Origin of the sequence: Halalkalibacter suaedae, assembly GCF_017939705.1 — a bacterium.
Taxonomy (GTDB): domain Bacteria; phylum Bacillota; class Bacilli; order Bacillales; family Bacillaceae_D; genus Halalkalibacter; species Halalkalibacter suaedae.
Genome location: NZ_JAGKSQ010000003.1, coordinates 57,672 through 115,342, shown reverse-complemented (window position 1 = coordinate 115,342; position 57,671 = coordinate 57,672). Strand labels below are relative to the sequence as shown.

Below are 57,671 nucleotides of genomic sequence, written 5' to 3'. Positions count from 1 at the left end.
GTTCATTCAGATAACCAGCGTAATTATTTTTCTCGCCTCGATGATCAATGTATTCTGTATACTTTTCATCGATATTCAAGAAATCAGGATAGTATGGATATACATGATACGATGCAAACATTCCAACATTTGAAGCGGTAGCTTGTAATGAAAGAACATTCGGATCAATTGAAGCGAGATCCTCACTATCGCTAGGCTCAGCTGGCTGATCTAACAAATCTGTTGTTACCCAGTTTGTGAAGCTAACAGGGCTTAGCCAGTTGTACGTTTCTTTTTCGTAAATCATTAATTCATCCAATTGCCACGCAAGCCAATGTTCCATGGGTTGAGCATTATTTGTAGATATATAGGTTCCAGTGTAATCACCTAAGTCAGGGTAAGCTTTGGTCATATTGTCAACCATGAATGGGTACCACTCAATTCCTGATATCCAACCAAGCATATAGGAAGAAACATCAGAGTGATATTGACCATATGCATGTCCAGGTTGCTGTTCAATTGTTGCATTTCCATGAACGGCATCAACGATTTTCTTCATCTCAGCTTGAAATGTTTCCACTATCTCGGGCGTAAATGCATCAAGTGTTTCCTCTAAAGGCTCCTCATCGATCCAAATACCGTGAAAGAGGTATATAGGGTTTTCATGATTATCATTGTAGTTTTTCAAGGCCCGGTAAAATTCAGGAGGATGAAGAGTGTATACACGAATGGAGTTTGCATTCATCTCACCAATCTGTTCAAACCAGCGTTCGTATTCTCGTTCTGTTATTGCGGCCTCACCTGGGAAATAACCCGGTTTCCCCATGCCGAGGTTAACTCCTTTAATCGTTAACGGTACCCACTTATTGTCCTTAAACACTTCAAATGATGAATTCTGAACACGTGAAGCATAAGAAACATCATCAATTTTCGGGAATGTTCGATTATCCTGTTTGCTTTGTTCAGGTTTCGGTAATGCTAGTATCTTGTCCATCATAGGTACATAAGTTCTCCAAAAGAAACTAGCTGTATCATTAAATACTTCAAAGCTAAACCATTCTTTCCATTTGGCTACACCAGCATAGTTAGTTAGTGCTGGTACGCCTTCAATATCGACAAAATCCCCTGCAAAGTAAAAAAGATTTGATTCCTGCTTTTGATGATGTAGGACAGCAGCAAATTGTACAGGTAAGTCAGCCTCATTTAATAAGGCAGATCCTGTTTCTGTGACATCCCAATCATAATAAGCAAGCACATCCTCTTCGTCATTCGGTGTAATAATATCGAACCAATAGGAATAGGAGGGACTTTTGGTTTGGCCGGTGATTTCTTGACCTTTTTCAGTGAAACGTAAATGAATACCGTCACTGTCAATATGGCCTAATTTTTCAGATAAAACAATAATGTCTTCGGAGAGATCGTCGATCAAGATAAATCCTCCATCCTCAAACGACCAGTTCTGCTCCGCTTTTGCTTCGTATCTTTCAATCATCCATAGTGGGATTTCTTGATTATCTCTTTCAAGTGACTCGAAATAGCGACCAGTCCAGCCTGTCCAATTAATGTTCAGAAAATCTGTTACATCATCCCTAACTGATTGGGAGGTTGGAGAAGCGAACGTATTAAATTCGGCAATAAGAGTTGTAGGCTTACTAATGACATGATTTTTAATTGTTTGCCATTCTTCCTGTTCTAAACCACCATATATTAGCTCAGAGCGTTCTCCTCTTGTGGTTGTCTCAGCCCAAGGTAAGTCATTTTGATATACACCATATGTATCTGCCATATAAATGACATCAGTGTCTTCATCTAATTGATCCGGAAGTGGACGGATTTGATAATCTTCATCCTTTTCATTAGGAACAAATCCGTAATAATCTTCGCTAATATTATAGGTTTGATTATTTTCTTTTAAGTATCGGAAGTGATTTAGTAACCAGACTAAGCCATTGTGTTCTCGTTTTGAGCTTGTTGGCACTGTCTTATCTAATATTACGACATTCGTTGTCTTGATTTCTGTCAGTTGCCAAATACCAAATGGAACTAGAAAGAAAGCTATAAGAACAATAGCAATTAAGATTATTTTTTTCAAGTAACGTCACCTCGGTCTCTATTATAAGTGCGAGGAAGATAAGAGTAAAATAATTCTTTTTATCTTAGCCGTCAATAGTGGGGGTGCTTTCGGATAATTACCAGATCGTGATATGATAAGGACAGGGATTTTACTCTTATATCTGGCGATAAAAAATGAATACATAAGTAACGGAGGGGAACAAACTATGGAAGAGGCATTGAATCGTATAAAAATGCAATTAGCACAATTAGACAAAGAAAATAACTGGGGTGACTTACAAAGAGAAGAGGTCGTCGATGCTCTTATGCTAGAAGAAATTAAAGCAGCATCATATCAGTTTAGTTATGAAAAGGTTGGAAAATTGGTAGAGTTTCTACTAAAAGAGGCAGAAGAGCTTAAGGAATAGAAAGAAAATTGGTATGACGTTAATAGTTGTGGTAGTATTTAACCACAAAAGAAAGAGAGCGTGAGCGTAATTGATAAACATCACCATTCCAGCACCGACGGTTAGCATATCAAAACAGAAGAACCCTGAACAAAGTAATTTGTATGGATTTACTGAGCTACATCTTATTCCACGGGATAAGGGCGGTATTTTCATGTTCTATAACGAAAAGGACGAGCTGTTATTTGTCGGTAAGGCAAGAAAAATTCGACAAAGAGTAAAGAAACATTTTGAGGATACTGTATCTGTTATTAAAAATCATCGCAATGAAGTAGCAAGGATTGACGTTTGTGTAGTAGAGGATCCTGTTCATCGCGAAATTTACGAAACGTATATTATTAATGAGTACAAAGCTAAGTATAATGTAGATAAAGTTCTATACAAGTAAACGAACAAAAAGCACAAAAGGGAGACTTTCACCCGTTTGTGCTTTTTGTCCGTCTATTGAGTATATTTCCACTAAGCAATAGTAGAATATATACAAGGAGTGATTTGTGATCATTACTGTCACCTTGGAAAAACCGTGTTACACTATAAGATAATAGTTAATGGAGGTGCAGGATGGGTAAGAGATTTCTTCTTTTTATTTTAACCAATATTTTAGTTATGACGACGATCGTCATTGCCTGGTCACTTATTACGAGATATACCGGAATAAGTGGATCGTTTCAGACGGGTGGTCCTGGACTAGGAATTGATTATATTTCATTAATGGTATTTAGCTTGCTTGTTGGGTTTGCAGGCTCGTTCATTTCTTTAGGAATGTCACGATGGATAGCTAAGAAAATGATGAAAGTCAAAGTGTTAGATCCTAATGCTCAATTACTAGGACATGAGCGAGTAGTGGTGGAGAAGGTTCACCGCTTATCAAGAGCAGCAGGTTTAGTTCATATGCCAGAGGTTGGAATTTACCAATCTGCTGAGGTCAATGCCTTTGCAACGGGTCCTTCAAAGAAACGTTCACTTGTTGCTGTCTCTTCTGGTTTATTAAACGTAATGGATGATGATGCAATCGAAGGAGTAATTGCTCACGAGGTGGCCCACGTAGCCAATGGTGATATGGTGACAATGACCTTGTTACAAGGTGTAGTCAACACATTTGTTGTCTTCTTCTCAAGGATTGCGGCGATCATTGTTTCAAGATTCGTTCGCTCTGAAATGCAAATGATTGTCCAGTTTGCAGCAGTTATTATCTTTCAAATCTTATTCTCGATTCTAGGTAGCATCGTTGTAAGTGCCTATTCTCGCCATCGAGAATATCATGCTGATCGTGGGGGGGCTGATTTAGCTGGGCGAGATAAAATGGCACATGCCCTCAGATCATTGAAATCACATGTTGACAGGGCAAAAGTAAATGATCGAACGGATGATTCCGCAATACAAACGATGAAGATTAACGGAAAAGGTGGAATGATGAATCTTTTCTCAACACATCCAGATTTAAATGAGCGAATTGCTCGTTTGGAAAAACGTTAGGGAAAACAAGTGTCTAGATCTTTTCCAGGCACTTGTTTTTATTTTTTATAAAAAATTTTAAGATGTTATTTGCTTTAAGTGATGTTATCTGTTATTCTAAGGAAGAATTATTTTTGTTCGGTTTCAAAGAAGAAGTATTTAAACTTTTCGCCTTTGATATCATGTAGAGCAACTATAGTAATAAATCGTGGATAGAATCCACACAGGAGGAAACAAACATGCAAGAAGGTACAGTAAAATGGTTTAACGCAGAAAAAGGATTCGGTTTCATCGAGGTTGAAGGCGGAGATGACGTATTCGTACATTTCTCAGCTATCCAAGGCGAAGGATTTAAATCTCTTGATGAAGGTCAAAAAGTAACGTTTGACACTGAGCAAGGTCAACGTGGACTTCAAGCTACAAACGTAAACAAAGCATAATTTTAAAAAGAGGATCCTATTAATAGGATCCTCTTTTTGTTTTCAAAAAAAATTACTATAAAAAATAAAAAGAGACCGACTAAAACAGGGTTGCCTTTTGCATCCATGTTAGGATCAAATGGGTCAACGCTTGCTTTTATGTCGGTCTCAAATAAAAACATGCAACTAGTGTTAAATGGTTAACTGAAGCATAACACATTATTCATTGAATACCTAAAATTATTTGTCAAAAAAATGAAAGTTACATAATGTATTCGTTTACATTATGAAAAACCTCTATCTGATTTAAAAATTACTAATAAGGCACTTATCTCAGCTATTCAAATATAAAAATCTTTACGTGCTATAATGAACCTATTCAGATTATGCATATGAGATGGTTCTCAATGAGAATCCTATACATACACATCGGATAATAAAAATATAAAATGGGGTTAACAGATGAGCGAAAAAACATTTACGAATTATCACTTAAGTGAAGAAATTACCAGAGCCTTACATGTCTTAAAGTATGATACGCCGACTGAGGTCCAACGAGAAGTGTTACCGAAAGCATTAGAGAAAAAAGACCTTATTGTCAAATCGCAGACAGGCAGTGGAAAAACGGCTTCATTTGCAATTCCTCTTTGCGAGATGCTCCAATGGGAGGAAAAGAAACCTCAAGTCCTAGTTTTGACTCCTACAAGAGAGCTTGCTGTTCAGGTAAGAGAGGATATTACAAATATTGGACGCTTTAAACGAATTAAAGCGATTGCTGTTTATGGTAAAGAACCATTTGCGAAACAAAAAGAAGAACTAAAACAAAAAACACATGTAGTTGTAGGTACACCAGGTCGTGTAATTGACCATATTGAACGTGAGACGTTACATTTAGATGAGGTTAAGTTTCTTATTATTGATGAAGCAGACGAAATGCTCAATATGGGATTTATTGAAAAAGTCGAATCGATCATTAAAAAGCTTCCTTTAAATAGAATGACAATGGTTTTTTCTGCGACATTACCTAAAGATGTAGAAACTCTTTGTCATAAATACATGAAAGATCCACAGAAAATCGAGATTGCTTCTACTGGAATTACATCGGAAACAGTAGAACATTCGTTAATAGATGTGCGAGAAGTGGGAAAGCTAGCATTACTTAAAGACATTACTGTCGTTGAAAACCCTGATAGTTGTATTATCTTTTGTAAAACAAAAGAACATGTTAACACTGTATTTTCAGAATTAGATGAAGCGGGCTATGCATGTGAGAGATTACATGGAGGCTTAGAACAAGAAGACCGCTTCGCTGTCATGGATGGGTTCAAATTAGGGAATTTTCGCTATCTCATCGCAACGGATGTAGCAGCAAGAGGAATAGATATTGATAATGTTTCTCTTGTGATCAACTATGATGTTCCACTCGAAAAAGAAGGGTATGTGCATCGAACAGGAAGAACGGGCCGTGCAGGCAAAGCCGGAAAAGCAATTACATTCGCGACGGTTCAAGAGTCAAAGTATGTAAAAGCAATTGAACGATATATCGGCTTTGAAATACCACAAATCGATATTCCATCCCATCATGAAGTTGCCAAAGGAAAAGCCGCATTTGAAGAAAAGATTAACGGTCGTCGCGTCGTTAAAAATAATAAAACAGCTCGAATTAACCAAGATATTATGAAACTTCACTTTAGTGGTGGGAAGAAGAAGAAAATCCGTGCTGTTGATTTTGTCGGCACAATTTCCAATATCCCAGGAGTCACAGCCGATGATATCGGAATCATTACAATCCAAGACACACTATCATATGTTGATATCCTTAACGGAAAAGGCTCTGTCGTATTACAAGCAATGGAAAACACCACAATTAAAGGCAAGAAACTAAAAGTAAGCCCAGCAATTAAATAAATTGAAAAAGAGACAGAGGGACCAATGTGGTTTAACTAAATAAAAAACCGAACAACAATAGAAAGTGTAGGAGTACCGCTACTGAAATATATTTTGCTTTCAGCGGGAAACAGTAAGCCTCCTCGACTTTCACGAGGCCACTGACAAACGCCCTCTTTTGAATTATTGTTTGGAGTGGAAAATAGGAGTACAGGAAAGATTATCTATACTATGGATAATCTAGACCTGTCTCCTTTTTTTTGTTTTTAAAATAGACCTTTTATGACAAATTTAATAAAGAAAAACCGTGCATATATTTGATTATTTATTTTCATCCAAAAAGTTTTGAATTCTCTTGATTTTCACTGTGAAGAGAAGAGAAATTCCATCATACCTTTCATCAAAGCGGACGGGATGGGAGGGCCGACTCCTGCAGGAAAAAAGGGCAAATGGAAATCCACTGGCGAAGCCAGTTAGTTCCATGCCCTCCTGCGGAAAGCGTGCCCCCCATCCCGGTAGCGTGTTCGAAGCACCTTTTTAAAGTCACTCTCTTTTCACCTATAACCTGAAAAAAGTTCTTTCCAGCTCTATTTTTACTTTGTTTTATTACAAAACAAGCTCTATCATTGAATACCGATTAATAGATTCTACTCTCTCTAAAAAAAAATTACCATTTTAAGGAACCTATTAAGAAGTGAATACGTAGATTACATGATTAAATTTAATGGAGGTGTTCTTTTTGACTAAAGCAGCAATGAAGCTTATTAATCTTAAGAAAACAATCGGAAAAAAGTCGATAATTAAAGGACTTGATTTCGAAATACAAACTGGCGAGGTCTTTGGCTTTCTAGGACCGAACGGAGCTGGGAAAACAACGACCATACGTATGATGGTAGGATTAATGAGCATAACGGAAGGCGATATATTAATTGATGGAAAAAGTATTAAGACTGATTTCAAAGGTGCGATTAAGCATGTCGGGGCAATTGTAGAAAATCCAGAAATGTACCCATTTATGAGCGGGAGGAAGAACCTAAAGCATTACGCTAGGATGATTGACGGTATCAATGAAGAGAGAATAAATGAAGTGATAGCCCTTGTAGGAATGGAAAAGGCGATCAATGAAAAGGTCGGGAGATATTCATTAGGAATGAGACAACGTTTAGGAATTGCCCAAGCTTTACTTCATCGCCCATCCATCTTAATTTTGGATGAACCTACAAATGGTCTCGATCCATCTGGTATAAGAGAAATCCGGAAATATATTCGGAATCTAGCTGAGCAGGAAAATGTAGCAGTGATTGTCTCAAGTCATCTACTTAGTGAGATTGAATTGATGTGCGATCGAATTGCTGTTATCAAAAATGGTGAATTAGTTGCAATTGAAGCAGTAAAAGAGACAAAAGATGAAACGAACCTGATAGAAGTACATATTGAGGCGACGCCATTACAAGCTGCAAAAGAATGCTTAGAAAGTGAAGCAGAAAAACAGGTTATTATAAATAATGATGAAATTGTTCTTTCAATTACTAAAGAAGAGACCCCTAAAATAATTGAACAATTAATTAAAAATGGTATCAGTATTTATAGTGTCAAAGTCTCGCAGTCTACCTTGGAAGACAAATTCTTTGATTTGATAGGAGAGAATACAATTGAATAATTTTATTAATTTAATTTTAAATGAACAAATGAAGCTATATGCAAAGAAATCGACATGGCTCATGATTGCTGTTCTAGCGATTATTGCATTGGCTGGGGCACTTATTACTACATTCATGGATGATGGAACATGGACGACGAGTGAGTATAGTAGTAACTGGCAGGAAGAGATTCGGGTAGAAAATGAACGTTTGGTTGAGGAATCAAAACAAGATGAGTTCATGGCTGATTTTAATGAGCAACAAATAGCGAGGAACAATTATCATTTAGAGAATAATATTAAACCAGAGTCTTATGATGGATGGACATATATGTTAGAGAATGTTGGGTTTTCATCCGTTATTAGTTTATTTACGATTATTGTCGCCGCAGGAATTATTGCAAATGAATTTAAGTGGGGAACAATTAAACTCCTTTTAATACGCCCTATTTCTCGAACTAAAATATTATTTTCAAAGTATGTCTCTGTATTAGTCTATGCTTTTACACTTCTTTTAGCCTTTTTACTGTTTTCGTGGATCGTTGGTTCATTATTTTTCGGTCTCAATGGAATGAACCCTATTATTATCCAGGAGCATGCAGATGGATTTGTTCAAACAAGTATTATTGCTCAAATAGTAAAAGAATTTGGCTTAAGCATGGTAACTCTTGTTATGATGGCAACATTTGCGTTTATGATTTCTACTATTTTTAGAAGTAGTGGAATGGCGATTGGTCTAGCAATTTTTCTGATGATGGCAGGAAATGCGATTGTGGCTTTCACTGCAACATACGATTGGGCCAAATATATTCTATTTGCAAATACTAACTTAAAACAATATATGGACGGCTCAACACCATTGATTGAAGGTATGACTCTTTCCTTCTCCATCATTGTTTTGCTTGTTTATTTAACTGCATTTTTAGTCGCCTCTTGGCTTGTGTTTACAAAGAGAGACGTTGCTGGACATTAGAATAATTCTTTTAAGACCATTTGAACTTTCAAGTGGTCTTTTACATGATTATTAGACAGATTACCTTTTTTTGCAAATTTAAATTTTCAAATATTTTATGTTCTTTTAAAAGATAAACTACTATAATACATATAAATCATTAAATAGGACGAACGTATGGGTAGTTCAGTTCCCTTAATTAAATTACTAGTTGTTTAAGGATGAGATTCAATGAGTACATCATTTTTTATTATAGCAATAGGCTGTCTTCCTATTGTATTAGCTCTAAATGTATTAAAAATGTATAAAGGCTCACCTTTAGCCATTGCTTTGCTTTTATTTATGATATCAATTAGTCTATGGCAATTAGATGTTAGTGTTCTATATCTAGAAGGAATATTACCAGAAGAGGCGATTTTTTGGTTGTTTCGATTGCTAAGGATAGGAGTAATAGCAGGAGTTCCCATTGCTTTTTATACAGCATATTTAATCTTGAAAAAACATACCGTTCCATTTAAAAAACATTCTTTATTAGGGTTTTTATTATCTATCTTTAATAAGAAAGCTTTATGGCTATTAATGGCATGGAGTGTTTTTATCTACGTTATCAATTGGTCTAATTGGGGGATTAAGGAGATAGAGTTAACAGAGGCGTCTAAATTGGGAACTAAGCTTTATTTTCCCATTTACGGTGAACTGCATTTTTTATTCCTTATCCATACGGGCAGTATCTTCTTTCTATTATTAGTCGTGTTATTTGTGACTAAGACAATACCAAATCAATACTTGAGATCATTCTTAACTACATTCTCCTTATGTGCCATTTTTTTATTTCTGACGGGCTATCTTAATTTTATCCCAGCAACTGGTGCTATTTTAGGCAGTATGGGAGTAGTTGTGTTTTCTTCTATCATTGTTTTTGCATTTGTGAAGATGAACACGCTGATGACAATTAACTACAATCGTTTAGTGGAGAGGCAAAAGAAATTAGACTATACAGGAGATATTGCAACAAGTCTCATTCATGAGGTGAAGAATAACTTACAAATTATTAAAGCATATTCGAAGTTGCTTCCGCGTTCATCACCATTACCTGAGGAAAGCAGACGTATGGTAAATATGATTGAAAAAGCATCTAATCAGCTTGAGGAATTGACGCAAAGCTATTCAGAGTATCTTCACACAAAGGCTATTGATTTTAAAATAACTGATGTAAGTAAGATTATTCAGGAAGCGATTGACATTACATCTAACCTAGTAGAAAACAATAGGGTTGAGCTCATCTTTGAAAATAAATGCACACCACTTAAGGCTTATGTCAGTGAGACCTATTTAAAACAAGTGTTTGTAAACCTAATTAAAAATAGTTGTGAGGCAATTGATGATGAGAATAAACAAAGAAGGATTACAATCCGTTCCCTTATAGTAGATGATCAAATAATCATAGATGTTATTGATACTGGTGATGGGATTCCTCTTGATCAGTGGGAATATATTTTTGATCCGTTCATCTCTACCAAAAAATCAGGTATGGGAGCCGGATTACCCTTTGTTAGGAAAATCATCTTTGAGCATCGCGGAGAAATTAAAGTAAGTCAAAGTAGCGAAAAGGGAACCACCTTCAGAATGATATTACCTCAATATGAACATAGTTACTTTCAATGAGATTGTTAAATAAAGAAAGGCTGGGACATAACTAAAGTGTTTAACTGAAATGCCGAACAAAGCAATCATGTAGCGGATGAAATATACGTAGACTCCTGCGGGATGAAAAAGCCAAAGGTGAGACCCCACAGTCGTAGACGAGGAGGCTCACCGGCTTCCCGCGGAAAGCGAAGTATATTTCAGGAGCGGTTTACGTCCGCTAACTATATTGTTCGGATATTCTATTAGTTACATCACTTTTGTCCCAGCCTCTTCTTTTGTGTAAATTAACGGGGCAGATCATTAGCATATCGTTTACGTAAATGACTTAACTGTTCTAGTTTTGCTAAATTTGCTTCCTTATTCCTCATCCCAAGTGAAATGATTAGATTTTCAATCATAAATGTGGGACCAATCATAGAATGAAATTCACGTGTTTCACCTCTACTCGCAAATAAGACAACGTCAGCGTCACTTGAGGATTCAAAGACAAGCTGATCTGTTATGATAATAGTTTTATACCCAATAAGTTTTGCGTGCTTCAATATGACGTTTGCTTCTGGAAGCAAACGAATAAACCCAAATAATACTACCGTATCTTCTTCTTTAACATGCGTAAGTTCTTCGAAAAGTTCACTTCCCCCTTTTTTTATTAGATGCATGTTCATACCGAATCTAGCCATGCGATAACTAAATAGATCCGCTAACCCTTTAGACGGTCCTGGTCCATGTAGATAGATCTTATCTGCTGAGAGTAATAAATCAACTGCTTTGTGAAAAGAATCGCTAGAAAATTGCTCCATTGTTTTGTATAAATGATCGACTGAATTCTTTAAAGTGTGGTATTGAAGTTCTTGTCCCTCTAATTTCCTCATCACATTATTCATTTTTGCTGCGGGAGAAACTTCGAATTGCAATCCGATCTTACTCTTAAACTCTTTTAAATTTTTATAGCCGACAGAACGCCAAAATCTAGAGACCGATGCAATGCTTACTCTTACAGCATCTGCTATTTCTTGTTCCGTTAATAGTAACACTTGGTTTGTATGCTTTTGAATGTAGTCGGCAATTTTACGTTGACTTGGTGACATTGCCTCTGTGTTCCAGTTGAAATTCATTAAAATGAAGCTCCTTTAAGTATGTTGTTGATCGTAGCATAGCAAATGAAAGTGAAAATAAATAGCGTTATGTATGATTTTTTACATTATGTTATAAAACGATAATTAATTTACAAGCTATTTACGCGTCTTCAATACTCACTTAACAGCAATACAATAGACTAAAGATACAAATTAAAGGAGGTAGAGAAATGAATAGTGTAAAAGAAAGATATGTGTTAACGCAATCACAGAAAATGATGGTCTTCATTTTATCGATGTCCTTATACGGTCTTTCCAACATGATTACAGAATTGGTTCCATCCGTTAATTTTGGCCCGCTTGAATTATCAATTGAATATTTTGCCTTTATCCCCTTAACATTATGTATCTTGTTTCATCCTTTGTATGCTGCAATTGGAGCATCACTAGGTGAGGTTATCTTTGGAGAAATTATGCTTGGTCAGTTTGGAGGGTTTGGGGAGTTAGAGAAGTTTATTGCCTTCTCGTTAGCAATGTTTATTGCGGGCTCGTTGGTTAGCGACCCTAAGAATAGAAGACAAGTCGGTATTGCTGCGATCACTGGTGTCATCATTCATCAAGCGATAAGTAGTATGGTTGACATTGGGAAAGTATGGATTGGGGTTGAAGAGTTAGAAGCTGTACCGGGGCTTGCAGAAAGCGTTCTTGTAATTGAGGGGTTTGCTTTTCTTAATGATGTTTTGTTTTCAGGCATTTTGTTTGCATTATTACCAACCTTATATTTAGTTCCTCGATTGTACGGCAAGATTGAACCATTGCTTGGGATGAAGCCAAGAAATAATTCAATCAAATTCTCAATGAAGGAGGTTGTCGCACCTAGGTTAATTGTCATCGGTATATTACTAGCTTGTGCTGCCTTTTTCTTTGAGTATTTATCAGAGGCTGGCTTTAATTATGAATGGGAAGCAGACTTTATTGATATGTTTGGTGGTTGGTTTATTTGGGTCAGTATTGGAGTAGCAGCTTTAGTCGCAGCTATTACAATTATTTTAATGACTAAGAATAAAAAGAAGGCTACGACGGATGAGAATGAGAGAATATCGGTATGATCGAGCAAATCACAATCGACAATGTCAATTTTCAGTATCCAGGTGGAGAAGATAAAGTCTTAAGGGACTTATCGCTTACAGTAAATAAAGGTGAGTTTCTTGCGATTATTGGAGGCAATGGGAGTGGGAAATCAACATTATGTAAATTGTTAAATGGTCTTATTCCGCATTATTATGTTGGTGATTTTTCAGGTAGAGTTGTCGTCAATGGTTTAGTTACGACGGAGCAGAAAGTAGCTGATCTATCACATCATGTCGGTTACGTATACCAAGATTTCGAAAACCAGCTTGTTTGTCCACGTGTACTGGAAGATGCGAGTTTTGCCCCCTTAAATTACGGCTACAAAGATTATAAGGCAAGAGGAAAGCGTGCGTTGCATTTAGTCGGCTTGGACGGACACAATGAAGAATTTATATGGCAGCTGAGTGGTGGCCAGAAACATCAGCTAGCATTAGCAGGGGCATTGTCTTTAGATCCAGATATTTTAATTATTGATGAACCTGTTGCACAGCTTGATCCTCATCATGCTGAAATGGTTTATAAAACGTTACAACAACTTAATAAGGACTACGGCAAGACAATTATTGTGATTGAACATCACACAGAATTTATCGCAGACTATTGTGATCAAGTCGTGTTAATGGATCATGGCCGAGTTCTTTGGAAAAAGAAAACAAGAGAAGCTCTTAGAGAGGTTGGTGAGCTCAAGTCTAGTAAGATTTATCCACCACAAGTAACACAAGCTGCATATCAATGGGCCGGGTATACAAAAGAACAACTTCCTATTAATTTGGCAGAGGCGATGGCATTTTTTCCAAAACAGGAGAATAGATCTTCAAACCTATTAGTGAATGAAGATATAAAAAATCACCATAACAAGAGTGAAATCGTTGAATTAAAAGATGTAAGTTTCTCATACAAGATGATTAATCGTTCAAGAAAGAAGGTCCTTAATGAAATTGATCTAACTATTTACCAAGGAGATTTAGTTGCACTTGTTGGTACGAATGGAGCTGGGAAATCTTCGCTTATGCGTTTGATGACAGGACTTGTTAAGCCTGAAACAGGAAATGTTACTGTGAAAGGCACGAACACCCGGAATTGTTCTCCAGAGAAATTGGCTGAGACTGTTACATACATTTACCAGAATCCCGAGGAAATGTTCATTGAAGACTGTGTCAGAAAAGATGTTGAGTTCTACCTGAAGGCAAGAAAAACACCTCATTATGAAACGACGGTTACTAAGGTGCTTGAACAATTCGATTTAATCGCGTTACAAGATAGAGATAGTCGATTGATGAGCGGTGGTCAACAAAGAAGAGCATCATTAGCTATTGGAGTTGCCATGAAACCATCGATTCTTTTACTAGACGAACCAACAGCAAATCTTGATATTGCAACTCGTAAGCATATTACGAAATTAATAGATTCATTGAAAGATCAAGTAGAGGCTGCTGTTATTGCGACTCATGATATGCAGCTTGTCGCGGAGTGGGCAAATCGAATCATTGTTTTACATGAAGGAGAGATTATTCATGACGGAAATCGTGATTCTGTTTTTAATAATGTAGAATTACTGGAACTTGCAGGTTTAAAGCCTCCGCAAATCTTGGAATTGAGCAGAAAGTTACAAATGTCACCACTTGCGTTCACAGTGGATGAATTTGTCTGCTCCCTAGAAAGGCAGGAGAAAAATAGTGGACTATACACGCAAACTATCTGAAAAGCTTTCGGTTGAACAAGTAAAGATTGAATTATTAAACACGGCATATGGCAATAGTCATACATTTTTGGCGAAGCTAGACCCTCGTACTCTATTTATTTGGTATTTATTTTTCGGAGTAGTTCCTTGGTTTATTCATAACGAGACGATCTTAGTTGGTTTACTTCTCTTTATGGTTGTTACAACTGTCATGAGTAAGGTTTCTCCATTACTTATTATGATCTTATGTTTAGGTTTACTAGGTCAGGGTGGGTATTTATTAATTGCTTCGTGGTTTTTTGGCGGAGATCTAAGTGTCGTTGTACCGTTGATTATTTTAACGATGAAGGTTTCAATTATTTCCTTAGCTAGCATGACCGTTTTCTGTTCAATGGATCCAGAAAAACTGAGTAATGGATTACTCCGGATAGGATTGCCTGGTCAAGTTTCATTTTGCATTGCATATGGATATCGAATGCTCCCTAGCCTATTAGAAGAGTATCACCATGTCTTCTTATCTTTTCGGTTAAGAGGAAAAGCACCTGAAAAACATGGATTTCTCTACTCAAGATCGATTGTATATTTTTCGAAAATAGCGGTTTTGTCTTTTTATCCTTTGCTCCTAAGCACAGCCAAAAGAGCTCGAACCACAGTTGAAGCACTAGAAATAAAAGGGAGCTTTTACGCATTCAATCACCCTGACGTAAAAAAAATCAAGCTGTCTCATTTAGCCTTTCGAACTCGAGATTATATGTTCTTACTGTTTTCAGCTTTGTATGTCATTACTTTATTCTTTATTGCAAATAGTTCTATATAAATAGGAGGCCAAAATGAGAATTGATTTTCATAGTCATGTAAAACTATCAAAAAAATCGCAATTTATGCCTGATTACTTTAGAGAGATGATGAAGGAAGCGAAAGCGAGTGGCTTAACAGCTTTGGCTATGACTGAGCATTTTAACACTAGCCGTTTTTTTGATATCTTTGATTTCATAGATGCAAATTATAAATATGAACACGGTTATTATCTAATTGATGGACTTAAGCTATTTCCTGGAATAGAAGTAGACATTAGAGAAAAGGGACATATTCTATTGATCGGCAGCCGTGATACCATTCTTCGGATCCGCTCTTCCCTTGAGAATCATTTAACAGAGGATACGTTCATCTCATTTGATCAGTTAATGAACTTGACTGAGAACGAGCACATCTTGAAAATTGGAGCACATCCGTTTCGAAAAAGTACACCTCTACATCATTTAGATCTCGGACAGCTTCGTTGCCTGGATGCGTTTGATCTAAATGGTAAGGACCTATATGCAGAAGATATGAGCATTTATCGTAGAAAGCTTGCAGACCTAGCCCAACAAGTAGGACTTCCGATCGTAGGTGGGAGTGATACTCATCACTTCTTGCAATATGGTAGTGTCTATAATGACTTTGACGAAGAGTGTTACACAGTTGAAGAATTAAAAACATTAATTAAGACTGGTAGCTATGAGGTAAATATTTCAGTTGACCTTGAAGTGAAGGTTAGGGCTGCAACAATAGTAAAAAAATTATTAAAAGAAAAGTTGGCAGATGGAAAGAAATTGACTTCATCAAAATGATAGTTAGCTGGGCTTTGTTTGCTAGTTGGAATGATTTAAGGGATGAAAGAGTGGCTCAAACAGTTTTGTTTAGAGTCACTCTTTTACTTGTTCTAAACCAAATTAGAGAAATAAGTATGTGTACAAGTTTTAAATGGTACAATAGTAATATGTTTGGACTAAGTTCTTTAATGAAGGGGATTGAATCGTTTGAGTCAGGAAACAAAACCAGAAGTACCAGCTAATTTAAGTCAATTAAAAAAATCAATTAATCGAGCAGCTAATTGGAGAGAACGTTTAGATACAGTTGAAGAGTTAGGTCAATGGAAAAGTAGAGAAACAATTGAATTACTCAGATACTGCATGGCAGGGGATGCTGTATTTAAAATACGAAAGGCTGCATTTCGGAAGCTAAGAGACTTAGGGGAAGACGTAAGCGAGCCTGAACGTAGCAATGATGAACCGATCAAAGGAACAGCTAAAACCTTGCTTCGAATCAAAAAAAGTTTGCCGAAAGATCATTCATATGAAGATTTCAGGGAAAAGGTTAAGAAGATGAGGATTGACCTGTATGATACGTACGAGGGTGAAAAAGGTGAAGAGTTTGATCAGTGGTTAAAAGAATCTTGGAATTCTATAGTTTTAAAATAAGATCAATGTGGACCAAATCAATCGATTTGGTCTCTTGCTTTTTAATAAGAAATAAATCACCAAAATTGGATATTTGACATAGATTAGATTAGAAAAGGAAAGGGAGAGAAGCAAATGAATTACAATTACCATCCTTATTACTACGGTATGACAAATTATAATGGGTACCCAACTAACTATCTGAATACACCTCAATATCCTAATCAAACAATGAATCCTAATCTTAATCAATTGCTAGTATATGGTCCATACCAGGAAGGTCCTGCATCACAAACTAGACCTCCTGAGTGGTATCAAAATTATGCATATGCTAATCCATATATTAATCCCTCCAATGTACCAGATATAGCCTATTATATGAATCCGCAATTTTTGCCAACTCCAAGGTAAAAGAGGCAGGGACCTATTTCAACAGGTAGAGGTAGAGCAAAAACTAGATTGTAGCTACACCTCTACCATTTGGTTGGAACTCGGTTTTCTTTGGAACTCGTAATATCGAGTGATTCATGTTATACATATACCATACAAGTCATCCTTAAATGGACAAGCAGTGAAACTTAGCAGTCATTACTGAAAAGGAGGTCAATATGGATATTTACTCAATTTTATTGACTTTATTATTTTTTATGAACATCTTGTTAGCGTCATTAATTATTTTCATGGAACAAAAAGATCCTCGGGCAACTTGGGCCTGGATTATGATATTGTTTTTTATTCCTTTTCTCGGGTTTGTCATTTACTTATTCTTCGGACAAAATTTAACAAGAAATCGGCTATTTCACTGGGAGGATATAAGGAAAGTGGGGATTGAGGGCTCGATCAAAAAACAAATGGACGATATGCAAGATCCTTCTTTCTGTTTTACTGGTGCTGAAGTCGAACGTTATCGGGATTTGATTTATATGCATTTGATGAACAATGATGCTCTTCTCACATCTGGAAATCAAGTAGATATTCATGTTGATGGCGAGGAAAAGTTCGCCCAGCTTTTAAAGGATATTAGTGATGCAAAAGTGTTCATTCACTTGCAATATTATATTTTTCGAAATGACGAACTAGGAAGTAGATTAATTAAAGCCTTAGTTCAAAAGGCGAAGGAAGGAGTAAAGGTTAGAGTCTTATATGATCAATTAGGCTCTCGAAAGTTGCGGAGGAAGGATTTTTCAGAGCTAATCGAGAATGGCGGAGAAGTGGGAGCGTTCTTTCCATCAAAAATCCCTTTAATTAATTTACGGTTGAACTATCGAAATCACCGTAAGCTCGTTAATATTGATGGCTATGTTGGATATATTGGTGGCTTTAATATAGGAGATGAATATTTAGGATTAAATAAAAAGTTTGGTTATTGGAGAGATACTCACTTAAGAATAAAAGGCCCTGCAGTTGATACGATACAAACAAGGTTTATTTTAGATTGGAATCAAGCATCGAAGCAACATTATATTCAATATGAAGACAGATATTTCCCGGTGAAATCACAAAATCACGGAAAGGCGACAATACAAATCGTTTCAAGTGGACCTGATTCAGAGTGGGAGCAAATAAAAAATGGGTATATTAAAATGATTATGTCCGCCAAAAAGTCAATTTATATTCAAACACCATATTTTATTCCTGATCAAAGTTTACTTGATGCTCTACGAATCGCATCCTTATCAGGTAAGGATGTTCGTGTCATGATTCCTAATAGACCAGATCATCCTTTTGTCTACTGGGCCACATACTCTCATGTTGGAGAATTGTTAAAGGTTGGGGCAAAGGTATATATCTACGAAAAAGGCTTTATCCATGCAAAGACAATCGTAATAGATGGTGAAATTAACTCGGTTGGCACAGCAAATATTGACATGCGAAGTTTCAAACTGAACTTTGAAGTGAATGCTTTTATTTATGATACAGAGGTATCAATGAAGCTCGTGTCCTTTTTCGAGAAGGATATGGAATATTCCAGAATATTAACACTTAAGCAGTATGAAAAGCGTTCAAGAATGATCCGATTTAAGGAATCGATATCAAGATTAATGTCGCCGATTTTATAGTTTTCTGATCATTTTATGTTGACTGATTATTGTCATTGCTTTGGTTATTATTATTACTCATTGCTTTAATAAAATAGGCTGTAGGCAAAAGAATACCGATCCCAGCCTCGATGAGTGCGAAAAATTTCGCACTGCCGACAGGTGTATAATCCCCATAACCAACTGATAATAGCGTAACGCCGCTAAAATATAGTAAATTAGCAAATGTTTCATTTGCTGGATTTCCATCTGGTGAACCAATCTTTAATATCACATTATTAAGTGATAACAGATAATAAATACAAGCGAATCCAATCGTAATTCCAATCATATTAAAGAATAACTGGTAAAACATTGGAGCATTGAATGTGCTTTTTTTATAGGATTGGCGAGTAAAGAAGTAATATAGGTTTATAACGATAAAACCAATGGTTAATGTGATAAGAATGGATGAAATCATAAAATACCGTTTCTCCTTTTCATTTAATATTGATCATTATGGCTAGTTCCCTTAGAAAAGAATTTTTAATCATTTAATTAAAAAGTGACTTGAAAGAGAGTGGCCGTAAAAGTCGCTTCGGCTCCGCTACCGGGATGGGGGCACGCTTTCCGCAGGCGGGCGTTGAACTAACCGGCTTCGCCGGTGGATTTCAACCTGCCCTTTCCATCCTGCAGGAGTCGGCCCGCCCATCCCGTCCGCTTTGATGAGAGGGATGATTGAATTTCTCTGCTTTTCAAAGTGAATATCAAGAGAATAGGAAAATTATTTCAACATACGGAGGAACATAAAATTCTATCTAAAAGCTTCAAACGAATCATGAAGCTAAAAAAATAAAAAAGGAGACAGGTCTAGGTCATCCATATTATGGGTTACCTTTTCCCTGTCTCCAATTTTTTTTACTCCTAACGATTCATCGTCAAAATCCTATTTGAGTCCTAGTAAAACTATATGAATTCCCGTTTTACCTCTAACAAAGCCTTCCCCCTATCCCGATAGTGGAATCGAAGCGTCTTAACAAGTAATTTTCCTTAATACGAACGTTTCGATAATATTTCTGTCGGGAAATTGATAGAGATTGACTGTAACTAAAATGTTTAACTGAAATAATGAACAAAGCAATCACGTAGCGGATGAAATATACGTAGATTCCTGCGGGATGCAAAAGCCAAGGATGAGACCCCGCAAGTGCGAAGCACGAGGAGGCTCACCGGCTTCCCGCGGAAAGCGTAGTATATTTCAGGAGCGGTGTACAAACACACACTCTCCCTTTCAGATTTTTAATCTTTTGTCCCAACCTCGTTGTGCTTTATTTACTTAACACCCGGAAACCAACCTGGTGTGTTAACAATTGCATTCCATAATGGATCTGGAACAACTAGACGTTCTTGACCATTCAGATCAAGCTCTGTTTCGATTTCATTTTCTTTTCCGTTTTGGATTTTTTCAACCCAATCAGGATCAATAATTAGCTGACGGCCTAATGCAATTAAAGGTACACCAGTATCTAATGCTTTTAGAGCATCATCTGCTGTTTGGATTGAACCGACACCGATTAGAGGAACACGGTTATTAATTTTATCTAACACAAGCTCCAGACGTGTACGTTTGTCATCAGCACCTCGTCTAGGGGCTGAATCGAATTCTTGTAGTGATATGTGTAGATAGTCAAGCGGTTTATCTGCTAAGGCATCAACGAACTCTAATGTATCTGCCATCGTGATTCCTGGTGTTGTTGGCTCTTCTGGAGAAAAGCGGTAGCCCACAATAAACGGAGCTTCAGCATGTTCACTAACAACTCGGTTGACTTCATCAACGATGGCCATTGGAAACGTCATGCGTTTCTCTAGGCTTCCACCAAAACGGTCTTCTCGTCTATTTGAATGTGGTGAAAAGAATTGTTGTAGCAGATATCCATTAGCTCCATGAATCTCAACGCCGTCAAATCCTGCTTCAATCGCTCGACGAGTCGTTTCTCCAAAGGCTTTAATAATAGAATCGACTTCATCTATCTTTAATTCTCTTGGAGTAGGCCCTAAACCACCAGCTTCATCCTCAGCAGCAATCGCACTTGCACTAACAATGTCACCATTTGGTACAAGATCAGGAGGGCATGAGCGTCCACCATGAAATATTTGAAGAACAGCCTTTGTTCCCTGCTCCTTAAGTGCTGTTGCTAGCTTCTTCAAGCTTGGGATCATATCATCGTTATCTGCACCGAATTCACCAGGAAATCCTTTTCCATTTGCTGTTACATATGTACATGCTGTGACAACCATTCCTGCCCCTTTGGAACGGCGGATATAATAATTAACTTCTTCATCAGAAACCGTGCCATCAGGATGTGAAGAAAAATTAGTCATTGGTGCCAAAACGATTCGATTTTTTAATGTTTGACCACTTTTAAGATCAACTGGTTCAAATAATGCATTATACTTATTATTCATTTTTATTCCTCCACTAGTTGTTTTTGATCGACCTATAGCTAGTCTTTCCTGGACTCATAAGTCTAAATGCAATAATATGCTTTATTTATGACCACGGTCAAATAAACTGCCTATCATGATATACTGAAAAAAACGAAGTAATAAAATTGGACGAGGGATGGAATAGATGGAATACAAAAGCGGATCACTTCTACATTATCTATACACTTATGCTTATCATGAGGATGAGGATTCATTATGTAAGTTAGAAATGCGTTCATTTTTTGGTTATGATACTGATTTAAAGATGATTGAAAGCCCTCTGAAAATAGATCCTAGTAGAAGTCCCTTTATAAAAGATAGGATAGCGATTTTTTATAAAGGAGAGACGTTAGAGGAAATTGCTCAATACGTAACTGATTTACATACGAAAGATCGTACATTTAAGGTTACAGTAGTGAATAATCATGATCTTATTAAAAGCGAACAAATTGAATTTAAGGTTAGAAGAGAAATAGAGAAGGAAATAGGCCTGTTAATAGAGGGACCAGTAAATCTTAATGATCCTGATCTTATATTTGCAATTAAACAATTGAAAGATGGTTGGGTGTTTGGTGAATATATGAAGAGTGAATCCATCTGGTTACATCATCAAAAAAAACCTCAAAATTATTCGACTGCTCTTAATACTCGTGACGCCAGAGCAATTGTTAATATAGCAGTACCTCATCCTAATGGTCAAAAAGTGATCGACCCATGCTGTGGTATTGGTACAGTATTACTTGAAGCACTATCTATGGACATTGCGATCGAAGGGAGTGATCGTAATCCACTTGCAACTACTGGAGCTAGGGAGAATATCTTATTTTTTGGTTATGAAGGAGATGTTCTTTTAAGGAATATCAATGAAATAACTGGTCATTATGATGTAGCTATCGTCGATATGCCTTATAATCTATGTTCGGTGTTACCTGTGGAAGAAAAGCTGAGCATGCTAAAAAGTGCACGTAGGTTCACGAATAATGTGATCATTATCACGATTGAAACAATTGATTCAATTATTACTGAAGCGGGTTTTAAGATTATTGATAGGTGCGTGGCTAGAAAATCAGGATTTATTAGACATGTGATTGTCTGTGAATAACTCAATTTAATGTAACCTTTTTTCAGCATCTATATCACTATATTTCAGTGGTTAGATGCTTTTTCTATTGATATTTTTCTATGGACACGAGCTTTTAAATTTATTTTCAGTTATTGTTGAAATTTTGAGAAAAATGTCGATTTATGTTGTATAATAGATAAATAGATGTGAGAGAAAGCAAAAGGGAGGGTGGGCAATGAAAATAACTACAAAGTTGATGATTATTGTAAGCGTTATCTTGGTCATTTTTACGGTTGTCAACCTTGTTTCAAGTGTGGGGACTATTCAGGAACAAGGAGAACGCGAAATAGAGGAATTTGAGGAAACACGAATCAACTTGGCTAAAAAGGAACTTGAATCATTAGTTAATACAGCTTATAACAGTGTAGAATCAGTGAAAGACCAGTTATCAAGTAAGGAACATGTTGAACAGATTGTCCAAGAGGACCTGCAGAGGTCTGTTGATATTGCTTATAATTTTATCACTAACTACTACAACACGTTTGAAGGTAGCAAAACAGATGAGGAAATCAAAAGTGAAATTTTAACGGCGATAAAGGGCATGCAATACGGAGAAGATGGCTATTTCTGGATCAACGATACTAGTGAACCATACTCTAGGATGATTATGCATCCAACTTCACCAACGCTAGATGGTCAACTTTTAGATAGCCCTGATTATAATGTAGCGATGGGTGATAATCAGAATCTATTTAGTGCAATGGTCGAAGTGACGAAAACGGATGGCGAAGGTTTTGTTGACTATTTATGGCCAAAACCAGGCTTTGACGAAGCACAGCCAAAATTGAGCTATGTAAAATTATTTGAAGAATTTAACTGGATTATTGGAACAGGGGCATATGTAGAATCAGTAGAAATGGCTATTAAAGATCAGTCACTAGAAATTGTTAAATCGTTAACTTATGACGATGGACAAGGTTATTTTTGGATTAATGATGACGTTGCTCCATTTCCAACAATGGTCATGCATCCTACAAGTCCAGAGCTTGATGGTCAAATCCTAGATGATGAAAAGTACAATGTCGCTAATGGAGAAGAAAATCTATTTGCAGAAATGGTGAAACTATCAAAGCAAGAAGGCGAGGGCTTTGTTGAATACGAATGGCCTAAACCAGGTGAAGAAGAACCACAGCCCAAATTAAGTTACGTCCAGTATTTTGAGGAGTGGGGCTGGGTTATTGGAACAGGTGTATACATTGATGATATTTACAAAGAAGTTGCGTTAAAGGAAGAGGCAATTCAAGAAAAAATTAAAGAGTCTGTCCTTATTAATATAGGAACTGCTCTACTATTATTAATCGTAACCTGGATTGTCATTTTTGTATTTGCAGTGCGAGTGATTAATAAACCAATCACAAACCTTGTTGAAAATATGAAAAAAACGACGGAGGGCGACCTATCTAATAGAATTGAAGTTAAGTCCAAAGATGAGATTGGTCAGTTAGGCAGTTATTATAATGGTATGATCGTTTCATTAAGGGAAATGATTGGACGTGTTAGTTCCTCAGCTGATCATGTTTCATCGTTATCGGAACAACTGTCAGCAAGTGTGAACGAGAATCATTTAGCAACAACCGAAGTAACTAAAGTGATTCAGGAAGTTGCAAGTGGTGCAGAAATACAAGAACAAGGTTCCGCGGAAAATGCACGAGCTCTTGAAGAAATGTCGACAGGTCTCCAAAGAATAGCTGAAAGCTCATCTGTTTCCCATGAAGCATCGATTGAAGCAAATCATAATGCAGAAAAAGGGAATGAGATGACAAACCAAATGGTAAAACAAATGGAAGCTATTAGTGAGTCAGTTAATGAATCATCCTCTGTTGTTAAATTGTTAGGTGAAAGATCAATGGAAATCGGCAAGATTGTTGATGTCATAACAAGTATTTCTGACCAAACGAATCTACTTGCATTAAATGCAGCTATAGAGGCTGCAAGGGCAGGGGAGCAAGGAAAAGGGTTCGCTGTCGTTGCCAATGATGTTCGAAGATTAGCTGAAGAATCGAAAACGTCAGCTAAACAAATCTCTAACTTAATTCAAATCATCCAGAATGATACAAAGAGAGCAGTGGAGTCGATGACGAAAGGAGAAAAGAACGTAAGAGATGGCTATATTGTTGCAAAAGATTCAGGGGAATCCTTTAAGAATATACTCATATCGGTAAAGCAAGTTAGTGAGCATATTCAGGAAGTGTCTCAGGCAGCACAACAAATCTCAGCGAGTTCAGAAGAGGTTAGTGCTTCAATGGAACAGTTTTCTACTATTGCACAGACAACATCAATGAGCTCTCAAACTGTAGCAGCTTCTTCTGAAGAGACTTTAGCTTCAATGGATGAAATCTCTGCTGCAGTAAACAATTTAAGTAAATTGGCGAATGAACTTAACGATTATACAGAGCGGTTTAAATTATAGTAGGTTGCTATGATTTAAAATAATGATTTCAGGAACCTTGTGGATAACAATATAGTTTTGGAATATAGCTGAAAATAAAGGCGTGTCAAAAGGTGAATTTTTCCTTTGACACGCCTTTTATTAATTAAATAGACTTTGTGCTAGTAATACTAGGGTACGATCATCCATTGGAGGATTATGAAGACCTGCACGGACATCACGATAGTAGCGTTGTAGGGGATTAGAAGTAAATAAGCTTTGTGCACCAACGACCCTCATCGCCCGATCAACAATTTTTTGAGCGGCATTGACTACATGGTATTTGGCTACACCTAATTCAGACTGCATTTCCAATCGTTCTTCATCTGTGGCAGCATCCCATTTTGCTGAAACCCCATAGAGTAAATATCTTGCTTGTATAAGATCTGCTTCATTTTCACCAATTTTGGATTGAACAGCGGGAATGTCTTTTATTGGTCCTGGTAGACTATTTGGTGAATATGTACTGGCAAACGAGACGGCCTCAGTTTGAGCGGCTTGAGCAATTCCTAAATAGCAGGCGGGTATATGAAGAAGCCAACCTGAAGGGCTTTTCTTTCCTGGTACAACTAATTCAACAAGATGATCGTGAGGGATTTTGACATTTTCTAAAATCAGGTCATGGCTAGCAGTCCCTCGCATGGCTATTGTGTTCCAGGTTTCTTCTACTCGAACGCCACTTGCTCCCTTTTCGATTAGAAAATATCCGACCTGATCATCGTCCATTGAAGCAGAAACAAGGATGAAATCTAAAGCAGGCACCATAGAGGTGAAGCTCTTACGGCCTGATAATACCCAATCAGAACCTACCTTTTTTGCTTGAGTTGTTGGCTTTCCTCCGCGTGTAGGACTACCGGTGTCAGGCTCAGTCGCAGCGGTGTTTAGTAAGAAACCATTTTGTGAAATCTTCTTGGTTACGTGGGTTAGGACTGAATCGGGCCAATTTTTTTGATTGAGTTCTGAGACAATTCCCATATGCCAACCAATTGATAGGCTAGTTGATCCATCTGCTGTAGCAATTAATTCTTGAAGCTTGAGCCATTCTGTTAAGGGGATTCCTTGGCCACCAAGTGTTTTCGGCAAACTTAATGAAGTGTAGCCAATCATTTTCAATTCTTCTATATTTTCAAAAGGAAACGACTGCTCTTCATCATGCTGTTTCGCTCTTTCGGAAAAGGATTTTGCATACTGTTTTATTAGATCTTGTCTTTCTAGAGGACTAAGTGCATGAAGCTTCATCTATTTCATCTCCAATCACATCTTTTCATAAGTTTACCATATGTTAAAGGAATAGCTGAAGTACAAGCATTCGTGAATTATCTTGTTGTGATTTAATGAGAGTGGGCGGTTAAGAGGTGTTCATTCTAACTAATTGTTTAGATGCAGAATAAGTGATTTGTATATTATTAGATTTAAAAGCAAGAGAGGAACAACCTTAATTTATTTGCAAATAATGGTTCCTATGATATGATCCTTTTATAAGTTTGTAAGCGTTAGCAAGTATTTGATTAGATAAATAATACGGTAAAGATCATGTCAAGACGGTTAGTTTATTATTTGAATTACATAAGAATGGATAGGTGAGTAAGAAAGCGATTATGAATCAATTGGCCAGTTTCTAAATAGGAATATAGAGGAGTGTTATTAATGGAAGAATTAAGATGGGGAATTTTAAGTACAGCTAATATTGCTCAGGAACAAGTAATTCCTGCTATTCAACGTTCAAAAAATGGAGTTGTCTCTGCTATTGCAAGCTCCAGCGGAAGAGCGGGAGAGGTTGCTGAGAAATTTAATATCCCGACCGTTTATGAAAGCTATGAGGATTTACTAGATGATCCGAATATTGATGTCGTTTATATCCCGCTACCAAATCATCTTCATCAGGAGTGGGTCATTAAGGCTGCGAAAAAGGGGAAGCATATCTTATGCGAAAAACCAGTAGCTATTAATGTTGAACAAGCAGAGGAAATGGTACGTGTGTGTCGAGAGCAAAACGTAACATTTATGGAAGCCTTTATGTACCAGTTTCATGAGCAACACAATCGAGTAAAAGAAATCATTGCCTCTGGAGAAATAGGGGAAGTTAAACTTCTAAAAGGTAGTTTTTCCTTTTATTTAGAAGGTCGTGATTCAAACATACGTATGGATCCAAAGATGGGTGGGGGAAGTTTATATGATGTTGGCTGCTATCCTTTGCATGTCATTCGTCATATTCTCGATTCTGAACCCGTAACACTTTTTGCAGCAGGGGAAATTGATCCACAATATGGAATCGATATCTCAGCATTTGGGCACATGAAAATGGAAAACGGTGTTAATGCCACTTTTGATTGCAGCTTTGACATGACAAATCGAAGTGATTATCAGGTTATCGGCACAAAAGGTGTCATTACTGTACCAAGAGCGTATCGACCAGATGTATTTGAAGGTGGAGAAGGATTAATCATTGTCGAAGCCAATGGACAATCGCGGGAGGAATTCATTTCAACTGACCAATACGTGAAGCAAGTGGAGCATATCGTTGAATCGATCTTAGCAAAACAAGATCCAAGCTATCCAGGCGAAAAAACCATTTTGAATATGAAAGTCATTGACGCATGCTATGAATCGATGAAGACCGGTAGAATAGTAAATCTATAGAGTGTTGAAGGATGTCCTAGCAAAATATAGGACATTCTTTTTGTTATTGATTGATATTCAATGGTTGATACAATAGAGACAAGTAAGACAAGGTGAGGAGAATGAACGTGGTCATTACTAATATGAAAGATAGTGATAGGGATCAAGTATTAGACATTTATATGGAAGGGATATCAACAGGAAATGCGACGTTTCAAACTGAACCAATGACCTGGGAAGAGTGGAATGGGAAGTATGCGAATGAATGCCGTTTTGTAGCAAGAGAAGAAGACCGAGTTGTAGGCTGGATCGCGATTCTTCCCTACTCAACTAGATTTGTGTATGCTGGTGTAGCTGAGGTCAGTATTTATATTAGCTTGGCACATACTGGGCTTGGGATTGGAGCACGGTTACTTAGTAAATTAATAGAGGAAAGTGAAAAGAAGGGGTATTGGACTTTGCAAGCAGGCATTTATCCTGAGAATGAAGCAAGCATGAGTCTTCATAAAAAGGCAGGATTTCGTGAAGTTGGGAAAAGAGAGCGTATTGGTAAATTAAATGGAATATGGAGAGATGTCATTTTGTTAGAGCGACGAAGTAAGATCGTCGGATTAACTTAGCTGTGCATAGAGGAATCATTTCAACTATGATAAAATGATATAAAAGCGATAGCAAATAGGAGGCAATATGAGACCATTACAGATTTCTGCGGAAACAGCACAAAAGCTTTCTGAATCATTAAAGGTTCCCCTTGAGCAAATTATGCATATGCCACAGCATATCCTTCTTGCCAAATTAGCGGAATTAGAAAAAGAAAACAAAAATGAAGAGTAAATCTAAAATGAGAAAAGCGAGGGCGACCTACTGCTTTTCTTTTTTTGTTTCTTTTAATGTTAGATTATCTATCTGAATTTATTTAGATAAAACAAGCCATATGACACTAGGTGAATATTTGGAGAATAGGAGTATTGGCTAGTACTCCTCGTCAAGAAAAGAGTAACAGATATATGATAATAAAAAGGAGTTCCGATCGTTATTTTCGGAACTCCTTTTTAAGTACTTATGAAGAGTGTTTATCCATTATAAATTACTCCTATTTTTGTAGCTGAGAAGCTGTGTCACTACTGGACCTCACTTTTTAAATGAAAAAATTGAAAGGATGTTATTAATCCAATTACATATAAAATTGCAGCGAAATACGCAGGCAAGAGGTGAATAAATGTAGTATACCCAATAGAAAAGTGAATGGAGATTGCTGAAATAAAAGCAGGAAGCCCCCCAATTAAATATGCCCACCATATCCATCGCTGTCCTTGCTGAAAACCCCATAGTGAAATCGTTAATACGAGGATTCCGACACTTAATAATGCACTACCAAACCCGGCTCGATCGTGGGCTATGACTGGAATTAATCGATCGTTAAACGCATCTAGCATCTCAGGAGTCATACAGAGATAAAGAAGATCTGTTGTTACGAAAACACTTGACACTCCGACTATAGAGATGATTATTCCTCCAATGACGAAAGAGAAACCTAGAATGACAAAGGAGAACTGACTATATAATGCTTTTTTCCAAGCTTTATTGTTTCTTCGATTTGTCGAGACTGAAGTTCCACTAAGCTGTTTCGATTTTCTATACCCATGAATATAGAAGGGGGACAAAATGAGCCAAAAAAGAAGATGCAGCCAGTCAAAATAACCATAGCCAATGAATAGAAGAATACCTAGAAACCCCGTAATGGCTGCAAAATCTGAAGCTTGTTTTGTCCATAGCAGGTTCATTCTTATCCCATAACGTGCCAAAAACATATAAAGGAACCCGCCGGAGATCATTGTTCCTGCAAGTGTCATGCGGTCGTGAGCCATAAAAGGTAGAATTCGCTCGTTAAAAAGAATGAGCATTGTTCTATCCATTTCTAGAAAGCTACTATCATATGGAAGAATGACCGTTGTCATGCTTAGCAGCAAGGCAAGGATGCCACCGATAAGTATGCAAAATCCGAAAATCCAGTATGAATACCAGCCATTATTATTAGCCGGTTCAAGTGGGTAATGTACTGCTAGCTGTGCTTCTTTTATTCTTTTAACTAGACCAGGTCCAGTTTTAATATATCCACCTGAAAGTAGAACTAAGTCAGCCCCAGCATCAAATAAATCTAAAGCATCTTGAGGCTCCTCTATCGATCCAGTGACAACAACGACTCCATTATAATCTTCATCTTTTAAGTAATTCAAAGCATTGAGATGTTCGTTTAAATCAACAGACTCTGAATCTAAAACAAGTCCTGAGAATGAAGCAACTTCACTGTAGGAGTTTCGGTCAATCTCGCTAGATTGGATAGAGAGATAGACAGGTTTAATTGTGTGTGTAGTTAATGAAGTAAGATCAATGCTCTCATCCCGTTCAACAATAAATAGACTCGCATACGTGGAGAGGCCTTCCATCATTATTGTTAGTTCTTCAATATTTCCTTTGAGTCGAATCATCAGTGGTTGTTTTATGGATAGTTTTTGAAGTGTTGTTATCGTTGCTTGAAGGCCAATTGTTTCACAGTGTGTTGGAAATAGGATTCGATTGTCTCTCTCTAGAGGTGAATTTCCTTTCAACGGCTGTATTGTGACTGGGCCGATCTCAAGAAAGCCAAATCCTAGGTTTGAAAAAGCTTTAGTTCCAGTAAGCAATGGGTCCACCTTACCTGAAAGACCGATTGCATTTATGTAGCTAATTGATTGAAATTCTCTATTAAGCTTAGGTGAGGTTTCCTCGCGCCCAAGAAAATTAATTAAGTACTTACCACCAGGAATAGAAGCAATACGACTCATACCACGGTGAATGAATTCGCGTGAATGATAGATAGGAAGTTTTCTTAAAAGCGGTTTAAATATAACATGATAAGACCAATCAGGCATATAAAACCCGCCTCTCAAATGATTTATTTTCATTTTAACATATGAATACGTGAATAGAGACTGGACATAACTAAAGTTTTTTTACCTGAAACACCGAACAAAGATATCACGTAGCGGATGAAATATACGTAGACTCCTGCGGGACACAAAGCCAAGGGTGAGACACCCCGCAGTGCAAAGCACAAGGAGGCTCACCGGCTTCCCGCGGAAAGCGAAGTATATTTCAGGAGCGCTTTTTATCCGCCAACTATCCTTGTTCGGATTTTCTATTAGTTAAATCACTTTTGTCCTAGCCTCGCTTTTTAATAAAGTATTAAGAAAAACTTAAGATTTTTAAAAAGAGAAAGTTAAGATTTGCTGTTTACAATGTGAGTTATAATCAAAAGAAAGGAGGAGGCTTATAATGAATGAATATGTGGTGTTAGTCGTTGATGACGATCAAGAAATTCGTAATGCAATCGATATTTACTTGAAAAACGAAGGAATGAAAGTATTGAAGGCACAAGATGGAATAGAAGCACTTGAAATTCTTAATAATCATCCTGTTCACCTAATTCTCCTAGATATAATGATGCCAAGGCTTGATGGTTTAGCAACAACGATGAAAATTCGTGAGGAAAAGAATCTGCCCATTATTATTCTAAGTGCCAAAAGTGAAGATACGGATAAAATACTAGGTTTGCAAATTGGAGCAGATGATTACATAACAAAGCCATTTAATCCATTAGAATTACTTGCACGCGTTAAATCTCAATTACGAAGATATGTAAAGCTTGGACATTATCAGGGTCAGTCACAGATGATTGATCGAAATGGCTTAACTTTAGATTCTGCTGCTAAAGAAGTAACAGTCAATGGAGAATTAGTGAAGCTTACACCGATAGAGTTTCGTATTGTTGAGTTGCTAATTACAAATGCGGGACGGGTTTTTTCAATTGACGAAATTTATGAGCGAGTTTGGAAAGAGCCTTGCTATAATGCTGAAAATACGGTGGCCGTACATATTCGAAAAATAAGAGAAAAGATAGAAATTGATCCGAAAAATCCAAGATTTGTAAAGGTGGTTTGGGGAGTTGGTTACAAAATCGAAAAATAGTGCGAAAGCGTTTGTATGGTTTCTTTTTCTGACGTGTGGAATAGTTGGTATTTTGACAGGTATGACTCATGCCTCGAATTTTAACAAGGGGTATTTTGAAACTCATCATTTTCAATCACGCTTTGAAGAATTTCTCTATCAGTTAACTATTTTTGAGATCCAAACGGATGCAAAAGAAAAGGCGAAGGCTGATATCGAGATTACATCTGAGGAAATGGCTGAATATCGTAATCGTTTCGGAACTTTAGATGAGCAAATTATTAGTATACAAAACCAATATATAGAACGAATCAATCAAGCAAAGGAAGAAGGTAACGCGACATTAGCCCAAGTCTACATTGATGAAAGAGATGGAAAGCTCGAAGAAATTAAGAAGAATTTCGAAGATGATTCCTACTTAAGAGAAAAAATGATTAAAGAGCAAGAAGCGGAAATTGATAAAGTGTTTCAGCATTTTGAGGGAGAAAAACAGTATTTTTCAGAGACGAAACAAGATTATTTATACCATTTAACAAATACGAGTACCGGGGAGGTATACAAAAATGTTCCCAATTTAGAGACATTTACCAAGACAGATATGCATACTGTTTGGACATATCCTGCAGATGGGTACCTCACTTTTCCAGATCGTTATTTATCTACAGAAAGTGGAATGATGATTCCTATCATAGAAAATAATCAATATGAAGGCAAGATTGGTGTCGCCGAATCAAGTTCCTTTACCCCAGCCTACGAAAACTATCGAAATTATCAATTGCTTTTCTGGAGCTTATTTGCATTGAGTGTCGGTGCTGTATGTGCTTGTTTGTTTATGAATCGAAAACAAGCGATGACCTCCAGAATTTCGTTAGGAAGTTGGGAACCAATTTATAGGAAAATACCGATAGACTTTAGACTGATCTTATTTTTTATTGTAAGTGTAACTGTCCTTATGGCTTTTTTCGGGACAATGTCTTTTATTACTAATGATGATTTTTTCATTGTTCCTTTAGCTTTACTGATTGTACTAGTTCCGTTTTGGTTTATTCAGGGGAGAGATTTGTTAAATGGACTGAGATATCCAGAAATGATTATCGATGAATTGAGACAATCTATGATAATTAGAATGTACCAAACGACGAAAGGAGCTTTTTTAAACAGTAGACTCGGAGTTCAAGTGTTTACAGCTATCATCGTCATTTTTTTGACGGGCTTAGGCATGATAACGGTTATTCACTCCTCCATTCTTACAGTTTTATATTTTTTATTCATCTTAGTCGTCTCTATCCCTTTTCTATTTTTTATAACGAAACAGATTTATGATTTTAACTTAATTTTGGCTCATACCTCTAAATTAGCAAGAGGAAAAATAGAAGTTGATCTACCTGAAAAGGGCCGGTCTATTATGGCAAATCTTGCTCGTGATCTAAATCAATTAAAAAAAGGGGTAACGATTTCGTTAAAGGAACAAGCAAAAAGTGAACGTCTTAAAACTGAACTGATTACAAATGTAAGCCATGATTTACGAACTCCGTTAACTTCAATTATTTCTTACACTGAACTACTAAAGTCTTCTAAATTAGCTGAAGATGAAAGACAAGCTTATGTCCAAATTATTGATCGCAAATCTCAACGGTTGAAAATGCTCATTGATGATTTGTTTGAGGTCTCGAAAATGACCAGTGGAAATATTGAACTTAATCGAGAACGGGTAGACATCACACAACTCCTGCAGCAGGCTTTAGCTGAGCATAATGAATCTATTGAAAAGTCAGCATTACATTTTCGTATTAGTTCGCCGTCACAATCAATTTATTCTAAAATAGATGGCCAGAAAATTTGGAGGGTTTTTGATAATCTGATCACAAATATTATTCATTATTCATTAGAGAATACGCGTGCTTACATTTCTCTAAAGGAAGACAATTCCAAAGCCATTATTACATTCAAGAATGTAACGAAACATGAGCTTGGGGATAATGTAGATGAGTTATTAGAACGATTTAAACGAGGGGATTCTTCAAGACAAACGGATGGATCAGGACTTGGTCTAGCGATTGCTAAATCAATTATTGATCTCCACCATGGTTCACTAAATATCGATATTGATGGAGATTTATTTAAAGTAACAGTTATGTTAGATATAGAATAATAAGCAGAGGGTTGTCCCATAAGGTTGATTCCTTATTGAGACAACCCTCTTTCTTATACTTCCTCTAGCTCGGCAATGTCAACAACTGAGCGCTCTTCTAAAGGGCCTCTTAAATGAACAGTTGCCGTTTGCTCATCATCATTCAACCCATCAATCCACACGGATGTCCCATTATAGACAACATCAATATCAGCTGTAGAAGACAGAATTTGTTTGATTCGTCTTAGTTCCAATTCAATCACTCCTTTTCTGGTTAGATGTATTACTGTTCTAAATGATTATTTAGATGGCGGGTTGATGCTATATCGTTTTCTCCATCTAACAAATGCCCCATCCCTCGCACTAGCGTATCATCCTCAAGTAAACTCCAAATATGGTAACCGAAATCCTCACGCTTCAATAAAATCTCTTCAAGAACTTGGACTGTTCCAAAATCATTTAATTGATGTGCACGAGAAATCGTTTTACGCATCATTCCTTGAATTTTAAGCTCGTGTTCAAGATCATTACGAAGGTAATCACGCATCGTATAGCGCCCTTCGACCTCATGCTTAATATAAGAGATTTCGTGCTGTGTAACAGGGTGAGCTGTTGGAACAACACCTAGTCGGGCTACACGTTCACCAACATCATCGATATGCTTTTTTGTTACATCTACATGTTCATCAAGAATATGATGCAAACTGCCAAATGATTCTGCTCCTTCTGTTAGCCAATGGTGCTTAGTATATTGATGGAGAGCAACATTTAGTGCACAAAGATGTTCATCTAGCATCAATCCCATTTCAAGGCGTGTCTCTTCAGGAAGACTAATACCAGAACCTTCTTTTCTGACAGTGCGCGGTTGTTGGCGTAAAATCATATCATTTGGATGGTTAGAGATGTGTCCAGGCATTGCTTGATTAAATCCAGTTTTGTCTAATTTAAATTCTTGATGAGAAAAGCCCTGATTATCATGTGTTTCCATCGTTTTTCACTACTCTCTTTTGGATTTTAATGGACATAACGTCCGTAGTCAGGTTTTGCTATTTCGTCGAAGTGATTGGCTAATTTGTTTAGATTTGTTTCAAGATCTACCCCGTACATAGGTAACCCATGTCCTGTAATAGCCATTGTTGGTTTCAGTGCTTCAAGAGTCTGTACTGATTCTCGGGCTGCTTCCCAGTCAGTTGTTAAATATCTTGGAGGCCCGCTCAGTTCTTTCGTTTGTGTTAAGACTTTATAAAGTGAGTCTTGTTTAACAGTGACAAAAGCATCTCCCGCAATCAGCACACCATCTTTTTCACGATATAAAGAGATATGACCAGGGCTGTGTCCTGGGGTGTGAATCCATCTCCATTCTGACATGCTAGGTATGCTATGATCTGTTGGCAGCGGCTTCAAACGAGTGGATACTTGTATTGGCTCATTAGGGAAAAGCGGGGACATCTTCGCAACAAGTCCACCTTCTACTGTAGGATCAGGTTCAGGGTAGCTTGTTTCTCCAGTTAAATAAGGAAATTCTGCTTCATGAGCGAAGATCGGTACATCCCATTTTTCAGTAAGTTCAATTAATGCACCAACATGATCAAAATGTCCATGTGTTAAAATAATTGCTTTCGGTGGTTGGATTGTACCGAAATGTTCTTCTAGTGCGTTTAGAATTCGAGTTGCAGATTTCGGCATGCCGGCATCGATGAGAAACCATTGATTAGCTTCAGTTGGATTACCGACGATACATAGGTTAACAACTTGTACGGTAAGAAAGGAGACTTCCGGAGCGATCGTTTGTATAAGTCCATCAGTTAGAGAAGTTACTGGGATATACTTGTTATCACTGCCATAATGCATTTGTTGATCCATTTAAATCCCTCCAATAGGAATTGCCTTTCAACTTATTTTTCTACTGTCTTTGTAAATTATGTAGAGCTAATAAAATAAAAAGGGTTTGGAAAGATAGTCTTAAGTATTCGAAAATAAGGAGGATGGGTTTTGGATTATAATATTTTATGGGAATCTGTTCTAATGGCAATTGTAGGGTTTGTTCTACTAAGGTTTTCTGGAAGAAAGTCAATTACTCAGATGTCGATTCCTACAACGGTTGTTATGATCTCAATTGGTTCCATTATCGTACAACCAATCATCGAGGATAGTATTATTAATACAATTGCTGCTGTTGCGATGTTTATTATTGTGCTCGTGGTTGTTGAATGGCTACAAGTTAAATTTAATTTAATGGAAAAGTTAATGAGCGGGAGTTCAGTTGTTGTTATTAAAGATGGTAAACTTCAACTGGATCAAATGAGGAAAATTCGATTAACAGTTGATAAACTTGAAATGAAAATGAGACAAAAAGGAATAACGAGCTTTAAACAAGTTAAAGTAGCAACAATTGAACCAAACGGGCAGCTTGGATACGAGTTAACAAATGATGCAAAACCATTAACAGTCGGGCAATTTAAACAACTACTAAATGTGATGCAGCAAGGGGCTGAAAAACCTACTAATTATGGTCCTTTATTTTCAGAAGTAATAAACGATAAACATTCAACCCCACCTGATGAAAGATATGATTAAAAAAAAATTATCATTTATTTTGTATAATATTAAATAAAACACACACAATAGTTATTGAATACAAACAAAGCGAGGTGAACAACATGGCAAGCAACAATAGCAGCAACAGCAACCAACTTCTTGTACCTGGTGTACAACAAGCATTGGATCAAATGAAGTATGAAATTGCTTCAGAATTTGGTGTTCAACTTGGTGCAGATGCAACTTCTCGTGCTAACGGTTCAGTTGGTGGAGAAATCACTAAGCGTTTGGTTCAACAAGCTGAGTCTCAACTTGGCGGATCACAATTTTAATTTCATAAAGTTGGATTAAAGAACCCCCTTATTAGGGGGTTCTTTTTTGGTTATTTTTAGTTATTAGGTATATTACAGGTTTTTCTGGAAAAAATGGAAGGAGCTATCTTGGGTGAAGTTTCCTCTTTTTTTCATAAAGAGTCACCTAAGGACGACTATCATAACGAGATGGAGGTCGGATGGAGATGAGGAAAGTTCTATCCAGTGTATTGAGTGTTTGTCTTATCTTAAGTGTTTGGGTTCCGATGGCAAATGCAGAAGAAAAGCAAGCGAAATTAGCCGAGGAGGCAACATCGGCAATTGTGATTGAGCGTGATACTGGTGAAGTGATTTTTGAAAAAAATAGTAATGAACAGCTTCCGCCAGCTAGTATGACGAAAATCATGACAATGCTTTTAATTATGGAAGCACTTGAAAAGGGATCAATAAAATATGATGATATGGTTCGTACAAGTGAATATGCCGCCTCGATGGGGGGATCACAAGTATTCTTAGAGCCTGGTGAAGAAATGAGTGTCACAGATATGTTAAAAGCAATCGCAGTCGCCTCAGGTAATGATGCGTCTGTCGCTATGGCAGAACATATCGCTGGAACAGAAGATGAGTTTGTTTCAATGATGAACGATAAGGCTAAGCAATTAGGACTAGAGAACACTAATTTTGTTAATGTGAACGGTCTTCCTGCAGAAAATCATTACACAACTTCATATGATCTAGCAATGATTTCCAAAGAACTGTTAAAGTATGAAGACATTACAAAATTCACAGGGATTTATGAAGATTATTTAAGAAAAGATTCTGATGACCCCTTTTGGCTTGTTAATACAAATAAGCTAGTGAAGTTCTATCCTGGTGTAGATGGATTAAAAACAGGATTTACTAGGGAAGCCATGTATTGTTTGACAGCCACAGCTGAAAAGGACGGAATGAGGATCATCACAGTCATTATGGGTGCTCCTTCTCCAAAAGAGAGAAATGCACAAATTACGTCAATGCTTGACTACGCGTTTAGTCAGTATCAAACACATAAATTGTACGATCGAGATCATGTGATGGCAGATGTGAAAATTAATAAAGGCGATAAGGATCAAGTTCCTGCTGTAACATCTGAGTCTGTTTCAATACTAACTAAAAAAGGTGTGAAAATAGACGATGTTGAAGAACGACTTGAATTTGAAGAAGACTTACGTGCTCCCATTAAAAAAGGAGAACCAATTGGGAAACTAATTGTAGAAAAGGAAGGAGAAATCTTAAGCGAGACTGATTTACTTGCTGGGGAGGATGTGTTTGAAGCATCGTGGTGGAAGTTATTTAAACGAATGATCGGGAAATTTGGCATAGGATCTTAATTTCTTTGACAACTTTTTGCGAATCACGACTACTTTTGTCACCTAGCAGGAAGCGAACAGCTAAAAGGCGAAACTCTCTAGCAAGCAAACAAAACCAATCTATATATGGTGAGGCTAACTAGAGGGAGTGAATAATAATATGAGCTTACAAATGAATTTAGAACGAAAAGGAAGCGTCCTCCTCGTTCGTTTAGTCGGTGAATTAGACCATCATACTGCTGAGGAATTACGAGGTCGTGTAGAGGCAGTCTTAACAGATGGTGAGGTCAAACACATTGTTTTAAATCTAGAAAATCTTTCCTTTATGGACAGTTCTGGACTTGGGGTAATTTTAGGTAGATACAAGCAGGTAAAGGCAATTGGAGGAGAAATGGTCGTTTGTGCAATATCTCCTTCTGTCAAAAGACTGTTCGAAATGTCTGGTCTATTTAAAATCATACGTCTAGAAGAAAGCGAACAATTCGCCCTTAAAACATTGGGGGTGGCGTAATGCAGAATAAAATGGATTTGACATTTTCAGCTCAGAGTCAAAATGAGTCATTTGCTCGTGTAACAGTTGGTGCATTTATTGCACAACTTGATCCAACAATGGATGAAATGACTGAAATTAAAACGGTTGTATCAGAAGCTGTAACGAATGCGATCATTCATGGTTATAACAATCAACCAGATGGTATGGTGTTTATTCACGTGACACTTGAAAATGGAACGATTGAGTTAACGATTCGTGATGAAGGCATGGGCATTGATGATATTGATGAAGCGAAGCAACCTTTGTTTACAACTAAGCCAGAGCTTGAGAGATCTGGAATGGGTTTTACGATTATGGAGAATTTCATGGATGAGTTACAAGTTGTATCGGAACCGATGATTGGTACAACTGTTTATTTAAAGAAAACTCTTACAAATAGCAAAGCTATGTGTAATTAAGGAGTTTTGCCTATGGATGTCGAGGTAAAACAGCAAAAGAAGAAGCAGGCCCATTTCTCGGATGAAGAAGTAAAAAAGCTTATTGCCCAAAGTCAGGCTGGGGATCAAGAGGCTCGCGATTCAATCGTCAATCGTAATACGAGACTTGTCTGGTCTGTTGTCCAGCGGTTCATGAATCGCGGCTATGAAGCTGATGATTTGTTTCAAATCGGATGTATCGGGCTTATTAAATCGGTTGATAAGTTCGATCTCTCCTACGATGTGAAATTTTCAACATATGCAGTTCCGATGATTATTGGAGAAATTCAACGTTTTCTCCGTGATGATGGAACTGTCAAGGTTAGTCGTTCGATCAAAGAATTAGGTAACAAAATTCGTAAAATGAAAGATGAGATGACCAAGTCTCTCGGGCGGACTCCAACTGTTAACGAAATTGCGGAACAGTTAGAAATTACTCCAGAAGAGGTGGTCTTTGCAGGCGAAGCAAGTCGATCCCTCTCATCTATTCATGAAACAGTTTACGAAAATGATGGTGATCCAATCACATTACTAGATCAAATTGCAGATCAGACGGAAACGAAATGGTTTGACAAGATTGCCTTGAAAGAAGCTATTCGTGATTTAGACGAACGGGAACGCTTAATTGTCTACCTTCGTTATTACAAAGATCAGACCCAATCTGAAGTTGCGTTAAGGCTTGGAATTTCACAGGTTCAAGTATCGAGACTGGAAAAAAAGATTCTTGAGCATATGAAGATTGAAATGGGCGATCAGTAGAAAGAGCCCCCTTTGCTATTATGCAAAGGGGGCTTTAGCATGTCTAAATGCTTTATTTATTGATATCTAACCTTATTGTTCCGTGATGGTCTTTATAAGCTGATTAATCGTTGAAAATTGTTTGCGGTTAAGAACAATTGACTTTCCAAGCGAAATTATCTTTCTTGTGATTTCAAGATGGCTGTCTAGTTGACTAGACTCAATCTCTTCATCAGCTAAAGGTCTTATGCTCTGATTAATCATCATACACCCAGCAAAACCGATCGCGTTATGAAAGATTTCTTCAAGTACTTGCTCAAGATAACCAGGTACTTTCATGAAGGGATCCTGTCCAGACTCTTGCCAAAGAGCCCCAAATTCGACATCAAACACATTCCAAGTCTCAATAATGACACTCGTCAAATAATCCTGGAATTCTTGATGTTCTGTTTCATTCTTGTTAGGAGCTGCTTCTGACAAATACGTTGTGATGATAGCAGCAAGGAACGTTCCAATATCATATCCAATTGGTCCGTACTGAGCAAGTTCTGGATTAATGATATATGTTTCTTCTTCATTTACAAGAATATTGATGGTGTCGAAGTTTCCATGAAGAAGTGTTTCAGTTTTCGTTAAAAAGTCATTCTTCAATGAAGCAAATTCTTTCTTGATCTTGTTGTCTTTTAATAGAGTCTCTTCAAAAAACGGGTGTAATTTATCTGAAACCATATCGAGATTAAAATACAAATCGTTGAAGGTGCTATTTTCAACTACAGAGGACAATTCGGGATTGTATAACTGTTGTTCTAGTAGCTTTTTTTCAGGATGCGCCATCGCAAAATTAGAATGAAAAAAAAGTGTATGGGCAAGAAAGGTTCCAACATCTCTAGCTAGACGAGGAAAAATAATCTTTTCATTTAAACCTTTCTGTAAATTCTGGAGGTGTGAAAGGTCATCCATTACAGTAACGGCCAGTGCAGCATCATGATAATAGATGTTTGGTGTGTACTCTGGAACGAGTTGATATGATCTTTTTAATGATTCGCTTTCAATACGAGCACGGTCTAATGTAAGACTTTGCCTTCTGCCATGTATAGTTGGGTTAGGAAGGGCTTGTTTTACTATAACTGAATTTTGGGATTCACCCTTAATTCGAAAGACAAGGTTTGAATGTTCACCTCTGATTTCTTCAGCGGTTACCACTTCGTTCTCGGAGAAATAATTAATTTCTTTAATGAATGCGATTGCAGTTTCAGTTGTTAAAAGTTCATAATGGCTGGTCTCTTTAGACATTCTTAAGTCCTCCTAATAGAGTTGAAAAATAAAAAATTCCCATGATCATGATCAAGAGAATTGAATCTTTTTTTGTCGCTAGTCATATCAGGTCAATAACTTGAGCCTTTGATTGATTTGAGTATATATTTCATTCAATTTCCTATGCCACATCTTACACTCGTTTGAGAACGTTTGTCAATTTCTGTACTAGCTTCTCAAATAACGATTGACGAAAAAAACGAATACTGTCATAATTCAAAAACATTCATTTGATTATTTATTTGTACTAACAGGTAAGATAGTAAAAGGAGACCATAAATACGTAGGTATGATGCATGCTGTACTGATATTCAGCTTTCTATGTATCAGAAGCATGTCTTAATGTTTTAGAAAAGGATGTGTTTGGTATGATGCTTTTTGAATGGAAAGAACTCGCTTCGGTCAAACGAGAACTTGCTGCAAGAAATTGGTTTCCTGGGAATAGTGGGGACCTATCAATAAAGGTTAGTGATGACCCTCTTGAATGTCTTGTCACTGTGAGCGGTAAAGACAAGTACAAAGAAACAACGGAGGATTTTGTCTTAGTTGACAAAGCTGGTACTCCTTTAACTGATCAAGGCAAACCATCAGCTGAAACGGCGATTCATTTAGAAGTGTATAACAAAACGGATGCTCGCTGTAGTCTTCATATACATACAGTAGACAATAACTTAATTTCCGAGCTATATGGCGACATAGGTGCTGTGACGTTCTCTAAAGTTGAACTGATAAAGGCGTTTGGTATTCAAGAGGCTGAAAAACTTACGATACCAATTGTTGAGAATTTTCCTGAGATCCCTAATTTAGCTCATGCACTTGGGGAAGTGATAGGACCAGAAACACAAGCTGTTCTCATTCGAAACCACGGTATTGTTGTTTGGGGCGGGAATGCGATCGAAGCAAAAAGGAATTTGGAGGCATGTGAATTTCTCTTTTCATATCAAGTGAAACGACTTCATGCACAAGCAGCTAATTTAAAACGGATTATTAATGATAGCGAGGAAAGAATTTAATCAACCCCCAAACTATATTAGGCCACTAAGATCAACAGATCAAATGATTTTAATCATTCGATCTGTTTTTTTTGTTTTAATTCACTTGTTATGTATGGAGGCTTCTGTCATTAGATATATCGGTTTTTCGATAATTGGTACATGATTCATGCTTGTTTAGTCATACTAACTATACGATAACCGATATGCGTGGATATGTTTTCTTTCTTAAGGAGGCAAAAAGACATGGTAACAGACGATCAAAAAAAGCAATATCAAAAAAATATAAAGCTATACCAACCGAGAAAGCATATTGCGAAAAATGGATTAAAAGCCTTTGTAATTGGTGGCTTGATTTGTACGCTAGGTCAATTTATTAGTCGAATCTATATGACGTACTTACCAATTACTCAAGAAGAAGCAATGAGTCCTACGCTTGCGACTCTTATTTTATTAGCTGCTCTTGCAACTGGTTTTGGGGTTTATGATCGTCTTGGACAATTTGCAGGAGCGGGGGCACTTGTTCCTGTAACTGGCTTTTCTAATGCAATGACTAGTGCGGCACTTGAACATAAAAGTGAGGGACTCGTCTTTGGGATTGGAGCAAATATGTTCAAATTAACGGGTGCTGTCATTGCATTTGGTGTGTTATCGGCTTACTTAGTTGGTTTGACAAGATTACTCGTAGGGATGTTGATCAATTCATAAAAGGACGTGTTCGCATGGAGAAAAGAGGGAAACGAACGTGGCACTTCGAGAACCCTGTCTATGTGCAATCTACAGGAACAGCTGTTGGACCAGAGGAATCCAAAGGCCCAATTAGAAATAGTTTTGATGTATGCTATAACAATTTATATGCTGGTCAAGAAACTTGGGAACAAGCTGAGCGTCAATTAATGAAGGATGCCGTTGAAACTGCACTCAAGAAGGCTGAGAAAAAACCAGAAGAAATTGACTATTTTATTGCTGGTGATTTATTAAATCAAATTGTGACCTCTAATTATTATGCTCGAGAACTAGATATTCCTTTTTTGGGTATATTCTCAGCTTGTGCGACTGTTATGGAAGGTGTGGCTCTTGGGTCGCTTTTAATTGATGCAGGTGCAGCTCATTTGGCCATGGTAGCAGTTAGCAGTCATAACGCAACAGCAGAACGGCAATTTCGGAATCCAACAGAATTTGGCGGACAGCGGCCGGATTCAGCAACGTTTACTGTAACAGGATCTGGTGCGATGATCATCGGATCAAAGGAAGCACAAATAAAAATTACTGATGCGACGATTGGTAAAGTCATTGACATGGGAATCAGAACCCCTTTTGATATGGGTTCGGCAATGGCACCGGCCGCCGCTGATACGATAGTAACTCATTTAGCTGAAACGAAACGAGAGCCTAGTTATTATGATGTTATCGTTACTGGAGACTTATCCCGTGTAGGAAGCGGAATTTTGCGCAAGCTAGTACAGGAAAAGGGAATGGATTTGGATAATCATGAGGATTGTGGAATTATTATTTTTGATCAAGAGCAGCCAGTTTTTGCAGGGGGAAGCGGTGCAGCCTGTCCAGCTGTAGTCACCTTTGGTCATTTAATTAAGGAAATGCAAAAAAAGAAACTAAGAAAAATGCTTGTTGTTGCAACAGGTGCACTTCTCAGTCCAATAATGATTCAGCAAAAAGAATCCATTCCTTGTATTGCACATGCCGTTTCGTTTGAGTTGGTGGAAGACAATGTTTGAGTATGTAGCAGCTTTTTTGGTTGGTGGGGTTATTTGTTTTATTGGACAGATGCTTATGGACATTGGCAAACTTTCTCCGACCCACACACTAAGTACGCTAGTTGTGGCGGGTGCATTACTAGATGGGTACCATTTATATGATCGCTTAATTGACTTTGCAGGTGCTGGTGCTACTGTACCCATTACAAGCTTTGGTCATTCATTAGTTCATGGTGCGATGTCTGAAGGAGATCGCTATGGCTTTTTTGGAGTTGGGATGGGGGTCTTCGAGGTAACATCCGTTGGGATTTCTTCTACAATTCTGTTTAGTTTTCTTGTTGCGCTTTTCTTTAAACCAAAGGGGTGATCATATGTCCGAGAGACGGAAAGTCATTTTTGTAACGGATGGGGATGAAGCTGCACGAAAAACAGTTGAGCTTGTCGCACATGACATAGGTGGTCGATGTATTAGTCAATCCTGGGGCAATCCGACTTCATTGAATGGAGAGGAGATTGTTTCTCTTATTCTAAAAACACCATATGATCCTGTTCTAGTCATGTTTGATGATTGTGGCTACAGAGAGTATGGTCCAGGGGAGCAAGCAATGTCAATTGTGGCAAAGCATCCTGACATTGAAGTAATTGGTGCAATTGCAGTTGCATCGGCGACTCACTCAAGTGAATGGACTCATGTTGATCTTAGTCTTGATCGTTATGGTCATTTGTCGGAATTCGGTGTTGATAAAGAAGGGTTAATTGACCTTGAACAAGGTCGTATTAATGGTGATACTGTCTATGTTCTTGATGAATTAAAGCTACCATTTGTAATTGGGATTGGTGATATTGGCAAGATGGCAGGACAGGACTCCTTAAAACATGGTGCACCAATTACAAAACAAGCAGTAGAAATTATTATGGAACGGAGTGGATATCATGAGTCAAACTAAGAAAATAGAGACCCCGATATCACCCATTTTAGAAAAGAATGAAGAAGAGTTAAAGAAACGTCTTGGGTTTGGTACTTCTTTTGATGTTGGTGTTCGGAAACTCTCCATTTTTGATAAAGAAATACAAATTTATTTTGTTAATGGGTTATGTGATATTCAATATATTATTGAAATTCTGAAAGAACAAATGGATCTTGATTCAAGAGGTCGAAAGACAGAATCAATTGATATAATCAAATCAATTTCCAATCATTTGCCGCATGTGCAAGTGGAATACACAAAGACAATTGAAGATGCAACGACTAAGATGCTTTCAGGTCTTATTTTCATCCTTGTTGAAGGTGAAGAAGAAGCAATTGTTATTGATGTAAGAAGCTATCCTGGACGTGGACCACAAGAGCCGGATACAGAACGGGTTGTAAGAGGGTCGCGTGATGGCTACACAGAAAATATAATTATTAATACAGCACTAACCCGACGAAGAATCAGAGATGACCGACTTCGTAACGAAATTATGCAGGTTGGGGAACGATCAAAAACAGATGTATGTATTTCATATATTGACGGTGTTGCTGATCCAAAGATGGTTAAGATTCTAAAAAAAGAATTAGAGGCAATTAACATTGATGGAATTTCAATGGCTGATAAAATAGTTGAAGAATTTATTGTTAAGCAAGGAATGAACCCATTTCCGCTTGTCCGTTACACGGAACGGCCAGATGTAGCGGCAAATCATTTACTTGAAGGACACGTGTTAATAATGGTTGATACATCTCCTAGTGTGATCATTACACCAACAACGTTGTTTCATCACGTCCAGCATGCAGAAGAATATCGTCAAGCTCCAATGATTGGTACTATTCTACGTTGGACAAGATTTACAGGAATTTTATTTTCACTATTAATTTTGCCATTTTGGTTATTGCTCGTTATGCAACCGTCTCTTTTACCGACTGCTCTAGAATTTATCGGGCCACAGGAGACAAATAATATACCGATCTTTTTACAAATTGTTTTTGCGGAGCTCGGGATTGAACTCTTAAGGATGGCGGCAATTCACACTCCTTCACCACTTGCAACCGCTTTGGGACTTGTAGCGGCCCTACTAATAGGGGAATTAGCGATTCAAGTTGGTTATTTTACTCCTGAGGTAATCTTATATGTAGCACTTGGAGCAATTGGAATGTTTGCTACACCAAGTTATGAATTAGGTGTTGCACTAAGGGTAAGTAGGCTCTTGTTAGTCGTAATCGTAGCAATTTTCAAAGCACCAGGGTTTATTATTGGTACAACACTGTTTATTCTTTTATTAGCTACAATTAAAACGTTTAATAAGCCTTATTTATGGCCGTTTTTACCATTTGATCCTCCAGCCATGTGGCATATCTTTATAAGATCATCTGTGCCAACTGTACGATTTAGACCGAGCATTGTCCGACCACAAGATCCAATTAAACAAAGATCAGAATAAAGTTCAATCCAAAAGGAGCATTTCTTCTTTTGGATTGTTCTGTTTAATCGCCTTGTCCCTTGCAGGTCCGAGCCTTCAAGGCTATGAACCTATTGAACTAACGACTTTTTTGTGTTAAAGTAAGTTTCATCAATTGTATCATTTCCGAAAAAATTATTAGCAGCTAGTGTTTTGACATTAGTTGCTTTTTTATTCGTATATAAGGAGACATAGATATGTATACACATGGAACAAGTCGTATTAACGAACAAGGTCATCTCGAAATTGGTGGCGTTGATTCAATTAAACTTGCTAGTCAATATGGAACACCACTATTCGTTTATGATGTTGCTCTTATTCGTGAACGTGCAAAGCAGTTCCAAGAGGCATTCAAGGCTGAAAAAGTCCCTTTCCAGGTCGCATATGCTAGTAAAGCCTTTAGCTGTATGGCAATGTTTCAGCTAGCAGAAGAGCTTGGTTTAAGCTTAGATGTTGTATCAGGTGGAGAGCTATATACCGCTATTGAAGCTGGTTTCCCAATGGATCGTGTACACTTTCACGGGAATAATAAGAGTATAGAAGAGTTGGAGATGGCTGTCGAAGCCAAGATTGGCTGTGTTGTTGTTGATAATTTCTATGAGCTTAATGAGCTAAGCCGCATTTGTAGGTCACGTAAATCTCATATGAGTATTCTCCTCCGTATTACGCCGGGTGTAGAGGCACATACTCATGATTATATTTCTACTGGTCAAGAGGATTCGAAATTCGGTTTTGACCTTGTAAGTGGTCAGGTTCACGAAGCTGTTCGAATTGCGAGTAAGGATGATTCCTTAACACTGCTTGGAATTCATAGTCATATTGGTTCACAAATCTTCGAAACAACTGGTTTTGTGATGGCAGTTGAGAAGATGTTTGACCTTATTTCTGACTTGAAGGCTCAATTTGATTTTGTTCCGACGGTCTTAAATTTAGGTGGTGGTTTTGGAATCCGCTACATTGAAGGAGACACGCCATTACCGGTTGGAGAGTATGTTCATAAGATGATTGAAGTTGTCAAAGACAAGGCAGCCTCAGCAAATTTAAATATGCCTGAAATTTGGATTGAGCCTGGCCGTTCATTAGTCGGTGATGCTGGAACAACTCTTTACTCAATTGGTTCACAAAAGCATATTCCGAATGTTCGCGATTATTTATCTGTTGATGGTGGAATGAGTGATAATCTGCGTCCAGCCCTTTACCAAGCTGAGTACGAAGGTGTTCTGGCTAACCGGGCAAATGAAGAGGCGACGGAAACTTTCTCTATTGCAGGTAAGTGTTGTGAGAGTGGAGATATGCTAATCTGGGATTTGCCTTTACCGAAGGCAAACCATGAAGATGTTTTAGCTGTTTTTTGCACGGGGGCTTATGGGTACTCAATGGCAAATAATTATAACCGAATTCCACGTCCGGCTGTTGTTTTTGTTGAGGATGGGCAAGTATTTGAAGTCATCACAAGAGAAAGCTATGCTGATTTAATTCGACTCGATTTACGGTTGCCGAGCCAAGCAGTTAAATAATGAAGGCTGACTGAAAAGGGATTTAATCTTTTTCAGTCTTTTTTTATGTAGTGAAGGAAAGGGGAGCTTTTACAACTCCATGGGTTACTATTCAAACAATTACTTCTTATTTTCTTTTATCAACTGAATCGTGTACAATAAGATGAATCCATATCAAATAGGAGGTAATACATATGAAAAAAGGATCTATTTCTTTTGAAAATGGGGAAAAGCTTGTAATTGAGTTTTTTCCAGAAGCAGCACCAGGAACGGTTGAAAACTTCGAAAAATTAGCTAATGAAGGCTACTATAATGGATTGACGTTTCACCGAGTGATTCCAGGATTTGTCGCACAAGGTGGATGTCCTACAGGAAATGGTACTGGAGGACCAGGCTATACGATTAAATGTGAAACAGCAGGGAACCCTCATAAGCATGTAGCTGGATCACTTTCAATGGCACATGCAGGTAAGGATACTGGTGGTAGTCAGTTCTTTATTGTTCATGAACCACAACCTCATTTAGATGGTGTGCACACTGTTTTTGGACAAGTTGTTGAAGGTTTAGACTCGGTTTATCGTATTAAGCAAGGTGATACGATGGAAGAAGTTAAAGTTTGGGAAGAATAAAATATGATAACAAAAAAGGGTCTAGCATTAAATTGCTAGACCCTTTTTGTCACTATAAATGATTCCTATACGCACTCGTTTTATCAGCATTGAAGTAGGGTAAGCTAGTAAGAAAGACGAAATGAGGGGAGAGATTCATTTGGATTGCGATGTATTAATTGTCGGTGGTGGTCCAAGCGGACTAAGTGCTGCCCTCGTCCTAGGCCGTGCTAAACGTTCCGTCATTGTGATTGATGAAGGTAGACCAAGAAATGCTGTAACAAGGCAATCACACGGGTTTTTGACTAGAGACAATATTAAACCGATGGAACTTCGCCAAATTGCCAGAGAACAGCTTCAGACTTACCCTGTGAACATTTTGGATGATACGGTTGTTGAAATCGAGACTCGGCAAGATTGGTTTGTCATTCACTCAAAAAAGAACAAAATACATGCCAAAAAAGTTATCTTTGCATCGGGATTAAAGGAACATTTACCGGAGATCGAGGGACTGCAAGAAGCATACGGGGTTTCAGTGTTTTCTTGCCCTTATTGCGATGGCTGGGAGCATCGTGACCAACCACTTGCAATAATCGGGAATGGCGAGAATTTATTTACCTATTGTAAGCTTATTAGCAATTGGAGTGAAGATCTAATCGTACTTTCAGATGGACCAACAATCCTTTCAATCGAAGAACAACAACAATTAAAAGACAGAAATATTACATTGATTGAGGAACCAATAAAAGAATTAAAGTCTATTGATGGAAGACTTACAGAAATCACTTTTGAAGAGAATGATTCTATCCAACGAACTGCTGCTTTTCTCCTTAATACATATGCCACACAATTCACAACCCTTCCGGAAAAATTAGGAGTGGAATTGAACGAAAAGGGTGGCTATCAGACAAAGAGACATGGAAGGACGTCAACTGATGGTCTCTATATTATTGGCGATGCTGCTAAACGCTTCACTGGGTTAATTGGAGCAGCAAGTGAAGGCTATGAAACAGGAATTGCTGTTAACCTGGATTTAATCAATGAGGAATGGGATGAAAAAAGCTGATTTTGAGCATGATCAATTGGTAGACAAAACACCTTTGAGTGAATTCTCAAAGGTGTTTTTGGTATGTGCCGAACGAAAATACAGGATGAACTGTTAAGAAATCGATGTCTGAGGGTCTATAATCTGAGCGTACCCACATTTCAGTGGTAAGGTCAAAGCCTTTTACCATAACGATATACACTAATACCAAAAAAAGAATAGACAGCAACAACGTTTCAACATATACTAAACAAAATATTATTAATTATTAATCTGATGAGTTTACTTGGTTTTAGAGAGGGAGAAAGAAAATGAGTTATGAGATTGCTGTAGTTATCTTCGTTGTTTTAGTGATGCTCATTTGTTTAGTGAAGGAAGTGGCACGACCAGAATTTATTGTTTTTTGTTCATTAGCCGTTATTTTATTATTGGGTATTATTTCACCGACAGAGGCCTTAAAAGGATTTTCAAATGAGGGGATGTTAACGGTAGCTTTGTTATTTATTGTTGCAGGTGCCGTAAAGGAAAGTGGTATGCTTCACCAAATTGCTTATAGAACAATGGGAAATGGTGTACATCCAAGACGGTCACTATTTAGGATGATGCTACCAATTTCAGCAGTCTCCGCTTTTTTAAATAACACACCAGTTGTTTTGATGTTTACCCCAATTGTCCGAAAGTGGTGTCAGGAACATAATATCTCTCCATCGAAATTCTTAATTCCTCTTTCATACGCAACCATTTTTGGAGGAACACTGACACTCATCGGGACTTCAACGAACCTAGTTGTTCACGGATTAATGATTGAGCAAGGGATGAGTGGATTTACAATGTTTCAATTAGCAATAGTCAGTCTACCTGCATGTCTAATTGGGATCATTTATATGGGGACAATCGGTTATAAGCAGTTACCCAATCGTAAATCTTCAGAAGAGTCTTTTGAAAATAGCTCTAGAGAATACTTAGGAGAAGCGGTAATTGAAGCGGATTCACCTCTGATCGGTAAAACAATTGAGGAAGCGGGTCTACGCAATCTTGATGGTCTATACTTAATTGAGATCATTAGTAATGGTGAAAGAGTCGCTCCAGTTACGACATATCAAAAGCTAAAGGCACATGATCAATTGATTTTCACAGGATTACTTCCTTCAATTGTCCAACTTCAACAGATGAAGGGGTTGCGTGTTGAGACAGGGACTAATATTAAATTAGATGATTTAAGAAATGGGCAAACAACGCTAATTGAGGCCGTTATTTCTCATCAATCTTCATTGCTATTTAAGACTGTGAAGGAGAATCAATTTCGAACTCGTTATAACGCAGGGATCGTCGCCATTCATCGAAATCAAGAGCGGATAAATAGTAAGGTTGGAGATATTGAGTTAAAGCCAGGTGATACCCTTCTTCTTTTAACGAATAAAGAATTTCTTGCTCGATGGAAGAACTCTGATGACTTTTATCTACTTACACCTGTAGAGCCAGAAATAATAGATCATCGAAAATCAAAAATCGCACTCTTCACACTTGTTGGAATGATTTTACTTGCTTCATTTAATATTTTACCAATGTTTCAATCATCGTTACTCGCAGTAATGATCCTATTCTTAACAAGAACAGTGACATTAGAAGGGGCAAAAAAATACATTCAGTTTAGTGTGCTATTGATTATAGCGTGTTCCATCGGGATCGGTATCGCGCTTGAGAAGACGGGAGCAGCAGCACTTATTGCTGGCTCATTTGTTCAGGTGACAGATGGTTTTGGTGTTCTAGGTGCCTTGATCATAATCTATTTGTTAACAACTGTTTTTACTGAAGTAATTACTAATAATGCCGCAGCGGTATTAATGTTTTCGATTGCTCATGCTGTAGCAATACAGTTAGGTGTCGATCCAATGGCATTTTTTGTTGCAATTACGATTGCAGCATCAGCAAGCTTCGCTACACCAATTGGTTATCAAACAAATCTAATTGTTTATGGACCAGGAGGATATCGTTTCTCGGATTATTTAAAGGTTGGTATTCCTTTAAATCTATTATACTTCCTTGTTACTGTTACTATTGTTTATTTTGTTTGGATTATTTGAAAATAAAATTAAACAAATATGTTTTAGAATAGTGTGTACGGGTATGGTGGTAAGAGGGAGTGATTTTGATGTCGAAAAGAGTAATAACGCAAATGGATGATGAGATGCTTCTATCGGTTTATGATGCAACGAAGCGCGGTTTGATACTCTTTAAACACGAGAATACCTCATCTTTAAATGAACTCGAAACCCAATTGGAAAAGGAAATGAACTCTCGTAAGTTATTACGTTGCAAAAAAAATTATTCTGACGCTTCTAAGGTCATTTTATGACTTGAAGCGTCTTCTTTTAATATTTTACCAATTTACCCAAACCATTTTGGACACTCCTCATACAATGAAGTGTAAAAATCAAAAGAGGAGGAGCTTTGATATGAAAATAAATAAAACGATACCTGACGTTTATATACCTTCTATGAAGAAGGAAAAAGAGAGACCGATTGAAAAGATTGATTCAGTCACACCAGAATCCGAAAATGAAGCGGTTTCTCAGTTGGTTGAAACTGAAGTCAAAGAAGAATTGATGGATGAAAAAGAAATTGATCAGCAGGAAAAAAGAAAGCTAGTCTATGATCCATGGGCAGCTCTCTTATTTGGTAGAACGCATCCTGTAATGAACAGCCACAATCCAAAAGAATAACAAAAAGAGCGACTAATGGATAAATCACATTTAGTCGCTTTTTTGAATTAGATACTGTTTAGTAGCTGCTTTGTAATTGCTTGATATCCAACTGCATTGGGGTGGAGGTCACGAGCAAGGCTACCTGGTTGGCTGAAGTGGTTGTAAATATCAACACATCTTATCGTTGCTGAACGATAGCTACAAATGATTCTGTTTATTTTCTTAATCACAGCTGTGCTTAAAGGAATATGTGGAACGGGGTTATATAATCCAATAATACGAATTTGATAATTTTTTGTAGGAGTAGCTGATTTTATTAGTTGGATTTGTTGCAAAATCTTATTAAGATTTACTGAAAATTTAGAGATGGTCATTTCTAATTGAGAGGGGTCTTTAGTTCTCTCAACATATTCTAATGCTTTAAGAAGATCATTTCCGCCAATTGTGAGTGTAATCAAGTCTGCACGTGCGATTGCTAATCGTGTTCGTGGATTTTGCAGTGAGACAAGCAATTCTTGGGAAGTCAATCCGACTTTGGCTATTTTCTGTACTTTGACAGGAATTCCTGAGTGTCTAAGAATTGTTGCAGATCGATTAACAAATCCTCCAAGGGAATCTCCGATCCCAACAGTTAAGGAATCTCCTAGTGCTGTATAATGCAAAACGGTTCCTCCTTTCTCATAACTATAGTAGTCTATGAGAAATAACGGAGGTTCGTAAGGGCATTTGTGATCAGAAGGATTTATCATATATGCAAATGGGTTTGTCTCAAAGGTAATTTACCCTTTGGGACAAACCCATTTTTTAATAGCCCTTGTTATAATCAACTAAATTAATTGTTGGTGTATTACCGCCAACATACATTTTGAGATTTGGTATGAAAATGTCTTCTATCACTCGCTTGGTATAATGCTCAGTTGAACCAGAAGTGTGTGGAGTAATGATTACATTTTCAAATTCCCATAGTGGACTCGAAACAGGTAAAGGTTCTTGTTCGAAAACGTCCAAGCCTGCTCCAGCTATCGTTCCTTCTTGCAGTGCATTGATAAGGTCTGGTTCGTTAACAATTTCCCCTCTACCGATATTAATGAAAAACGCTGATGGTTTCATCATTTGAAATTGTTTTGCTTTGAACATCTCAACCGTATTTGTAGTTAGTGGTAATGTAACAACAACATAATCACATTTGGGAAGAAGTTGGTCGAGCTGGTTTGGCGTGTACATTTCATCTACGTTAGCTTCAGGTTTACCTGAATGTCTCATTCCTACAACCTTCATTCCAAACGCTTTTGCAATTTTAGCTGTCTCCTTACCAATCTCACCAACCCCAATAATTCCAATTGTTTTCCCATGGATTTCGAGATTCATATTTGCATGATGCCACTGCTTTTGTTTTTGCTGTAACACATATGTATTTATTTTTCTAGTTAAACTTAGCATTAAGCCGAAAATGGTTTCAGAGATTGGATTAGCGTGGACACCGTTCGCACTCGTAATGATTAAGTCTTTATCTTCAAAGTGTTTTAAGGGTAAGTTATTCACTCCTGCACTCCAAGTTTGTAACCATTTGAGGCAGGAGAGTTGGTGTAGTTGATTTCTCATTTCTGATTTCCATCCTAAGATCACTTCAGCATTTTTTAAATGATTCTCCCAATGGGATTGTTCTTTACCTATGATGACATCCCAGTTTGGGACGAGTTCTTTAATTTGCTGTTTATAATTATTGTGTATATCGTGTGCAATAATGATCGTATGAGTCGGCATAGCTTACCTCCTAGGATATAGTATTACTAACTTCGAGTATCTAAGTAGGTTTCCCTGCTTTTTGATCTTACTTACCAATTTTAACAAGCTTTTTCTCGAACCACATTTAAGTTTCCGCATATGCTATCAAGAACCAACAGTCAATAAAGAAATGATTGACTTAGGTTAAGATACATTAACTAGAGGAGGAGATTTTAATGGGTTACGGATATGATAGTTGTGGATATGGTTACGGTGCACCAGTGGCGGCTCCAGTAGCACCAGTAGCAGGGACTGGAAACGGTTTTGTATTAATTGTTGTCTTGTTCATTCTATTAATCATTGTTGGATCTGCATGGTGTTAATAAAAGCATAACAGACGGGAACACCTCCTGTCTGTTTTTTTGTTCATAGTATAATTAATAGGAAGAAACACATAGTGTTCGTCAGTCACTATGCTTTATTTGATTGAGATACAGGGCTTGAATTTCAAATCATACTTGTCTCCCTTTTATCATAAATTAGTTTAATTAGCTAATCAAAAAGGGAGGTATGGAATGGGGTCAGGACTATTTCCAATTATTCATCAATTATCAAAGTATAGCAGACACTCTTTTTTTGCAGACTTATATGCCGCATTCATGGTTGCATTACTATTGATACCTCAAGGAATGGCATATGCAATTCTCGCTGGTTTACCTCCTGTCTATGGTTTGTATGCAGCTATTTTCCCAGCGATTATTTATAGCTTGCTTGGTTCATCTAGACAATTATCGGTGGGGCCTGTAGCTGTCATTGCAATTATGACTTTTACGGAAATTGCGAAAATCGCCACTCCTGGATCCATTCAATATATCTCTTTAGTTATATTTCTCACACTGTTAGTTGGGCTCCTACAAATGTTGATGGCTATTTGTAGGGTAGGTTCTCTAATGAGATATATCTCACCTAGTGTGTTGCGGGGATTTACCTCGGCATTAGCACTAACGATAATTTTAAATCAGTTGGGGCAACTTATAGACGTAACATTTGCAAAAGAATTACCTTTCTTTTTTGCTTTATTAGATTTGATTAAACAGTTTCCAGAAGCCCAATTTGCTTCAGTTGCCTTTACTGCTATTCTGATTGTTATTTATGGCTGTAGTTTGGTTGTTAAGAAGGTTCCAACGACACTATTATTTATCATAAGTAGTACACTTCTAGTTTCATTTTTCACTTTAGAGGATTTTCAAATTAAAACAATCGGGGTGATTCCTAGTGGGTTACCTGATGTAGAGTTTCCAGTGCTCATTCTGGAACATTGGCATATTCTTATCCCACTTGCCTTGTTTATTTCACTAATTAGCTTTCTAGAATCGTTTGCTATGGCTCAGGCTTTAAATAAGAAAGCACGAGAAGCCCTTGATCCAAACCAAGAATTATTTGCACTTGGCATGGCTAATACAGTAGGTAGTTTCTTTAGCTCATTCCCTGTCGCAGGTGCATTCTCACGCTCAGCAGTAAGCGAGCAGGCTGGTGCGAGAACTGCTCTCAGTTCACTACTTGCTGCAATTATGGTCATTCTCGCTTTATCTTATCTAACCTCGGCGTTCATTCATTTGCCACAGTCAGCTTTGGCTATTATCATTGTTCTTGCTGCAAGAAAGCTTATTCATTTGCCAGCTCTTTCTGAACAATGGAATATAGATACATTATTAGTTTCTATTACCTTTCTTTCGTCACTGCTGTTAGGAATTAAGCTAGGCTTTATTGTTGGGGTTTCACTTAGCTTTGTATTATCAATTATAGGGAAGTATATAGTGAAAGAGAAGTAATGCTTGACACTATAATCATTTTAAAATAAGTTTAGTCTCATATACTAAAAATAATTAGAAAGTAATGAATATAAAGGTTTAAGGTTTGAATAGATGCTTGGGGAAAAACAGCATGAATCTCAAAAAGAACGGCGGATGATAATATGACTGAAAATCTGTTACTAGCCTTTGGATTAACGTTAATGGCTGGTCTTGCTACAGGGATAGGAAGTATCCTTGCTTTCTTTACTTCAACAACAAACACAAAGTTCCTATCATTTGCACTTGGGTTTTCGGCAGGTGTGATGATTTATGTATCGATGGTTGAGATATTTGTAAAAGCCCAAGATGCACTCGTATCAGCCATGGGAGTAAAGCTTGGAAACTGGATAACCGTAGCTGGTTTTTTTGGTGGAATGTTGCTAATAGCCATGATTGATAAGCTTATTCCAAAACAAGGAAACCCACATGAAATAAAGAAAGTCGAAGAAATGAGCGGTCCGGTTAAAGATTTAAAAGATCCAGCATTGCTTAAAATGGGTACGTTCACGGCATTGGCGATTGCAATACACAATTTTCCGGAAGGGATCGCAACCTTTACCTCAGCACTACATGATCCTGGATTAGGAATTGCAATTGCAGTAGCGATTGCGATTCATAATATTCCTGAGGGCATTGCTGTTTCTGTCCCAGTATATTTTGCTACAGGTGATCGGAAAAAGGCATTTAAGCTCTCCTTTTTGTCTGGTTTATCTGAACCTCTTGGTGCGGTGGTCGCATTTTTATTCTTGATGCCTTACCTAAATGATGTTATGTTTGGTATTATTTTTTCAGCCGTTGCTGGTATTATGATTTTTATATCGCTTGATGAACTTCTGCCAGCAGCCAAGAAGTACGAAGAAGCTCACTCGTCTATTTATGGTGTTATCGGGGGAATGGCCGTTATGGCACTTAGCTTACTTCTTTTTATCTAGTTATAGGAAACCAAAGTATCACAGTTGTTCTGTGATACTTTTTTTCATTTATATGTAAATAATTTCATGTAACTATTGCCGAATAATATCGAATATAGTATTGTGAAGTATAGTTTAATGGGTAATTGTTAATGATTAATTACTATAAATAGGAAGAGTTAAGTGAAGAATATAAATGGGGTGTAGAAATGTGCGGTATTGTTGGAGCATTCGGAAAAGACGTTCCTACAGATAATGACTTAAAAACGATTACGGAGATGATCACCCATCGTGGTCCAGATGAGGTTGGCTATTACAGGGACAGTTATGTTAAATTCGGATTCCGTAGATTAAGTATTATAGATATAGAAAACGGTCATCAACCATTAACTTATGAAAATTATCGGTACACGATTATTTTTAATGGTGAAATTTATAATCATATTGAAATCAGAGAGAAACTAAAAAAGCAAGGTCTAACCTTTCAAACTGATTCAGATACTGAGACTATTATCGCTTTGTACAGTGTAATGAAGGAAGAATCAGTCAAAGAACTTAGAGGAATGTTTTCATTCATTATATGGGACAAGCAAGAGAAGGAGCTTTTTGCAGCTAGAGACTATTTTGGCATCAAGCCATTTTTCTACGCTGAAATCAACGAGACTTTGTACATAGCTTCAGAAGCTAAGTCTATTTATGAAATGCTCGATGGAATTGAGATTAATACAGAAATGCTTCAGCATTATTTAACATTTCAGTATTTTCCAGAGCCTTACACTGTTGCAAAGGCAATTAAAAAGTTGTCACCAGGTCACTATATTAAGCAGAAATATGGTGAGAAGATGGTGATCAAGCCTTATTGGAAACCTAACTTTGCTCCGACATCAGACTCCTATGACTATCAAAAGGGGAAAATCCTTGATGTCTTAAGGGATTCGGTAAATGTTCATATGAGAAGTGATGTGCCTGTAGGCTCCTTTCTATCTGGAGGAATTGATTCAACGGCCATCGTAGCTTTAGCAAGAGAGGTAAATCCAAATATTAAGACTTTCAGTGTAGGCTTTGAAATTGATGGATTCAGTGAAATCGATGTGGCCAAAAAGACGGCAGATAAATTGAACGTAGAAAATATCGATTATTTAATTACGCCAGATGAATACTTGAAAGAGCTCCCTAAAATTATTTGGCATATGGATGAGCCTATGGCTGATCCTGCTGCTATTCCATTATATTTCGTTGCAAGAGAAGCGAGTAAGCATCTTAAAGTTGTGCTTTCTGGTGAGGGAGCAGATGAACTATTTGGTGGTTATAATATTTACCGGGAACCTAGTGCATTAACAGGATTTTCTAGATTACCTTCTGGAGCACGAAGAATATTAAATCTTATCGCAAAACAGCTACCAGATGGTGTAAAAGGAAAAAGCTTTATAGAACGTGGTACCACGCCACTTGAAGAACGTTATATCGGAAATGCTAAAATTATGAATGAATTGGAAAAAGAAGCGTTTTTGCAAACGTATGATAAAACTCGACCAGTCTCTGAGATTACAAAGGCAATGTATAATGATA

The 57,671-nt window shown here is 37.3% G+C and carries 56 protein-coding genes (2 of these 56 cut by a window edge); 44 read left to right on the top strand and 12 right to left on the bottom strand.

The genetic code is table 11. The features are described 5' to 3' along the window. Positions 1-2,071 carry the 5' portion of a hypothetical protein gene (locus J7W16_RS07975; RefSeq protein WP_210596775.1) on the bottom strand. 1,175 nt of this gene lie to the left of the window's left edge, so the window shows 2,071 of its 3,246 coding nt (coding positions 1-2,071); its start codon is at positions 2,069-2,071; the stop codon falls past the left edge of the window. A 187-nt stretch (positions 2,072-2,258) separates the two neighbouring features. Here J7W16_RS07975 and J7W16_RS07970 point away from each other — a divergent pair, with 187 nt between their 5' ends. From J7W16_RS07970 to J7W16_RS07935, 8 genes are all read left to right on the top strand, one after another. Next, positions 2,259-2,459: a hypothetical protein gene (locus J7W16_RS07970; protein ID WP_210596774.1), complete on the top strand. Its 201-nt coding sequence runs from the start codon at positions 2,259-2,261 to the stop codon at positions 2,457-2,459. Positions 2,460-2,529: 70 nt separating this feature from the next. Then, the gene (locus J7W16_RS07965; protein ID WP_210596773.1) at positions 2,530-2,886 is read left to right on the top strand and encodes a nucleotide excision repair endonuclease; all 357 of its coding nucleotides are present in this window, start codon (positions 2,530-2,532) and stop codon (positions 2,884-2,886) included. A 173-nt stretch (positions 2,887-3,059) separates the two neighbouring features. Beyond that, complete coding sequence (gene htpX / locus J7W16_RS07960; RefSeq protein WP_210596772.1) at positions 3,060-3,974, top strand: protease HtpX; 915 nt, start codon at positions 3,060-3,062, stop codon at positions 3,972-3,974. A 218-nt stretch (positions 3,975-4,192) separates the two neighbouring features. Next, positions 4,193-4,393, top strand: coding sequence for a cold-shock protein (locus J7W16_RS07955; protein WP_045477981.1), 201 nt, complete (start codon positions 4,193-4,195; stop codon positions 4,391-4,393). A 441-nt stretch (positions 4,394-4,834) separates the two neighbouring features. Further along, on the top strand, positions 4,835-6,280 hold the full coding sequence (locus J7W16_RS07950; protein WP_210596771.1) for a DEAD/DEAH box helicase: 1,446 nt from the start codon (positions 4,835-4,837) through the stop codon (positions 6,278-6,280). A gap of 718 nt (positions 6,281-6,998) precedes the next feature. After that, on the top strand, positions 6,999-7,919 hold the full coding sequence (locus J7W16_RS07945) for an ABC transporter ATP-binding protein (RefSeq protein WP_210596770.1): 921 nt from the start codon (positions 6,999-7,001) through the stop codon (positions 7,917-7,919). Continuing rightward, positions 7,912-8,871, top strand: coding sequence for an ABC transporter permease (locus tag J7W16_RS07940; protein ID WP_210596769.1), 960 nt, complete (start codon positions 7,912-7,914; stop codon positions 8,869-8,871). Before J7W16_RS07945 ends, J7W16_RS07940 begins: the two co-directional genes overlap by 8 nt. A gap of 210 nt (positions 8,872-9,081) precedes the next feature. Then, entirely contained in the window at positions 9,082-10,515 is a 1,434-nt protein-coding gene (locus J7W16_RS07935) for a sensor histidine kinase (RefSeq protein WP_210596768.1), read from the top strand. Positions 10,516-10,781: 266 nt separating this feature from the next. Here J7W16_RS07935 and J7W16_RS07930 read toward each other — a convergent pair whose 3' ends face one another. Then, positions 10,782-11,612, bottom strand: coding sequence for a MurR/RpiR family transcriptional regulator (locus J7W16_RS07930; RefSeq protein ID WP_210596767.1), 831 nt, complete (start codon positions 11,610-11,612; stop codon positions 10,782-10,784). Positions 11,613-11,803: 191 nt separating this feature from the next. Between J7W16_RS07930 and J7W16_RS07925 the strand changes: the two genes are divergently transcribed. The 7 genes from J7W16_RS07925 to cls all read left to right on the top strand — a co-directional run bounded on the left by J7W16_RS07925 (position 11,804) and on the right by cls (position 18,664). Then, positions 11,804-12,682 (top strand): DUF8171 family membrane protein, encoded by an 879-nt coding sequence (locus J7W16_RS07925; RefSeq protein ID WP_210596766.1) that lies wholly within the window; start codon positions 11,804-11,806, stop codon positions 12,680-12,682. Beyond that, positions 12,679-14,406: an ABC transporter ATP-binding protein gene (locus tag J7W16_RS07920; protein WP_210596765.1), complete on the top strand. Its 1,728-nt coding sequence runs from the start codon at positions 12,679-12,681 to the stop codon at positions 14,404-14,406. Before J7W16_RS07925 ends, J7W16_RS07920 begins: the two co-directional genes overlap by 4 nt. Next, on the top strand, positions 14,381-15,202 hold the full coding sequence (locus J7W16_RS07915; RefSeq protein ID WP_210596764.1) for an energy-coupling factor transporter transmembrane component T family protein: 822 nt from the start codon (positions 14,381-14,383) through the stop codon (positions 15,200-15,202). Before J7W16_RS07920 ends, J7W16_RS07915 begins: the two co-directional genes overlap by 26 nt. Positions 15,203-15,215: 13 nt before the next feature. Next, positions 15,216-15,995, top strand: a complete 780-nt coding sequence (locus J7W16_RS07910) for a PHP domain-containing protein (RefSeq protein ID WP_210596763.1) — start codon at positions 15,216-15,218, stop codon at positions 15,993-15,995. 189 nt (positions 15,996-16,184) lie between these two features. Beyond that, on the top strand, positions 16,185-16,625 hold the full coding sequence (locus J7W16_RS07905) for a HEAT repeat domain-containing protein (RefSeq protein ID WP_210596762.1): 441 nt from the start codon (positions 16,185-16,187) through the stop codon (positions 16,623-16,625). A gap of 114 nt (positions 16,626-16,739) precedes the next feature. Next, entirely contained in the window at positions 16,740-17,015 is a 276-nt protein-coding gene (locus J7W16_RS07900; RefSeq protein ID WP_210596761.1) for a hypothetical protein, read from the top strand. 197 nt (positions 17,016-17,212) lie between these two features. After that, positions 17,213-18,664 carry a cardiolipin synthase gene (cls, locus tag J7W16_RS07895; RefSeq protein WP_210596760.1) on the top strand — a complete coding sequence of 484 codons (1,452 nt, stop codon included), beginning with the start codon at positions 17,213-17,215 and terminating at the stop codon, positions 18,662-18,664. Between the two features lie 13 nt (positions 18,665-18,677). On the opposite strand, the gene J7W16_RS07890 is transcribed toward cls, so the two are convergent. Both J7W16_RS07890 and J7W16_RS07885 read right to left on the bottom strand, forming a co-directional pair. Continuing rightward, positions 18,678-19,103 (bottom strand): two pore domain potassium channel family protein, encoded by a 426-nt coding sequence (locus J7W16_RS07890; RefSeq protein ID WP_210596759.1) that lies wholly within the window; start codon positions 19,101-19,103, stop codon positions 18,678-18,680. 851 nt (positions 19,104-19,954) lie between these two features. Then, on the bottom strand, positions 19,955-21,088 hold the full coding sequence (locus tag J7W16_RS07885) for an NADH-dependent flavin oxidoreductase (protein ID WP_210596758.1): 1,134 nt from the start codon (positions 21,086-21,088) through the stop codon (positions 19,955-19,957). 166 nt (positions 21,089-21,254) lie between these two features. Here J7W16_RS07885 and J7W16_RS07880 point away from each other — a divergent pair, with 166 nt between their 5' ends. Together J7W16_RS07880 and J7W16_RS07875 are read left to right on the top strand one after the other, a co-directional pair. Next, the gene (locus J7W16_RS07880; RefSeq protein WP_210596757.1) at positions 21,255-22,211 is read left to right on the top strand and encodes a TRM11 family SAM-dependent methyltransferase; all 957 of its coding nucleotides are present in this window, start codon (positions 21,255-21,257) and stop codon (positions 22,209-22,211) included. Positions 22,212-22,407: 196 nt separating this feature from the next. Then, complete coding sequence (locus J7W16_RS07875) at positions 22,408-24,642, top strand: methyl-accepting chemotaxis protein (RefSeq protein ID WP_210596756.1); 2,235 nt, start codon at positions 22,408-22,410, stop codon at positions 24,640-24,642. Positions 24,643-24,762: 120 nt separating this feature from the next. Here the strand turns inward: J7W16_RS07875 and J7W16_RS07870 are convergent, their stop codons facing one another. Beyond that, positions 24,763-25,899: an acyl-CoA dehydrogenase family protein gene (locus tag J7W16_RS07870; protein ID WP_210596755.1), complete on the bottom strand. Its 1,137-nt coding sequence runs from the start codon at positions 25,897-25,899 to the stop codon at positions 24,763-24,765. A 408-nt stretch (positions 25,900-26,307) separates the two neighbouring features. Between J7W16_RS07870 and J7W16_RS07865 the strand changes: the two genes are divergently transcribed. From J7W16_RS07865 to J7W16_RS07855, 3 genes are all read left to right on the top strand, one after another. Further along, complete coding sequence (locus J7W16_RS07865; RefSeq protein WP_210596754.1) at positions 26,308-27,300, top strand: Gfo/Idh/MocA family protein; 993 nt, start codon at positions 26,308-26,310, stop codon at positions 27,298-27,300. A gap of 101 nt (positions 27,301-27,401) precedes the next feature. Then, positions 27,402-27,899 (top strand): GNAT family N-acetyltransferase, encoded by a 498-nt coding sequence (locus tag J7W16_RS07860; protein ID WP_210596753.1) that lies wholly within the window; start codon positions 27,402-27,404, stop codon positions 27,897-27,899. A gap of 67 nt (positions 27,900-27,966) precedes the next feature. After that, positions 27,967-28,113, top strand: a complete 147-nt coding sequence (locus J7W16_RS07855) for a YycC family protein (RefSeq protein ID WP_210596752.1) — start codon at positions 27,967-27,969, stop codon at positions 28,111-28,113. 287 nt (positions 28,114-28,400) lie between these two features. On the opposite strand, the gene J7W16_RS07850 is transcribed toward J7W16_RS07855, so the two are convergent. Then, complete coding sequence (locus J7W16_RS07850) at positions 28,401-30,191, bottom strand: dihydroorotate dehydrogenase (RefSeq protein WP_210596751.1); 1,791 nt, start codon at positions 30,189-30,191, stop codon at positions 28,401-28,403. A 403-nt stretch (positions 30,192-30,594) separates the two neighbouring features. Between J7W16_RS07850 and J7W16_RS07845 the strand changes: the two genes are divergently transcribed. After that, the gene (locus J7W16_RS07845; RefSeq protein WP_210596750.1) at positions 30,595-31,287 is read left to right on the top strand and encodes a response regulator transcription factor; all 693 of its coding nucleotides are present in this window, start codon (positions 30,595-30,597) and stop codon (positions 31,285-31,287) included. After that, positions 31,265-33,418, top strand: a complete 2,154-nt coding sequence (locus J7W16_RS07840) for a sensor histidine kinase (RefSeq protein ID WP_210596749.1) — start codon at positions 31,265-31,267, stop codon at positions 33,416-33,418. Before J7W16_RS07845 ends, J7W16_RS07840 begins: the two co-directional genes overlap by 23 nt. A 53-nt stretch (positions 33,419-33,471) precedes the next feature. Here J7W16_RS07840 and J7W16_RS07835 read toward each other — a convergent pair whose 3' ends face one another. From J7W16_RS07835 to J7W16_RS07825, 3 genes are read right to left on the bottom strand one after another with little or no spacing between them, the layout of a single operon-like run. Continuing rightward, positions 33,472-33,651: an H-type small acid-soluble spore protein gene (locus J7W16_RS07835; protein WP_210596748.1), complete on the bottom strand. Its 180-nt coding sequence runs from the start codon at positions 33,649-33,651 to the stop codon at positions 33,472-33,474. Positions 33,652-33,680: 29 nt separating this feature from the next. Then, positions 33,681-34,385, bottom strand: coding sequence for a Dps family protein (locus tag J7W16_RS07830; RefSeq protein ID WP_210596747.1), 705 nt, complete (start codon positions 34,383-34,385; stop codon positions 33,681-33,683). Between the two features lie 26 nt (positions 34,386-34,411). After that, complete coding sequence (locus J7W16_RS07825) at positions 34,412-35,260, bottom strand: MBL fold metallo-hydrolase (RefSeq protein WP_210596746.1); 849 nt, start codon at positions 35,258-35,260, stop codon at positions 34,412-34,414. A 129-nt stretch (positions 35,261-35,389) separates the two neighbouring features. On the opposite strand from J7W16_RS07825, the gene J7W16_RS07820 reads away from it, so the two are divergent. The 6 genes from J7W16_RS07820 (at position 35,390) to sigF (ending at position 39,323) form a co-directional block, all read left to right on the top strand. After that, on the top strand, positions 35,390-35,974 hold the full coding sequence (locus J7W16_RS07820) for a DUF421 domain-containing protein (RefSeq protein ID WP_246879917.1): 585 nt from the start codon (positions 35,390-35,392) through the stop codon (positions 35,972-35,974). 83 nt (positions 35,975-36,057) lie between these two features. Then, positions 36,058-36,267 (top strand): alpha/beta-type small acid-soluble spore protein, encoded by a 210-nt coding sequence (locus J7W16_RS07815; RefSeq protein WP_210596745.1) that lies wholly within the window; start codon positions 36,058-36,060, stop codon positions 36,265-36,267. Positions 36,268-36,452: 185 nt separating this feature from the next. Next, positions 36,453-37,616 (top strand): D-alanyl-D-alanine carboxypeptidase family protein, encoded by a 1,164-nt coding sequence (locus J7W16_RS07810; RefSeq protein WP_210596744.1) that lies wholly within the window; start codon positions 36,453-36,455, stop codon positions 37,614-37,616. Between the two features lie 139 nt (positions 37,617-37,755). Further along, positions 37,756-38,106 carry an anti-sigma F factor antagonist gene (gene spoIIAA, locus J7W16_RS07805; RefSeq protein WP_210596743.1) on the top strand — a complete coding sequence of 117 codons (351 nt, stop codon included), beginning with the start codon at positions 37,756-37,758 and terminating at the stop codon, positions 38,104-38,106. Beyond that, the gene (spoIIAB, locus tag J7W16_RS07800; RefSeq protein ID WP_210596742.1) at positions 38,106-38,546 is read left to right on the top strand and encodes an anti-sigma F factor; all 441 of its coding nucleotides are present in this window, start codon (positions 38,106-38,108) and stop codon (positions 38,544-38,546) included. The genes spoIIAA and spoIIAB overlap by 1 nt, the downstream gene beginning before the upstream one ends. 12 nt (positions 38,547-38,558) lie before the next feature. Then, entirely contained in the window at positions 38,559-39,323 is a 765-nt protein-coding gene (gene sigF, locus J7W16_RS07795; RefSeq protein ID WP_210596741.1) for an RNA polymerase sporulation sigma factor SigF, read from the top strand. A 72-nt stretch (positions 39,324-39,395) separates the two neighbouring features. On the opposite strand, the gene mtnK is transcribed toward sigF, so the two are convergent. After that, a complete protein-coding gene (gene mtnK / locus J7W16_RS07790; RefSeq protein WP_210596740.1) occupies positions 39,396-40,595 on the bottom strand; it encodes an S-methyl-5-thioribose kinase in 1,200 nt (399 codons plus the stop codon). 389 nt (positions 40,596-40,984) lie between these two features. Between mtnK and J7W16_RS07785 the strand changes: the two genes are divergently transcribed. The 12 genes from J7W16_RS07785 (at position 40,985) to J7W16_RS07730 (ending at position 51,631) form a co-directional block, all read left to right on the top strand. Continuing rightward, positions 40,985-41,629, top strand: coding sequence for a methylthioribulose 1-phosphate dehydratase (locus tag J7W16_RS07785; protein WP_210596739.1), 645 nt, complete (start codon positions 40,985-40,987; stop codon positions 41,627-41,629). A 225-nt stretch (positions 41,630-41,854) separates the two neighbouring features. Then, a complete protein-coding gene (spoVAC, locus tag J7W16_RS07780; RefSeq protein WP_210596738.1) occupies positions 41,855-42,316 on the top strand; it encodes a stage V sporulation protein AC in 462 nt (153 codons plus the stop codon). Between the two features lie 14 nt (positions 42,317-42,330). Continuing rightward, positions 42,331-43,344 carry a stage V sporulation protein AD gene (spoVAD, locus tag J7W16_RS07775; protein WP_210596737.1) on the top strand — a complete coding sequence of 338 codons (1,014 nt, stop codon included), beginning with the start codon at positions 42,331-42,333 and terminating at the stop codon, positions 43,342-43,344. Next, positions 43,337-43,690, top strand: a complete 354-nt coding sequence (spoVAE, locus tag J7W16_RS07770; protein WP_210596736.1) for a stage V sporulation protein AE — start codon at positions 43,337-43,339, stop codon at positions 43,688-43,690. The genes spoVAD and spoVAE overlap by 8 nt, the downstream gene beginning before the upstream one ends. A 4-nt stretch (positions 43,691-43,694) precedes the next feature. Continuing rightward, complete coding sequence (gene spoVAEA, locus J7W16_RS07765) at positions 43,695-44,270, top strand: stage V sporulation protein SpoVABEA (RefSeq protein WP_210596735.1); 576 nt, start codon at positions 43,695-43,697, stop codon at positions 44,268-44,270. Next, complete coding sequence (locus J7W16_RS07760) at positions 44,257-45,741, top strand: spore germination protein (RefSeq protein WP_210596734.1); 1,485 nt, start codon at positions 44,257-44,259, stop codon at positions 45,739-45,741. The genes spoVAEA and J7W16_RS07760 overlap by 14 nt, the downstream gene beginning before the upstream one ends. Positions 45,742-45,956: 215 nt before the next feature. Then, positions 45,957-47,276, top strand: a complete 1,320-nt coding sequence (lysA, locus tag J7W16_RS07755) for a diaminopimelate decarboxylase (protein ID WP_210596733.1) — start codon at positions 45,957-45,959, stop codon at positions 47,274-47,276. A 173-nt stretch (positions 47,277-47,449) separates the two neighbouring features. Beyond that, positions 47,450-47,884: a peptidylprolyl isomerase gene (locus J7W16_RS07750; protein WP_210596732.1), complete on the top strand. Its 435-nt coding sequence runs from the start codon at positions 47,450-47,452 to the stop codon at positions 47,882-47,884. A 139-nt stretch (positions 47,885-48,023) separates the two neighbouring features. Then, the gene (locus tag J7W16_RS07745) at positions 48,024-48,929 is read left to right on the top strand and encodes an NAD(P)/FAD-dependent oxidoreductase (protein ID WP_246879916.1); all 906 of its coding nucleotides are present in this window, start codon (positions 48,024-48,026) and stop codon (positions 48,927-48,929) included. Positions 48,930-49,219: 290 nt separating this feature from the next. Continuing rightward, positions 49,220-50,992, top strand: coding sequence for an SLC13 family permease (locus J7W16_RS07740; protein ID WP_210596730.1), 1,773 nt, complete (start codon positions 49,220-49,222; stop codon positions 50,990-50,992). 68 nt (positions 50,993-51,060) lie between these two features. Further along, positions 51,061-51,264, top strand: a complete 204-nt coding sequence (locus tag J7W16_RS07735; protein WP_210596729.1) for a hypothetical protein — start codon at positions 51,061-51,063, stop codon at positions 51,262-51,264. A gap of 100 nt (positions 51,265-51,364) precedes the next feature. Next, positions 51,365-51,631 (top strand): hypothetical protein, encoded by a 267-nt coding sequence (locus J7W16_RS07730; RefSeq protein WP_210596728.1) that lies wholly within the window; start codon positions 51,365-51,367, stop codon positions 51,629-51,631. Between the two features lie 47 nt (positions 51,632-51,678). On the opposite strand, the gene J7W16_RS07725 is transcribed toward J7W16_RS07730, so the two are convergent. Next, positions 51,679-52,275 carry a GDSL-type esterase/lipase family protein gene (locus J7W16_RS07725; protein WP_210596727.1) on the bottom strand — a complete coding sequence of 199 codons (597 nt, stop codon included), beginning with the start codon at positions 52,273-52,275 and terminating at the stop codon, positions 51,679-51,681. Positions 52,276-52,417: 142 nt separating this feature from the next. After that, on the bottom strand, positions 52,418-53,377 hold the full coding sequence (locus J7W16_RS07720) for a D-2-hydroxyacid dehydrogenase (protein ID WP_210596726.1): 960 nt from the start codon (positions 53,375-53,377) through the stop codon (positions 52,418-52,420). Between the two features lie 197 nt (positions 53,378-53,574). Here J7W16_RS07720 and J7W16_RS07715 point away from each other — a divergent pair, with 197 nt between their 5' ends. From J7W16_RS07715 to asnB, 4 genes are all read left to right on the top strand, one after another. After that, complete coding sequence (locus J7W16_RS07715) at positions 53,575-53,721, top strand: YjcZ family sporulation protein (RefSeq protein WP_210596725.1); 147 nt, start codon at positions 53,575-53,577, stop codon at positions 53,719-53,721. A 192-nt stretch (positions 53,722-53,913) separates the two neighbouring features. Beyond that, positions 53,914-55,170 (top strand): SulP family inorganic anion transporter, encoded by a 1,257-nt coding sequence (locus J7W16_RS07710; protein WP_210596724.1) that lies wholly within the window; start codon positions 53,914-53,916, stop codon positions 55,168-55,170. A gap of 143 nt (positions 55,171-55,313) precedes the next feature. Then, positions 55,314-56,123, top strand: coding sequence for a zinc transporter ZupT (gene zupT, locus J7W16_RS07705; protein WP_210596723.1), 810 nt, complete (start codon positions 55,314-55,316; stop codon positions 56,121-56,123). 188 nt (positions 56,124-56,311) lie between these two features. Beyond that, on the top strand, positions 56,312-57,671 hold the 5' portion of the coding sequence (gene asnB, locus J7W16_RS07700) for an asparagine synthase (glutamine-hydrolyzing) (RefSeq protein ID WP_210596722.1). It continues 545 nt past the right edge of the window; the window shows 1,360 of its 1,905 coding nt (coding positions 1-1,360); its start codon is at positions 56,312-56,314; its stop codon lies beyond the right edge, outside the window.

Excerpts from the sequence above, each read along its gene's own strand:
- J7W16_RS07970 (WP_210596774.1), top strand. The coding sequence starts at position 2,259 with ATGGAAGAGGCATTGAATCGTATAAAAATGCAATTAGCACAATTAGAC.
- htpX (WP_210596772.1), top strand. The coding sequence starts at position 3,060 with ATGGGTAAGAGATTTCTTCTTTTTATTTTAACCAATATTTTAGTTATG.
- J7W16_RS07955 (WP_045477981.1), top strand. The coding sequence starts at position 4,193 with ATGCAAGAAGGTACAGTAAAATGGTTTAACGCAGAAAAAGGATTCGGT.
- J7W16_RS07950 (WP_210596771.1), top strand. The coding sequence starts at position 4,835 with ATGAGCGAAAAAACATTTACGAATTATCACTTAAGTGAAGAAATTACC.
- J7W16_RS07935 (WP_210596768.1), top strand. The coding sequence starts at position 9,082 with ATGAGTACATCATTTTTTATTATAGCAATAGGCTGTCTTCCTATTGTA.
- J7W16_RS07930 (WP_210596767.1), bottom strand. The coding sequence starts at position 11,612 with ATGAATTTCAACTGGAACACAGAGGCAATGTCACCAAGTCAACGTAAA.
- J7W16_RS07925 (WP_210596766.1), top strand. The coding sequence starts at position 11,804 with ATGAATAGTGTAAAAGAAAGATATGTGTTAACGCAATCACAGAAAATG.
- J7W16_RS07920 (WP_210596765.1), top strand. The coding sequence starts at position 12,679 with ATGATCGAGCAAATCACAATCGACAATGTCAATTTTCAGTATCCAGGT.
- J7W16_RS07910 (WP_210596763.1), top strand. The coding sequence starts at position 15,216 with ATGAGAATTGATTTTCATAGTCATGTAAAACTATCAAAAAAATCGCAA.
- J7W16_RS07900 (WP_210596761.1), top strand. The coding sequence starts at position 16,740 with ATGAATTACAATTACCATCCTTATTACTACGGTATGACAAATTATAAT.
- cls (WP_210596760.1), top strand. The coding sequence starts at position 17,213 with ATGGATATTTACTCAATTTTATTGACTTTATTATTTTTTATGAACATC.
- J7W16_RS07890 (WP_210596759.1), bottom strand. The coding sequence starts at position 19,103 with ATGATTTCATCCATTCTTATCACATTAACCATTGGTTTTATCGTTATA.
- J7W16_RS07885 (WP_210596758.1), bottom strand. The coding sequence starts at position 21,088 with ATGAATAATAAGTATAATGCATTATTTGAACCAGTTGATCTTAAAAGT.
- J7W16_RS07880 (WP_210596757.1), top strand. The coding sequence starts at position 21,255 with ATGGAATACAAAAGCGGATCACTTCTACATTATCTATACACTTATGCT.
- J7W16_RS07875 (WP_210596756.1), top strand. The coding sequence starts at position 22,408 with ATGAAAATAACTACAAAGTTGATGATTATTGTAAGCGTTATCTTGGTC.
- J7W16_RS07870 (WP_210596755.1), bottom strand. The coding sequence starts at position 25,899 with ATGAAGCTTCATGCACTTAGTCCTCTAGAAAGACAAGATCTAATAAAA.
- J7W16_RS07865 (WP_210596754.1), top strand. The coding sequence starts at position 26,308 with ATGGAAGAATTAAGATGGGGAATTTTAAGTACAGCTAATATTGCTCAG.
- J7W16_RS07860 (WP_210596753.1), top strand. The coding sequence starts at position 27,402 with ATGAACGTGGTCATTACTAATATGAAAGATAGTGATAGGGATCAAGTA.
- J7W16_RS07855 (WP_210596752.1), top strand. The coding sequence starts at position 27,967 with ATGAGACCATTACAGATTTCTGCGGAAACAGCACAAAAGCTTTCTGAA.
- J7W16_RS07850 (WP_210596751.1), bottom strand. The coding sequence starts at position 30,191 with ATGCCTGATTGGTCTTATCATGTTATATTTAAACCGCTTTTAAGAAAA.
- J7W16_RS07845 (WP_210596750.1), top strand. The coding sequence starts at position 30,595 with ATGAATGAATATGTGGTGTTAGTCGTTGATGACGATCAAGAAATTCGT.
- J7W16_RS07830 (WP_210596747.1), bottom strand. The coding sequence starts at position 34,385 with ATGGAAACACATGATAATCAGGGCTTTTCTCATCAAGAATTTAAATTA.
- J7W16_RS07825 (WP_210596746.1), bottom strand. The coding sequence starts at position 35,260 with ATGGATCAACAAATGCATTATGGCAGTGATAACAAGTATATCCCAGTA.
- J7W16_RS07815 (WP_210596745.1), top strand. The coding sequence starts at position 36,058 with ATGGCAAGCAACAATAGCAGCAACAGCAACCAACTTCTTGTACCTGGT.
- J7W16_RS07810 (WP_210596744.1), top strand. The coding sequence starts at position 36,453 with ATGAGGAAAGTTCTATCCAGTGTATTGAGTGTTTGTCTTATCTTAAGT.
- spoIIAA (WP_210596743.1), top strand. The coding sequence starts at position 37,756 with ATGAGCTTACAAATGAATTTAGAACGAAAAGGAAGCGTCCTCCTCGTT.
- spoIIAB (WP_210596742.1), top strand. The coding sequence starts at position 38,106 with ATGCAGAATAAAATGGATTTGACATTTTCAGCTCAGAGTCAAAATGAG.
- sigF (WP_210596741.1), top strand. The coding sequence starts at position 38,559 with ATGGATGTCGAGGTAAAACAGCAAAAGAAGAAGCAGGCCCATTTCTCG.
- mtnK (WP_210596740.1), bottom strand. The coding sequence starts at position 40,595 with ATGTCTAAAGAGACCAGCCATTATGAACTTTTAACAACTGAAACTGCA.
- J7W16_RS07785 (WP_210596739.1), top strand. The coding sequence starts at position 40,985 with ATGATGCTTTTTGAATGGAAAGAACTCGCTTCGGTCAAACGAGAACTT.
- spoVAC (WP_210596738.1), top strand. The coding sequence starts at position 41,855 with ATGGTAACAGACGATCAAAAAAAGCAATATCAAAAAAATATAAAGCTA.
- spoVAD (WP_210596737.1), top strand. The coding sequence starts at position 42,331 with ATGGAGAAAAGAGGGAAACGAACGTGGCACTTCGAGAACCCTGTCTAT.
- spoVAE (WP_210596736.1), top strand. The coding sequence starts at position 43,337 with ATGTTTGAGTATGTAGCAGCTTTTTTGGTTGGTGGGGTTATTTGTTTT.
- spoVAEA (WP_210596735.1), top strand. The coding sequence starts at position 43,695 with ATGTCCGAGAGACGGAAAGTCATTTTTGTAACGGATGGGGATGAAGCT.
- J7W16_RS07760 (WP_210596734.1), top strand. The coding sequence starts at position 44,257 with ATGAGTCAAACTAAGAAAATAGAGACCCCGATATCACCCATTTTAGAA.
- lysA (WP_210596733.1), top strand. The coding sequence starts at position 45,957 with ATGTATACACATGGAACAAGTCGTATTAACGAACAAGGTCATCTCGAA.
- J7W16_RS07750 (WP_210596732.1), top strand. The coding sequence starts at position 47,450 with ATGAAAAAAGGATCTATTTCTTTTGAAAATGGGGAAAAGCTTGTAATT.
- J7W16_RS07740 (WP_210596730.1), top strand. The coding sequence starts at position 49,220 with ATGAGTTATGAGATTGCTGTAGTTATCTTCGTTGTTTTAGTGATGCTC.
- J7W16_RS07735 (WP_210596729.1), top strand. The coding sequence starts at position 51,061 with ATGTCGAAAAGAGTAATAACGCAAATGGATGATGAGATGCTTCTATCG.
- J7W16_RS07730 (WP_210596728.1), top strand. The coding sequence starts at position 51,365 with ATGAAAATAAATAAAACGATACCTGACGTTTATATACCTTCTATGAAG.
- J7W16_RS07720 (WP_210596726.1), bottom strand. The coding sequence starts at position 53,377 with ATGCCGACTCATACGATCATTATTGCACACGATATACACAATAATTAT.
- J7W16_RS07715 (WP_210596725.1), top strand. The coding sequence starts at position 53,575 with ATGGGTTACGGATATGATAGTTGTGGATATGGTTACGGTGCACCAGTG.
- J7W16_RS07710 (WP_210596724.1), top strand. The coding sequence starts at position 53,914 with ATGGGGTCAGGACTATTTCCAATTATTCATCAATTATCAAAGTATAGC.
- zupT (WP_210596723.1), top strand. The coding sequence starts at position 55,314 with ATGACTGAAAATCTGTTACTAGCCTTTGGATTAACGTTAATGGCTGGT.